Origin of the sequence: Pseudomonas sp. GLN_2 (assembly GCF_043106005.1) — a bacterium.
Lineage (GTDB): Bacteria > Pseudomonadota > Gammaproteobacteria > Pseudomonadales > Pseudomonadaceae > Aquipseudomonas > Aquipseudomonas alloputida.
Genome location: NZ_JBICMC010000090.1, coordinates 1 through 56,097 on the forward strand (window position 1 = coordinate 1; position 56,097 = coordinate 56,097).

Consider the following 56,097-nt stretch of genomic DNA (forward strand, 5'->3'; position numbering starts at 1 on the left):
TACGCTTTCCTCAGAGCCTGTCAAGCGTTTATTTTGAAGTTTTTTACCACCGCTTTCTTTCGAAAGCTAACAACTTCAACAACTTACCGCTTGCCCCGAAGCGTTCATCGCTGCGAGGAGGCGAATAATACGCGCTTTGAAATCAGAGTCAACACCTTGTTCTGAAAAACTTTTCCATCAACGTTTTGCCGCTAACCGGCAACTAATGAAAGCGCCGTGGATCTGTAAAGAAACACACCACGGAGCGTAGCGGCCATGAGCGATGGGCAAAGCGAGAAAACCCCCGGCCTCTCTGCAGATGAAGAGCAGGAGGTCAGCCACAGCCAACCGCCGCGGGCGGCTGTGCTGCACGAAATCATTCGCTACCAGGGCGACCAGGAACTGGAACGTACACTTGCCGCGTTGTGGTGGTCGGCACTTGCCGCCGGCCTGTCCATGGGGCTGTCGTTGATGGCCATGGGGCTATTCTACGCCCGCCTGCCGGAAGGCGATGGTGCCCAGGTGGTCGCCAGCATCGGCTACAGTGCGGGCTTTCTTGCCGTGATCCTGGCACGCCAGCAACTGTTCACCGAAAATACGCTCACCGCCGTGCTGCCCGTCATGACCGCCCCTACGCTGGCCAACTTCGGACGACTGCTACGCCTCTGGGGCGTGGTGTTGCTTGGCAACCTGGCAGGCACCCTGCTGGTAGCCTGGGTGATGCTGGAACTGCCGATCTTCGACAGCAAGACCGATGTGGCATTCCTGGAGGTCGGTCGCAAGGTAATGAAGAACGACATCAGCCAGATGTTCGCCAAGGGCATAGTCTCAGGCTGGATGATTGCCACCATGGTCTGGATGATCCCTTCAATGGAGCACGCCAAGATCTGGATCATTCTGATGATCACCTACCTGATGGCCCTTGGCGATTTCACTCATATAGTGGTGGGGTCAGTCGAAGTGTCCTACCTGGTGTGGGCTGGCGACGAAACCTGGAGCCGCTTCTGGCTGGAATTTGCATTGCCGACGCTGGCGGGCAACATCATCGGTGGCAGTTTCATCTTCGCCTTGATCAGCCATGCACAAGTGCGCAGTGACAGTGGCAAACCACCCTCGCGGCTTCTGAACGACGACCAGCCCCAGTCCGCGCGCAGCAGACATGAGCCAAAATGATACTCAGCGTGCCGCTACGGTGGGCTCATGCCCTGGCCCTGCTTACTCATGGGCCAGGGCTACACACCCGTTCTGCCCGCCATACGGTGACTTCAGGTTGCCCTGCCCCGTCCGCGGTGTGCTCAGTCGCACCTGAGCCTGCCCACCACAGTGATCGAATCAACCGTGAATTGGCTTGTAAGGTCATTTCTCGCCGATGAAACACTGTTCAACAATATTCATCCGAGTTATGCGATGAACGGTACACCGGCGGAAGAAGATCAGCATTATGGACAATCGCATCGGCAAAGGACTTTCATTCGTCAAGCGCATCTACCTGCCGCGGGTCATTGGCCTGGGAATCGGCCTGTTCACTGTCATGGCGGCGATTGCGCCGCTGTCGCCCCCCTCCTGGACATGGCTGCTAGTACTGTTCAATGGCTTGCTGTGGCCGCACGTGGCCTACCTGTGGGCTACTCGCTCGACAACGCCTTTCCAAGCGGAACAACGCAACCTCCTGCTGGACTCGCTGATGGGCGGGTTCTGGACTGCCGCCATGCACTTCAACCCGCTACCCAGCGTGACCGTGCTGTCGATGATGACGATGAACAACGTCGCCGCCGGCGGCAAGCGCATGGTCTTTCGCGGAGCGCTGGCGCAACTGGCTGGCATGCTCGCCGCCATCCTGCTGCTTGGCCCTGGCTTGCAATTGATCGCCACGCCCCTGCAGGTCTATGCGTGCCTGCCAATGCTGGCGCTGTACCCACTGGCCTTGGGCTGGGTGTGCTACCAGCTTGCGATCAAACTGGGCGACCACAAGCGCCGGCTGAGCGCCCTGAGCCTCACCGACAGCCTGACCGGGCTGTTCAACCACGGCGCCTGGAAAGACCTGCTGCAGCTCAATTTCCAGACGTGCAAGCAGCGACAGGGGCACGCGGTGATTGCCCTGATCGATATCGATCACTTCAAGACCATCAACGACACCTTTGGCCATGTGGTTGGCGACTGTGTACTGCGCCAGCTCAGCGCTGAGCTGCGGCGCAGTTTGCGCGAGGGCGACCAGGCCGGGCGTTACGGCGGCGACGAATTCTGCGTGATCCTGCCCGAAATCAGCGAAGCCCAGGCCTGCCAAGTCATGGAGCGTCTGCGCGAGCGGGTTTCCAGCTACCGCAACCCACAGTTGCCGCACCTGCGCATCAGCCTGAGTATCGGCCTGTCACCCTTCGAGGCCAACCTCGAGTCCCCCGAGCACTGGCTCGTACAGGCGGACAAGGCGCTGTACATCGCCAAGCACGCTGGCCGCGATCAGGTCAATTTTGCCCGCGGTGAAGCTGCCGCGCTCAGGCTGGCCTATCCTGATTGAACCTCCTTCCTGTCTGCCTGGCGGGAGGTTGCCTGAAGGAGCCGCTCGCGCATGGCCAGGACCGCCAAGCTTCTACCCGCTAGCCCCACACCGCGCTTTCAGGTGCGCCACCTCATTGCCGGTTTCAGCGCAGTGTTCGGCCTGGCTTGCCTGGTCATTCTCGGCGCTCTGTTCAATATCGCCAGCACACTCGACCAACAGGAGCGCCAGCGTAGCGCCTTCCATGCGAACCAGGCGCTGGAACAACGGCTGCTCGCCTCGCGCCAGTTTCTGTCCAGCTATGCCGTATGGGATGCAGCCTTCGAGCACTTGTCGGGCCAAGCCGACTGGCAATGGGCCTACGAGGAGAAAAACATAGGCGAGTCGCTGTACAGCGCCAGCGGCTACGAAGGGGTGTTCGTAGTGGAAAACAACCGCACCACCTATGCCTTGTTCAAAGGCCAGCCCAGCCAGGCAGGTGCCAACACCTATATAGACACACCGCTGCAGCCGATCATCGAACAAGCCCGCGCGGCGGCAGTTTCACGCGAGCAGATCACCCGTTTCGTGCTGTTCAATGGCTGGCCGGCCGCACTCAGTGCAGCAGCCGTGCGCCCGGACCGGGAGGTTACCGACAGCGAGGTGAGCCAGGCGCCGGTGATGCTGTTCATTGACCAGCTCACGGAGAGCAAACTGGCGCAGTTAGGCAACGGCGCCGGCCTGACGGGCATGCACGTGGAAAAGGAGGATATGCAGGATCACAGCCACCTGCGCATCGACCTGGGCGACACCGGCTACCATCTGACCTGGAACAGCCCACTGCCGGGGCGTCAGATGCTGCGGGCAGTGTTGCCAGCACTGCTGTGCGCCCTACTGATACTTGGCCTGGTGATGCTGTACCTGTTCCGCCATGCCTTGCGCAGCTCCCGGGCAATCGGCCTCACGCTCGTGCATCTGCAACGAAGCAACCAGGCCCTGGAGGCCAGCGAGCAGCGTTTCCGCGCGGTGGCCGAGTCGGCATCCGACTGGATCTGGGAAACCGACCGGCACCAACGCCTGACCTACCTGTCGCAACGCTTCGCCAACGTCACCGGCTACCCGGTAGACGGCTGGCTGGGCCACCCGCTCAACCAGTTGCTGGCCTGCGACACCACGCCGTTGTCACCTTGGCTCGACGCCCTGGCTACCGCCGACCCGCAGCAATTGGCCAACCTGCGCTGCACTTACCGCGACCAGAATGGCCAGAACCGCTACTGCCGGATATCCGCCCGCGCTATCTGGCGCGACGGCAAGGCCATCGGTTTTCGGGGTACCGCCAGCGATATCACCGACGAAGTCGACGCCCACGCGCGCATCCAGCATCTTTCGCTGCACGACCCACTGACCGGGCTGGCCAACCGCAATAAGCTCGCCCGGCACTTGGAGCAAGCCTTGTTGCGCGGCAGTGACTCGCCGCCGCTGACCTTGTTGCTGCTGGACCTGGACAACTTCAAGCCGATCAACGACTCGCTCGGTCATGCCGCCGGAGATGCCGTGCTGCAAGAAGTGGCAACGCGCCTGCGCGACACCACCCGCGATGGCGACCTGGTCGCGCGTCTGGGCGGTGACGAGTTCATCCTGGTACTCAGCGGCATGGACAACAGCAGCGAGATCGACCGCTTCTGCGCGCGCCTGATCGGCCTGCTGCAGCAACCCATCGTCTTCGAAAGCCAGCCGCTGCACATCGGTGCCAGCATTGGCGTTGCCCAGACGCGTAACCAGGGCTTCGATGCAGGTGAGCTGATCCGCTGCGCCGACATCGCCCTGTACCAGGCCAAGGCCGATGGAAAGAACACATGGCGCTACTTCGTTGCCGAAATGAACCAGCAGATCCAGTACCGCCGCCAGCTGGAGAACGACCTGCGCCGGGCCCTGCGCAATGAGGAGTTCGAGTTGCATTACCAGCCGCGCTATCGCCTCGACGACCTGCGTATCGTCGCGGTCGAGGCCTTGGTGCGCTGGCGGCATCCACAGGAAGGGTTACTGGGGCCGGACACCTTCATTCCGTTGGCCGAGCAGAGCGACATCATTGTTGCGCTCGGCCGCTGGGTGCTTCGCGAAGCTTGCCGCACTGCCCATGACTGGCCAGCCGACGTGCTGGTTTCGGTCAACCTGTCGCCTGCGCAATTCTTGCGCAGCGATGTGGTAGCCGACGTGCGCGAAATTTTGCTCGACACCGCCTTCCCCGCCCAGCGGTTGGAACTGGAGATTACCGAGAACGTGATGCTCAACGACATCGAGGGTGCGCTAGGCACCATGCTGTCGCTCAAGGAGCTAGGGGTGCGCCTGAACATGGATGATTTCGGCACCGGCTATTCGTCGTTGGGCTACCTGCGTACTTACCCGTTCGACAGCATCAAGATCGACAAACGCTTCATCAGCGGCCTGAACAACAACGGCGGCAGCGACCGCGCTGTGGTCCAGGCCATCATCAACCTGGGTGAGGCGATGGGGCTGACAGTGACAGCCGAAGGCGTGGAAAGCGAACATCAACTCAAGGCGCTGGAAAACGATCGCTGCCATGAAGTGCAAGGCTATTACCTGAGCATGCCCCTGGACAGCGCCGGATTGGCGGCGTTGTTGCACCAAACCTCCCAAGGCACTGCACAGCCCTTGTAGATGCGGCCTTACTGGGTGTGCTGCTGCAGGCTGCGCTGCGCCACGATTTCGGGCAGATCACAGCGGCGCAGGTAGGCGCGCAGCGGTTCACCAATGTTCAAGCGGTCATCCACATGCTGATCCAGCAACAGCGACAGCCGTTCGCGGCACAACACCATGCGCTGCCCTTGCTCGGGCCGCCAGACAAACTCGCTGCAGGGGGTGATACTGGCGTCGGCCACGTCCATGCCGAACGCATCCTCGGAGAAACGCACGATATGAACACCGCGCTTGCCGTGAAAACCGACAAAGCCCTTTAGCTGATCGGCGGCGTTGCAAATATCCTGGGAAGTGATGGCCATGACGTAACCTCGCAATGAAATCGGAAGATACGCACGCCTGGCGGAAGAAGGGTTGCCTCTGTCGGGCAACTCACAGCGGCAGCCTAACGCAACTGGCGGGCCGTTCGCCAAGTTTTTTCGTGCCTGCCCGACGCCGTCGACGACCTCAAGCTGTACTGCCTTCACCACACGACCCGGCTGTACCGCTTCGACCGTTACATCGCTGTCTATTGAGGCAGCACCATCACTGCGGGTCGCGGTCCTCGTGCACTTGCACACTCGCCGTCATACCCGCACTCAAGGTCAGCCCTTCCGGCACCTGATCCAGGTGAATCCTCACAGGTATGCGCTGGGCCAGTCGTACCCAGTTGAAGGTCGGCTCTACCTCCGGCAGCAACTGGCTGTCCGGGTTGCTGTTGCGGTCGGTGATGCCGCGGCTGATGCTCTCCACGTGCCCCTGCATCGGTTCACCCGTGCCCATCAGCCACACCTTCACGGTGTCCCCAACGCGAATGCGCGGCAGCTTGGTTTCCTCGAAATAGGCCTGGATGTAGAACGTCGAATCATCCACCAGCGCCATCACCGATTCCCCGGTGTTCACATAATTGCCTTCGGCCAGACGCAGATTGGTGATATGCCCGCTGCGCGGTGCCCGCACCTCACTGCGCGCCAGGTTGATCCTGGCCACCTGCAACTGCGCCTCGGCCTCATGCAACTCGCCACGCGCGATGGCGGCATTGATCTGGGCATTTTCACGCAACTCGGCACTGATCGCCTCTGGCCCCAAGGCAGTACGCCGGGCTGCTTCACGCTCGCGCAAGCGCAGTTGCTGGGCGCGGGTCTCGGTCACCGCGCTGGCCTGATCGAACGCGGCCTGGAAGCGCTCGCGGTCAATGCTCATCAACAGGTCGCCAGCCTTGACCTGCTGGTTGTCATGAACCTTGAGTTCGCGAACCCAGCCAGACACGTCAGGTGCAATAACCACCACATCGGCGCGCACACGGGCATCGCGCGTCCATGGGGTGAGCATGTAGTACTGCCACAGCTGGTAGCCGGCCAACACCGCCAGGGCCACCACACACAGGGTCACCAGAATACGTACGGCCGCACGCATCGAAACACTCCTTTATAAAGTTCCCAGCAGGCGTACCACCAGGAACAACACACAGACGAACAGCGCTGCGTCGAACAGCGCTTCATGCCAGATCCAGCGCCCCAACGGTGTGGCATGCACCACCAGGCGCAGCAGGCCGGTGAGCAGCAGCGCCAACAACACATAAAGCAGAAACGGGCTGAGCAGCACGCCGCCCACTTCCCACTCACGCAAACCCATGGGTGTCCTCCTGCCAGCGGCACCATTTGCCCCAGCTTTTCTGCAATTGCAGTACCGCCCCTTCGGCCAGGCGAAGCGGGTCGCTGGCTGGCAGCCGACGCAAGGCTGCAATGAACTGCTCACTGGCAGCATCCAGCCGCTGCCCACGCCCGGCAGCCGGCCCTTTGGCCAGCACTGCTTCCACGTGTTGCAGGTACTCGCGCTCGGCCCGCCCCAAAGGGGCCTGGGCGACCGCCAGGCACATGCGCAGGTGCACCAGTTCGTCGCCGATATCCAGCCCGTGCAGGCCGTCATCCCAGCGTTTGCGTTCGCCTTCCGGTAATTCACTGGCATGCCGCGCCAGTTGCATCAGCCGGTCGGCCATGCGCCCGCCAAACCAGCTGTCAGCCCCGCGCAGGTCGCGCCGGGTCAGGCGCACCAAGTCGTTCTGCGTTGCAGCACGCAAGCGCCGGCCCAGCCAGGCCGGGTGGCGGAACACCAGTAAGCGGAAGGCCATGACCGCTGCCGACACCCCCACCAGCATGGCCAAGGCACTGTTCAACATGGTCGCCACGCCGAACTGCATGGCGTTGAGCGGCGACACCAGCACAATGAAGTGCAGGCAATAGGAAGTGGCTGTAGCCCCGGTACGCGGATGGGCCATGCCCAGTGCACCAAGAAACAGTGGCACGCCCATGCCCAGGCAGAGCATGGCGAAACTGCTCCATTGCGGCAGCATGATCTGCCCGACCACAAACGCCGCCGGTATCGCCAGGAATATCCCGCGCAGGAAACTCAGGCCGATCTGTGCGCCGTTCTCGCGACTGGCGAACAGGCTGCAGACCACGCAGGTCAGCACCAGGCCACCCGGAGCCGAAGGCCAGGCCGTGGCCAGCCAGAAACCACTCATTACCAGGAAGGCCAGCGCACTGCGCGAGCCGAACAGCAAGGCCAGCGACCAGTCTCGGTGCGCGGCCAGCCCCTGGGACACGTCCTTGGGCGCCCTGCCCGCCTCCACATCCTCAAGTGCCTGGCTGGCGGCCATGGCATAGTCCAATAGCAGGGCCATGCGCGCCAGGCAGAAGTGCTCCGCCGAACTGATCTGCTCGTCGTGTGCGGCATCCCAGATACGCTGACGCAACAACAGCAGGCTGGGCTGATCGGGTTGGCCCAGCAGCGTGCGCACTTCCTGCAACCAGGACGTCAGGTGCTCGACTTCACCCTCATCCAGTTGCCGCCACTGACGGCGCACCGAACGGGAAATACGCAACAGCACCATCAGTTTCTGGCTAAGGCCACGAATGGCACGGGCACGTTGGCGCCCGCGATTGCCCTCGAACCAGGCATGTTCACGTTGGCTGTCGATGGCAACGATGCGCCCCAGGCTTTCCAGCAGGCCTTTGCGCGCCTCGCCCTCTCCGCCCAGCATGGCGCTGGCGGCCTGAAGGCCGTTCTGCCAGGCCTGCCGCGCCTGCCCGCCCAGTTGCTGCTCGACCCGCATGGGCCAGAGCAAGGCACTGCTGGCTGTTGCACAGAAAATGCCCAGGCAGATCTCGGTACAGCGCGCCACGGCCTGGTCGAATACTTGCAGGGGGTGGTCAATCGCCGGCAAGGCAATGATCGCTGCGGTGTAGCCGGCCAACACGAAGGCATAGGCCCAGGCGCTGCGCAACTGGGTGGACGCGGCGGTACACAGCGCCAGCCAAAGCGCCAAGGTAAGCAGAAACAGGCCGGGGGTCTGGGCGAACAGGCCGATGAACAGCACCGACATGACTGTGCCGACCAACGTGCCGGCCAACCGCGCCAAGCCTTTCTGCACCACCATGCCCGATAGCGGCTGGGCGACGATGAAAGCAGTCATCAATGCCCAGGAGGGTTGCTCCAGCCCCCAGCGCATCGCCAGCCACAATGCCAGGCCGCCACCGAGCAAGGTCTTGATGGCAAACTTGAGGGCGAGGCTGCTGGGCGCGAACAGGGCCTGAAAGGTGATGGGCACGAGGCGGACCTTGCGGGGAAAAGTCTTGCTGAAAAGATAGACAATGATGAGCAGGATAAAGCGGAAACGATTAATTAGCTAGCTAATCATGTATATGCGATGGGCCTGCACTGAAAGGGACAGCTCAGGCAATAAAAAATGCAGGCAAAAAAAATGGGCGACCGAAGTCGCCCTAAATGCCTTGCGTGCTCGTGTACCCGGAAGGTCAGCGCGGCTTGCGCTTGTTCGAGTCCTTCCAGATGAAAATGCCCAGACCGGCAAAGAAGGCGACCATCAGCCCGACCGTTACCACACCGGCGATAACCACGTTGTCGAAGAACATGCTGGCCTCCCCATTCGTTTGCCGTTGTCCGATGGGTACACGTTAACCAATGTGGCGGCGGGGAAAATTGATCAGTGTCAATGGTGCCCGATGCCGGGCACGCGAGGGGGGCGCAGGGTTGACCTGCGTCAAGTTTCAACGCTTCTTAGGTTTGCCCCTGGGCTTCTTTTTCTTGCTGGTACTCAAAGGCAGGGCCTGCTCGAAAGCATTGCGCATTTCGTTCAGCCGCTTTTCCTTGAGGTCGTGGACGCGCTTGGCACGTTCGGCATCGAAATCGATGAGGTTGTCTTGGCTCATGGGTGGGCTCGACGATCAACAGAGAAATGCATGATGAAGCCAGGCGCAGGCGCTGACCAGCCCCGTATCAGACTTCGATGTCCACCAGCAGTCCTTGGCGCACATGCTCGCCCATCAATGGCGCTACCGGCACGGTGTTGTCGGCATTGACCTCGTCACCCGGGACAGCCTCGTAGCGTTCCTGCTCGCCCTTGTTCCGGCGTTGCTGCTGGCGGCGCTGTTCATCGCGCAGCAACAATACCTGCTCCTGCGGGTCGCGCTGGCGCTTGAGGTCAATGGCACTTTCGCCGGACGCAGGCTGCGTCGGCACCACCGGCTTGATATCGGGGGTTGGCTTGACCGGGTCCTGTTGCGAGGTGACCGGGGCGGCACTGAGCGGAATGATCGGCGGCAGCATGGACGTTCTCCTATGCCCCCTGTATCGGCAGGCGCAGCTTTACCTTGATGTCATGGACAACATTTACTCGGCTTCGTCACCCGGCTCGTCGTCGACTGGCGGGCTGGCCTCGCTCCAGGGCCGCTTGTACACCTGCTGCCAGACCGCATCCATATGATCGCGCAATACCTGCGGCGCGGCTTTCAGCGAAGCGCTGTCCTCGCGCTCACCACCGATCGGTTCCTCGCCCGCCGGGGTGATCAGCGACTGGCCGGTAATGGTGTAACTGGCCTGCCCTTCACGCATCTCGATGGCGATGTCATGCGGGTCGATACCGCCGCCGCAGAATGCATGGCTGGCCACCGTTATCTCGGCCACCCCATTCTTGTTCAGGTCGCTCACATCACTGACGTCATTATAGAAATCCACGTCCAGGTCCAGCCCCGGGCAGGTCGTTTCCTGCTCGACCTGCCAACGCGCCTTGAAGGTGTCGTTCTCGGCCGTGCGCCCGTACAAGGTGGCCTTGAGCACCACCTTGTCCACTTCCTGTTCGCTTTCCAGGTCGCTGGCCTGGCCATCGCTGCGGCTCAGGACCAACAGCCCTTCGCCGTCACTGTCACGAAAGTGCACGCTCTTTATCGGCGTCTGCACGCCCAGTACCTCAAGCTGCTCCATCGGAATGGGGGGCAATGTCTCAAAGTTTTTCTGCTCGCAGGCGCTCAGCAGCACCAGGCTGCCCACGGCCATCGAAGCGCTGATCCAGCGGTGCTTGGCAGACATGTTGATCCGGGGCCCTCGTCGGCGGCGCTGTGCAGGGCGATGAAACGACTAGACTGTGCCTTTCGATACCTTTCGGTGCTATCGGCACTTTGGTCTGACCGGCCGATCCGTTAACATAATCGGCTTTTTCATCGCGGGAGTTCAGGCAGTATGGCGCAGCAGTATCAACCGGGGCAACGCTGGATCAGCGACAGCGAAGCAGAGCTCGGCCTGGGTACCATCCTGGCGCAGGATGGCCGCCTGTTGACCGTGCTCTACCCGGCCACTGGCGACACCCGCCAGTATTCCCTGCGCAATGCGCCGCTGACCCGCGTGCGCTTCTCGCCAGGTGACCAGATCACCCACTTCGAAGGCTGGAAGCTGACCGTACGCGAAGTCGAGGACATCGACGGCCTGATGGTCTACCACGGCCTGGACGGGCAGAACCAGCCTCGCACCCTGCCCGAAACCCAGTTGTCGAACTTCATTCAGTTCCGCCTGGCCAGCGACCGCCTGTTCGCCGGGCAGATAGACCCACTGTCGTGGTTCAGCCTGCGCTACAACACCCTGCAGCACACCAGCAAGCAGATGCAATCGGCACTGTGGGGGTTGGGCGGCTGCCGCGCACAGCCCATCGCCCACCAACTGCACATTGCCCGCGAAGTCGCCGACCGCAGCGCCCCGCGCGTTCTGCTGGCCGACGAAGTGGGCCTGGGCAAAACCATCGAAGCCGGCCTGGTCATTCACCGCCAGCTGCTGTCGGGGCGCGCCAGCCGCGTACTGATCCTGGTGCCGGAAAACCTCCAGCACCAGTGGCTGGTGGAAATGCGCCGGCGCTTCAATCTGCAAGTGGCGCTGTTCGACGCCGAGCGCTTCATCGAAAGCGACGCCAGCAACCCGTTCGAGGATGCCCAGCTGGCGTTGGTTGCCCTGGAGTGGCTGGTCGATGACGAAAAGGCCCAGGACGCGCTGTTTGCCGCTGGCTGGGACCTGATGGTCGTCGACGAAGCCCACCACCTGGTCTGGCACGAAGACCAGGTCAGCGCCGAATACGGCCTGGTCGAGCAACTGGCCCAAGTGATTCCGGGCGTCCTGTTGCTCACCGCCACCCCCGAGCAGCTTGGCCAGGACAGCCACTTCGCCCGCCTGCGCCTGCTCGACCCCAACCGTTTTCACGACCTGGCCGCTTTCCGCGCCGAGAGCGAGCACTACCGCCCGGTAGCCGAAGCGGTGCAGGAACTGCTCGACGAGGGCCGCCTGTCGCCCAAGGCCCACGCCACCATCCTGGGCTTCCTGGGTGCCGAAGGCGAAGCCCTGCTGGCTGCGGTCAGCGACGGCGACACCCAGGCCAGCGCCCGGCTGATTCGCGAACTGCTGGATCGCCACGGCACCGGACGCGTGCTGTTCCGTAACACCCGTGCGGCGATCCAGGGCTTTCCCGAGCGCCAGTTGCACCCCTACCCGCTGGCCACGCCCGAGCAATACCGCAACCTGCCAGCCGGCGAGCATGCCGAGCTGTACCCGGAAGTTGCCTTCCAGGCCCAGGGTGAAGTGGCCGATGACGAGCGCTGGTGGCGTTTCGACCCACGCGTCGACTGGCTGATCGACACCCTGAAGATGCTCAAGCGCACCAAAGTACTGGTGATCTGCGCCCACGCCGAAACCGCCATGGACCTGGAGGACGCCCTGCGCGTGCGCTCCGGCATCCCGGCCTCGGTGTTCCATGAAGGCATGAGCATCCTCGAGCGCGACCGCGCCGCTGCCTACTTTGCCGATGAAGAGTTTGGCGCCCAGGTGCTGATCTGCTCGGAAATCGGCAGCGAAGGCCGCAACTTCCAGTTCGCTCATCACCTGGTGATGTTCGACCTGCCAGCGCACCCCGACCTGCTCGAACAGCGCATCGGCCGCCTTGACCGGATTGGTCAGAAGCACACTATCCAGTTGCACATCCCGTACCTGCAAGACAGCCCGCAAGAGCGCCTGTTCCAGTGGTACCACGAAGGGCTCAACGCCTTCCTCAACACCTGCCCCACCGGCAATGCCCTGCAGCACCAGTTCGGCCCACGCCTGCTGCCGCTGCTCGAAGGGGGCGAAAACAAGGCCTGGGATACCCTGGTGGCCGACGCCCGCAGCGAGCGCGAGCGCCTGGAAGCCGAACTGCACACGGGCCGTGACCGCCTGCTGGAGCTCAATTCCGGCGGCGCCGGCGAAGGTCAGGCGCTGGTCGAGGCCATTCTCGAACAGGACGACCAGTTCGCCCTGCCGATCTACATGGAAACCCTGTTCGACGCCTTTGGCATCGACAGCGAAGACCATTCCGAGAATGCTCTGATCCTCAAGCCGAGCGAGAAGATGCTCGATGCCAGCTTCCCGCTGGGCGACGATGAAGGCGTGACCATCACCTATGACCGTGGCCAGGCGCTGTCACGCGAGGACATGCAGTTCCTCACCTGGGAGCACCCGATGGTACAGGGTGGCATGGATCTGGTGCTGTCAGGCTCGATGGGCAACACCGCCGTGGCGTTGATCAAGAACAAAGCGCTCAAACCAGGCACCGTATTGCTTGAACTGCTGTTCGTCAGCGAGGTGGTGGCACCCCGCAGCCTGCAACTGGGCCGCTACCTGCCACCGGCGGCACTGCGCTGCCTGCTCGATGCCAATGGCAACGACCTGGCGTCACGCGTGGCCTTCGAAACCCTCAACGACCAGCTCGAGAGTGTACCGCGCGCCAGCGCCAACAAGTTCGTCCAGGCTCAGCGCGATGTGCTGGCCAAGCGTATCAGTGGCGGCGAGGAGAAGATCCTGCCGGCCCACAACGAGCGCGTGGCCGAAGCCCAGCGCCGCCTGGCAGCCGAGGCCGACGAAGAGCTGGCGCGCCTGGTGGCATTGCAAGCGGTCAACCCAAGTGTGCGTGACAGCGAAATCGACGCCCTGCGCAAGCGGCGCGAAGATGGCCTGGCAATGCTGGAGAAGGCCGCCCTGCGCCTGGAAGCCATTCGCGTGCTGGTGGCTGGCTAACGCAGGCCCCGCGCCCTTGTGGGAGCGGGCACGCCCGCGAACACCGGCGAAGCCGGTGGCATCCATCGCAGTGGATGCTTCGCGGGCTCGCCCGCTCCCACAGGAAGGCATCAGGGCCCCAAATTTATTCCTCACTGCGATTGAAGTTATAACCAAATCGTAGAAATCATTGTGCCATTAGTCAGGAAGGCTTAAGTACTCCTTCCTATACTGCCTCTGGACAGTCTGCACAGGGTTGTAGCGCAGACGAGTGAAAACTCGATCAAGAGGCATTCCATGGAATGGCTGGGGCTGCAACTGTTCGCCGATCTTCCCGCAACCGGGCGCATCGTCATCGACTGCCGTCATGAACCGCTCTTGGTTCTGCTCGCCTATTTCGTTGCTTGCGCGGCCTGTTTCGCCACCCTCGACATGGCCGAGCGCCAGTCCCACAGCGACGACCCCACCGCCCACAGGCAATGGAACATGCTCGGAGCCTGCTGCCTGGCAGGCGGCATATGGGCCATGCACTTCATCAGCATGCTGGCCTTTCGGGCCCCGGTAGAAGTGCACTACGACGTATCCCTGACCATTCTTTCGCTGCTCATCGCACTGGGCGTGGCCTGGCTGGCCATGCACAGCCTCGAACGCAGCAAGATGCGCGCGCACCACTGTGTGCCGAGCGCAGGACTGATCGGCCTGGGCATCATCCTCATGCATTTTGTCGGCATGGCCGCGATGGAAACGGGTGCCCGCCAGTACTACCAAACCGGCTTGCTACTTGCCTCTGCCGCCATTGCCCTGCTCACCGCCCTGACCTCGCTGTACCTGGCCCGCTACTTGCGCAATGGCAGCGGCACCCTGTACCAGGCCATGAAGTACGGCGCCAGCCTGCTGATGGCGGGCGGCATCGTCGCCACTCATTTCACCGCGATGTCGGCCATGACCTTGGTCATCCCTGCCGATACCGCACTGCGCCTGCCGTCTGGCGACAACAGCCTGCAGCTGGGACTGGGCATCGGCTTCATCACCCTGCTGATCAGTGGCGCCAGCATCAGCGCCGCACTGGCCGACAAGAAGCTGCAAAGCAAGGAGCACGACCTGCGCCGGGTCAGCGTACTGCTCAGCCAACTGGACCAGGCCCGCGCTTCGCTGCAGCAGGCGGCGCACTATGATGCCCTGACCAACCTGCTCAACCGCCGCGGATTCAACCAGGTATTCGCCGAGCGCCTGGTCGAAACTCAGGCCAGCGAAAACCGCCTGGCCGTGATGTTCCTCGACATCGACCATTTCAAGCGCATCAACGACAGCCTCGGCCACGACGCCGGTGACGAGCTGCTCAAGGTAATCGCCCACCACATCAAGGCCGCTACCCGCAGCCACGACCTGGTTGCGCGTTTTGGTGGCGACGAGTTCTGCGTGGTCACCAGCCTGAACAGCCGCGACGAAGCCCGCCACCTGGCCCAGCGCATCATGCAACGGATGAAAGACCCCATCGACCTGGGCGGACGGCGCATGGTCATGACCACCAGCATTGGTATAAGTATCTTCCCAGACGATGGCGGCACAGCCGAAGAGTTGCTCAAGCATGCCGACCTGGCCCTCTACCAATCCAAGGACAACGGACGCAACAGCCTGAATTTCTTCAATGACAGCCTGAAGGCTCGCGCGTCGATCGCCTTGCAACTGGAAGAAGAGCTGCGCCTGGCGCTGCTTGAAGAGCGCGGGCTGTGTGTGCACTACCAGCCGATTTTCGACCAGCGCAGCGGGCAAGTGGCCAAACTGGAAGCGCTGGTACGCTGGCAGCATCCTCAACATGGCCTGCTCGGGCCCGACCGTTTTGTCGGCATTGCCGAAGCCAACGGCCTGATCATCGACCTGGACCTGTGGGTGCTGCGCCACGCCTGTGCCGACCTGGCCCACTTACAGCGCCACGGCTACGACGAGGTCCAGGTCACGGTCAATTGCTCGGCAGTCACCCTTAGCCACGACGAACTGCCCAACGAAGTTGAAAAGGCACTGTTCCACGCCGGCCTTGCGCCGCGCCACCTGGAGCTGGAAGTGACCGAAAACGCCCTGGTGGGCGATATCCAGCGCACGGTCAGCCTGCTCAAACGCGTCCGGGCCTTGGGGGTGACACTTTCGATCGATGATTTTGGTACCGGCTACTCCTCACTGGCCTACCTCAAGCGCCTGCCATTGGATGTGCTGAAGATTGACCGCACCTTTCTGCAGGATGTACCAGGCAGCCAGAAAGACCGCGAAATTGTCCAGGCGATCATCGCCATGGCGCATACCCTGCACCTGCGGGTAGTCAGCGAGGGCGTGGAAACCGCCGAACAGCGGGCGTTCCTCGAAAGCCATGGCTGCGACTACCTGCAGGGGTACCTGTTGGGGCACCCCGTACCGCTGGCCGAGTTGCGCCCACTGCTGGAGCGGTTGCAGCGCCAGAGCGGCCGGATCACACCTTGTTGCGGTACAGCTCAACCAGGGTCGCCGGATCTTTTTGCAGGTAACCCTGGCTACCGTGCAAGCGCATCAGTTGCGCGGCAAGGCCACTGAGTGGCGTCGCCGAGCCTTGCTCGCGGGAAAACTTGACCGCGCCATCGAGGTCCTTGAGCAGCGTGCGGACGTGCCACTTGATTGGCTCGAAGCGGCTCTCGGCCATTTGCGGCGCAAGAATCTGCAATGGCTTGGAATCGGCAAAGCCACCCGCCAGCGCTTCAGCGATCAGCGTCGCGTCCACGCCCGACTGTTCGGCCAATGCCACCACTTCTGCAATTACCAGGGCATTGCACGCTACAATCATCTGGTTGCAAGCCTTGGTCACCTGCCCCGTGCCCACCGCGCCCATATGCGTCACGCGCTGACCAAGCACCTGCAGCACCGGGCGTGCACGCTGCAGATCGGCCGCTTCACCGCCCACCATGATCGCCAGCGTGCCCGCTTCGGCACCGGGCGTACCGCCAGAGACAGGTGCATCCAGCCAGGCCATGCCGCACAGTGCTGCCAGTTCGGCAGCCATTTCACGAGTGGCGGTGGGTTCCAGGCTGGAGAAATCGATCAGCAACTGGCCGCTGCGCCCGCCCTGGGCAATGCCTTGCTCGCCAAACACCACCTCACGCACCACCGCCGTGTCGGCCAGGCACAGTAGTACCATGTCGCTGTCACGGCACAATTCGGCCGGGCTGCTGGCCAGGCGCGCGCCAGCAGCGACCAGTGCGGCGCACTTGTCCGGGCTGCGGTTCCATACCGTCAGCGGATAACCCGCTGCCAGCAGGCGGCGGCACATGGGCAGGCCCATCAGGCCGATGCCGGCGAATCCAAGCGAAGGTAGTGCAGTGCTCATCGATAAACTCCTGACTGATTCGAACATTTCCCAGGCGGGCTACGATTCCGTTGGCGCCTGGCAGAACGGCGGCCACATTACGCATCCCGTAAACTGTTACCGCCACGCCGAATTGTTACTTCCCTCTACCCGCCTTGATCGCTTTCAAGCACCAAAACGGAGCTGGTGCGTATTTTTGCGCACCAAAAAAGATCACGCTTCTTCCTGGCCCTTCACCTGTATCACGATGAACGGCGAAACCACCACCGCCCAGATCTCTGGGTCGCGGCTTTGCAGGTCCAATGCCTGCTCGGCCGACACCGGCCCAACAGTGCCATCACTACGCCACTTGGCGAAGATCTCGCTGCGATTCTCGGCCATCGCCTCAGCAACGGCGATCAGGTCAAGGCTAGGGTCGACCCAAATCAGGTCACCCTTGGCCCAAAAACGCTCCAGCGCTTTCCACTCGATGATTGCCGTCTCGCCAAGCAATTTGGCATAGAGGGTGCTTGTTTGATCAGTCATGGGTGGTATCCGCAAAAAATCGGTCAATAAAAAAGGCCGGCATTTTTGCAGAAAAACCCGGTTTCAAATATGTAATTTGGTCGATTGGCCCCGAAGTTGTGGGACGGGGTCGCAGATGCAGGCAGTTTGATGGCGCCTTTCTGTATCTTTCTGTCGATCAAGCGACAACGCAGGAAAGACGCACTTTTCGACCGCTTTTCAAGCGCTCGAACAGCGCTCTACACTGTACCGGTACAGTTCCGGGACATGTTCCGGGGGAAGGTGGGCTAGCGCGTTGGCATGGCCACGCCGCAAATCCCGCCCGGTCTGTAGCCCTGGCCGCCAGGACTATAAGAATTACAACAGAATGAGTGGAGCACTATGATCAAGATTTCCAAGCTGTTCGCCGCAATGGTACTGGCCGGGGTAGCCAGCCATTCGTTTGCCGCCGATACCATCAAGATCGGCATCGCCGGTCCCAAGACGGGTCCTGTGACCCAGTACGGCGACATGCAGTTCATCGGCGCCAAGCAAGCCATCAAGGATATCAACGCCGCGGGCGGCGTGGATGGCAAGATGCTCGAAGCCAAGGAATACGACGACGCCTGCGACCCTAAACAGGCCGTGGCAGTCGCCAACAAAGTGGTCAACGACGGCGTCAAGTTCGTGGTCGGCCACCTGTGCTCCAGCTCCACCCAGCCTGCGTCCGACATCTACGAAGACGAAGGCGTGATCATGATCACCCCGGCCGCCACTTCGCCGGAAATCACCGCCCGTGGCTACAAGCTGATCTTCCGCACCATCGGCCTGGACAGCGCCCAGGGCCCGGCCGCCGGCAACTACATCGCCGACCACGTCAAGCCGAAGGTCGTTGCCGTCCTGCACGACAAGCAGCAGTACGGTGAAGGCATCGCCACCGCCGTCAAGCAGACCCTGGAAAGCAAGGGCACCAAGGTTGCCGTGTTCGAAGGCCTGAACGCGGGTGACAAGGACTTCTCCTCGATCATCCAGAAGCTCAAGCAGAACAATGTCGACTTCGTCTACTACGGCGGCTACCACCCAGAACTGGGCCTGATCCTGCGCCAGGCTCAGGAAAAAGGCCTGAAAGCCAAGTTCATGGGTCCGGAAGGCGTGGGTAACGACTCCATTTCGCAGATCGCCCAGAACGCTTCCGAAGGCCTGCTGGTCACCCTGCCGAAATCGTTCGACGCAGACCCGGCGAACAAGAAGATCGTCGACGCCATCAAGGCTGACGGCAAGGACCCAAGTGGCCCGTTCGTATTCCCTGCCTACTCGGCTGTCGAGCTGATCGCTCAAGGCATCAAGAAAGCCGGTTCCGATGATACCGACAAGGTGGCCGAGGCCATCCACAAAGGCACCTTCAAGACCCCGACCGGCGACCTGTCGTTCGACGACAAAGGCGACCTGAAAGACTTCAAGTTCGTGGTCTACGAATGGCACTTCGGCAAGCCGAAGACCGAAGTCTCCCCTCAGTAACTGCGTGACTAATAGCTGACCTACGAGCCCACTGTGCGAGCAGTGGGCTTCGTTTTATGAGGTTCATGGGCCCGATCCCCGCGATCCGGGGGCAGGTTCACCTGAAAATCTTAAAACCGTCACCCGCGGTTTCCTGGCCGTACCCCTGCCAGTGAAATGCAAATCAGGTTTTTAGGAGCGCTGTAATGCCTGAGATCTACCATTTCTTCCAACAACTGGTTAATGGATTGACCATCGGCAGCACCTATGCCTTGATCGCCATCGGCTACACGATGGTGTACGGCATCATTGGCATGATCAACTTCGCCCACGGCGAGGTGTACATGATCGGTTCCTACGTGGCCTTCATTGCCCTGGCGGGCCTGGCCATGATGGGTATCCATTCGCTGCCGATCCTGATGACCGTCGCCTTCGTCGCGACGATCTTCGTCACCAGTGCCTATGGCTACAGCATCGAACGGGTTGCCTACCGCCCCCTGCGCAACAGCAACCGTCTGATCCCGCTGATTTCCGCCATCGGCATGTCGATTTTCCTGCAGAACACGGTCTTGCTTTCGCAGGACTCCAAGGACAAGTCCATCCCCAACCTGATCCCCGGGAGTTTCTCCTTCGGGCCAGGCGGTGCTGAAGAAGTACTGATCAGCTACATGCAAGTCCTGGTGTTCGTCGTCACCCTGGTGGCCATGACCCTGCTCACCCTGTTCATCTCTCGTTCCCGCCTGGGCCGCGCCTGCCGCGCCTGTGCCGAGGACATCAAGATGGCCAACCTGCTGGGCATCAACACCAACAACATCATCGCCCTCACCTTCGTCATCGGTGCCGCCCTGGCTGCCGTGGCGGCCGTGCTGCTGAGCATGCAGTACGGGGTGATCAACCCCAACGCCGGTTTCCTGGTGGGCCTGAAGGCTTTCACCGCGGCGGTACTGGGTGGCATCGGCAGCATCCCGGGCGCCATGCTCGGCGGGCTGGTGCTGGGCGTGGCCGAAGCGTTCGGTGCCGATATCTTCGGCGACCAGTACAAGGACGTGGTGGCATTCGGCTTGTTGGTTCTTGTCCTGCTATTCCGGCCGACCGGCATCCTGGGCCGCCCGGAGGTTGAAAAAGTATGAACAGAAATCTCAAACAGGCGTTCTTCAGCGCCTTGCTGGTCTGGGCCGTGGCCTTCCCGGTACTGGGCCTGAAACTGAGCATCGACGGCATCAGCCTGGTCGTGCACAGTCAGGGCTCGTTCACCATCAGCATCATCGCCGTCTGTTCGGTGCTGATGTTCCTGCGCGTGCTGTTCGACAAGCAGTGGAGTTCGGTGATGGGCCGCCGATCGGATCGCAAGCTGATCCCCCCGGCAGTCAGCAACTACCTCACCCTGCCCAAGACCCAGCGCTACGTCATCATCGGGTTGATCGTAATGGCACTGGTATGGCCGTTTTTCGGTTCTCGCGGTGCGGTCGACATCGCCACGCTGATCCTGATCTACGTGTTGCTGGGCCTGGGCCTGAACATCGTGGTCGGCCTGGCGGGCCTGCTCGACCTCGGCTACGTAGGCTTCTATGCCGTCGGTGCCTACAGCTACGCCATGCTCTCGCATTACCTGGGCTGGAGCTTCTGGGTGTGCCTGCCGATTGCCGGCCTGATGGCTGCCACGTTCGGCTTCCTGCTCGGCTTTCCGGTGCTGCGCCTGCGTGGTGACTACCTGGCGATCGTGACCCTCGGTTTCGGTGAGATCATCCGCCTGTTCCTGCGTAACCTCACCGATTGGACCGGTGGTCCCAACGGCATCAGCAACATCCCCAAGCCGGAGTTCTTCGGCCTGACCTTCGAACGCCGTGCGGCCGAGGGCATGCAGACCTTCCACGAGTTCTTCGGGCTGCAATACAACTCGATCAACAAGGTCATCTTCCTGTACCTGGTGGCCCTGCTGCTGGCCCTGCTGGCGTTGTTCGTGATCAACCGCCTGCTGCGCATGCCGATCGGCCGCGCCTGGGAAGCCCTGCGTGAAGACGAGATCGCCTGCCGTGCACTGGGCCTGAACCCGACCGTGATCAAGCTCTCGGCATTCACCCTGGGTGCCTGCTTTGCCGGTTTCGCCGGCAGCTTCTTCGCCGCGCGCCAAGGCCTGGTGACGCCGGAGTCGTTCACCTTCATCGAGTCGGCGATCATCCTCGCCATCGTCGTGCTGGGTGGCATGGGTTCACAACTGGGCGTGATTCTCGCGGCCATCGTGATGATCCTGCTGCCTGAGCTGATGCGTGAGTTCAGCGAATACCGCATGCTGATGTTCGGTGCGCTGATGGTGTTGATGATGATCTGGCGTCCGCAAGGCCTGCTGCCTATGCAACGTCCACACATGGAGCTGCGTCGATGAGCCGCGAAATTCTGCAAGTCAGCGGCCTGAGCATGCGCTTCGGCGGCTTGTTGGCGGTCAACGGCGTGGCCCTGACCGTCAAGGAAAAACAGGTGGTGGCGTTGATCGGCCCGAACGGCGCCGGCAAGACCACCGTGTTCAACTGCCTGACCGGCTTCTACAAGCCCAGCGGCGGTACCATCCTGCTCGATGGCCAGCCGATTCAGGGCCTGGCCGGCCACCAGATCGCCCGCAAGGGCGTGGTGCGGACCTTCCAGAACGTGCGGCTGTTCAAGGAAATGACCGCACTGGAAAACCTGCTGATCGCCCAGCACCGCCACCTCAACACCAACTTCTTCGCCGGCCTGTTCAAGACCCCGAGCTTCCGCCGCAGCGAGAAGGAGGCCATGGAACGCGCGCAGTACTGGCTGGAGAAGGTCAACCTGACCGAGTTCGCCAACCGTACGGCCGGCACCCTCGCCTACGGGCAGCAACGCCGCCTCGAAATTGCCCGCTGCATGATGACCCAGCCACGCATCATCATGCTCGATGAACCGGCAGCCGGCCTGAACCCGAAGGAAACCGAAGACCTCAAGGCTCTGATCGCCTACCTGCGTGAGTCGCACAACGTCACCGTGCTGCTGATCGAGCACGACATGAAGCTGGTGATGAGCATTTCCGACCATATCGTGGTGATCAACCAGGGTACCCCCCTGGCCCATGGCACGCCGGAGGAGATCCGCGACAACCCTGACGTGATCAAAGCCTACCTGGGGGAAGCGTAAATGCTGAAGTTCGAAAACGTTTCCACTTTCTACGGCAAGATCCAGGCGCTGCACAGCGTCAACGTGGAGATCAACCAGGGCGAGATCGTCACCCTGATCGGCGCCAACGGTGCCGGCAAGTCGACCTTGCTGATGACCCTGTGCGGTTCGCCGCAGGCGCACAGCGGCAGCATCAAGTACCTGGGTGAAGAGCTGGTCGGCCAGCCGTCCTCGCACATCATGCGCAAGAGCATCGCGGTAGTGCCGGAAGGCCGCCGCGTGTTCGCTCGCCTGACGGTCGAGGAAAACCTGGCCATGGGCGGTTTCTTCACCGACAAGGGCGACTATCAGGAGCAACTGGACAAGGTCCTGCAACTGTTCCCGCGCCTGAAAGAGCGTTACATCCAGCGCGGCGGCACCATGTCCGGTGGCGAGCAGCAGATGCTGGCCATCGGCCGGGCGCTGATGAGCAAGCCCAAGCTGCTGCTGCTCGACGAGCCTTCGCTGGGCCTGGCGCCGATCATTATCCAGCAGATCTTCGACATCATCGAACAGCTACGCCGCGATGGCGTGACGGTGTTCCTGGTGGAGCAGAACGCCAACCAGGCGCTGAAGATCGCTGACCGGGCGTATGTGCTGGAGAACGGTCGGGTGGTGATGCAGGGCACCGGTGAGGCACTGCTGACCGACCCGAAGGTGCGCGATGCCTACCTGGGGGGTTGAATGAAAAAGGGCCTTCGGGCCCTTTTTTCTGCCCGCAGGACGTGTATCGTGGCCAGCTCTTTGGCAAAGATTCCCCGGAGCCCGCCCCATGCGCCTCACCCCTACCCTGCTGCTCAGTGCCCTGCTGCCGCTCTTCGCTGGCTGCCAGCTACTGGCCGAGCAGCCCCGTGACCCGAACATCGGCACCACACGCATGCAGGGCGAACTGAGCGCCAATGGCGGCCGCCTGTTGTTCAAGCCCTGCAGCGAAGCACGCCGCTTCGTGATCAACGACGTCGCCGGCACCGGCATCCTGCAGGAGTCCGCCAACCTGGCCAAGGACGCCAATGCCAAGTTGTTCGCCGACGTGCGCGGTCGCCTCACGGGCGCCAAGCAGGCCGACAACGACGGCCAGCTGGAAGTCAGCCGCCTGTACCGCCTGGAACCCTCCACCCGCGCTTGCGACGACCCCAACTTCAAGCAGCTGACCCTGCGCGCCAATGGCCATGAACCGGACTGGGACATCAAGGCCAGCGGCAAGGGCATGGTGCTCAACCGCATCGGCAAAGACCCGCTGCCTCTGCCATTTCTCGAAGAAGAAGTGCCCGGCGGCGGCCTGACCCTGACCAGCGAAGCCAACGGCCAGCACGTGGAACTGTGGGTCGCCCCGCAACGCTGCGTCGACAGTGCCACCGGCGCCATCCACCACCTGCGCGCCGAACTGCGCATCGACGGCCAGACCCTGCGCGGCTGCGGTTACTATGGTGGTGCGCGCGACAACTGATCACCGGGCGCTTTTATCCTGCCAGTCGGGGCGTCTAACAGCTTATACTTGGCGGTTTGTGTAAAGCCGCCGGCCGCCCATGGCCGGGATACTGGACCCTGCCATGCTACGAATCACCGAACTGAAGCTGCCCCTGGACCATCCCGACGAAGCGTTGCGCGAAGCCATCGTCCAGCGCCTGGGCATCCGCGACGAGCAACTGCTCAGCTTCAACCTGTTCAAGCGCAGCTACGATGCGCGCAAGAAGAACAGCGAACTGCTGTTCATCTACACCATCGACCTGGAAGCCAGCAACGAAGCCGAGCTGCTCAGCAAGTTCGCCGATGATCGCAACATCGGCCCAGCCCCCGACGTCACCTACAAGTTTGTTGGCCAGGCCCCGGCAGGCCTGCAGGAGCGCCCGATCGTGGTCGGTTTCGGCCCGTGCGGCATCTTTGCCGGCCTGTTGCTGGCACAAATGGGCTTCAAGCCGATCATCCTCGAACGCGGCAAGGAAGTGCGCCAGCGCACCAAGGACACCTGGGGCCTGTGGCGTAAAAGCGTGCTCAACCCTGAGTCCAACGTGCAGTTCGGTGAAGGCGGCGCCGGTACCTTCTCGGACGGCAAGCTGTACAGCCAGATCAAGGACCCGCAACACCACGGCCGCAAAGTGCTGGAAGAATTCGTCAAGGCCGGTGCGCCAGACGAAATCCTGTACATCAACAAGCCGCACATCGGCACCTTCCGCCTCACCGGCATGGTCGAACAGATGCGCCAGGACATGATCGCCCTGGGGGCCGACGTGCGCTTCCAGGAGAAGGTCACCGACCTGTTGATCGAAGATGGCCAACTGACCGGTGTAGTGCTTGAAAGCGGCGAGCAGTTGCACTCTCGCCATGTGGTATTGGCCCTGGGCCACAGCGCCCGCGACACCTTCCGCATGCTGCACGCCAAAGGTGTCTACATGGAAGCCAAGCCGTTCTCGGTGGGCTTCCGTATCGAGCACCCGCAAACGCTGATCGACAAGGCACGTCTGGGCAAGTACGCCGGCCACCCGAAACTGGGTGCCGCCGACTACAAGCTGGTTTACCACGCCAAGAATGGCCGCTCGGTATACAGCTTCTGCATGTGTCCGGGTGGCACCGTGGTCGCGGCCACCAGCGAGCCTGGGCGAGTCGTCACCAACGGCATGAGCCAGTATTCGCGTAACGAGCGCAACGCCAACTCCGGCATCGTCGTCGGCATCGACCCCGAGCGCGACTACCCGGGTGGCCCGTTGGCCGGTATCGAACTGCAGGAGCGCCTGGAAGCGCACGCCTATGTAATGGGCGGCAGCAACTACCAGGCACCGGCGCAACTGGTGGGTGACTTTGTCGCCGGCCGGCCCTCCACCGCACTGGGCAGTGTCGAGCCGTCCTACAAGCCGGGCGTGACCTTGGGTGACCTGGCGCCGAGCCTGCCGGACTTCGCCATCGAGGCGATTCGGGAGGCACTGCCGGCGTTCGACCGGCAGATCAAGGGCTATAACCTGCATGATGCGGTGTTAACCGGGATCGAGACGCGTACCTCGTCGCCACTGCGGATTACCCGCGGTGAGGATTACCAGAGCCTGAACCTCAAAGGGCTGTTCCCGGCGGGTGAAGGGGCCGGGTACGCGGGCGGGATCCTGTCAGCCGGTGTGGATGGCATTCGCATCGCAGAGGCGGTGGCGCGGGATATGCTCGGCCTCTGACTCTTTATCGACTGACAGGGCCTCTTCGCGGGTAAACCCGCTCCTACACGGAACAATGGCAATGGCCCCCTGTAGGAGCGGGTTTACCCGCGAAAGGGCCCGGTCCGGCATCAGACGATTCCAGCACCTACTCCAGACTTCCCCTCCCCCATCCTTCCCCAAATCCATCTAGGCTTGCCCCAGGCCTGCCAGCAACAACATATAACAAAAACGAATATGTTTTTTGTTTTAAGGAACATCGTCACAGGCTAGGGTGTACGCCCGCACCCTTCATAAACTGCTCATGGAGGGCCTACAGCCCGTGCGTAGCCTGTTTACCCGTTTCTTCCAGCTCGAAGCTGCCAGCGGCCTGCTGCTGATCGCCGCCGCCGTTCTGGCCCTGATCATCAACAACTCGCCACTGTCCGACCTGTACGGCGGCTTGCTCGACGTACCCGTCGCCGTCCAGGTCGGCGCGCTGAACATCGCCAAGCCATTGCTACTGTGGATCAACGACGGCCTGATGGCCCTGTTCTTCCTGCTCATCGGCCTGGAGGTCAAACGCGAGGTGGTCGACGGTCACCTGTCCAAGCCCTCACAAGTGATTCTGCCTGCCACCGCAGCCGTGGGCGGCATGGTGGTGCCAGCGTTGATCTACTGGTTCATCAACCGTGACAATCCTGCGGCCGTGGCAGGCTGGGCGATCCCTACCGCCACCGACATCGCCTTCGCCCTCGGCGTCCTGGCCCTGCTCGGCAAGCGCGTACCGGTGTCACTGAAGTTGTTCCTGATGACCCTGGCGATCATCGACGACCTGGGTGCGATCATTGTCATCGCCCTGTTCTACTCCGGCACCCTGTCGAGTGTGTCGCTGCTGCTGGCTGCGGCCTGTCTGCTGGTACTGGTGGCGATGAACCGGCTTGGCGTGATCAAGCTTGGACCCTACATGATCGTTGGCCTGATCCTGTGGGTCTGCGTGCTCAAGAGTGGCGTGCATGCCACCTTGGCCGGTGTCGCCCTGGCCTTTTGCATCCCGCTGCGTACACGCAATGCTGAGTCGTCGCCTCTTTTGGCGCTGGAACACGCCCTGCACCCTTGGGTGGCCTATGCCATCCTGCCCATTTTCGCCTTCGCCAATGCCGGCGTTTCGCTGGCAGGCATGACCCTAGACAGCTTCACCCACCCCGTGCCGATGGGCATCACGGTCGGCCTGTTGCTGGGCAAGACCGTGGGGGTGTTCGGCCTGACCTGGGTCGCGGTCAAGCTGCGCCTGGCCGCGCTGCCTGCGGGTGCGGGTTGGGGGCAAATTCTGGGGGTGGCGATACTCTGCGGCATTGGCTTCACCATGAGCCTGTTCGTAGGCTCGCTCGCCTTCGCCCCGGGTAGCAGTGAGTATGCTGGCATGGACCGCATGGGTATTCTTACTGGTTCGTTCTTTGCCGCGGTGATCGGCTACGCCGTCACCGCAATGGCCAGCCGCAAAACCAGCGCTGCCTGACTTGGCTGAAGCATGAAAAAACCCCGACTGGCAGCAGCCATGTCGGGGTTTTGTTTTACTGCGCTACGGTCAGTGCGAAACGCGGCTGGTACCGTCAACTGTCATGATGCGCACGCGCTCGCCAACGCGGAAGACTTCGTTCTCCTGCACGGCCTGCACATAGGCGCGCATGCTGCCATCATCTTCACGAACGGTAATTTCGACACCTTGAGTACGGGTCAGGCCTTCTTCTGCTGCGGAACCCGCCAAGCCACCGGCCACGGCACCGATCACGGCAGCCACGATGCTGCCACGGCCACCGCCCACGGCGCTGCCAGCTACGCCACCCACGATGGCACCGGCACCGCCGCCAATCGGGGTCTTGGTACCCTCGATCTTGACCGGACGCAGGGATTCGATGGTACCCATACGCACGGTTTGCACGCGGCGGGCTTCGTCACGAGAGTAGCTGTCACCGGTCAGGCTCGAGGCACAGCCCCCCAGCAGCAGCGACATGGTGGTAAAGGTCGCCACCAGCAAAGCGGATTTACGCATGGGTAAAGTCTCCATAAGTCAGGTGCTCATTAGACGCTGCACATTGACGGCTGTCACGGTACAAACGTAATAAAATTGTTTTCATTCAGCCGGGGTACAGCCTGCCGGGCTGTGTCGAAGGCCTTTCAAGTGAGACCAAGAATAGCCATGGATTACTTCATCGTCGTGGTCACCACCGTTACGGGACTGTATTTCCACTGGTGGTTGTATGTGCGCATGCGCCGCTGGATGGACCGCGACCTGGCGTTGTCGCTGGCAGGGGCCGATCCTGAAAAACGCGCGTTCATGCTGGAAAGGCTGGCGCAGGCGCGCCAGGAGAAGGTGGGGCGTAAGCAGCTGGCGGGGTGGTTGGAGCGCGAGGCGGCAGGTTATCCGGGGTAGCTTGATCAATGGCTGGGGCCGCTTGGCGGCCCCAGTTGCTCAGGGCGCCAGCCGCTCTCGCAGCCACTGCCCGTCCACCAGCCGATAGTTCAAACGATCATGCAGGCGGCTTGCCCGCCCCTGCCAGAACTCGATGCGCTCGGGCAACAAACGGTATCCCCCCCAATGCTCAGGGCAGTGCGGCTGGGTGTCGGAGAAACGCGCTTCGGTGGCCTTAACCAGGCCCTCCAGCTCTTCACGCCCGGCAATCACACGGCTCTGTGGCGAAGCCCAAGCCCCTAGGCGACTGCCCAGCGGGCGTACCTGGTAGTAGGCATCCGACTCCTGCGCCGTGACCTTCTGCACCCGGCCCTCGATGCGCACCTGACGCTCCAGGGCCGGCCAGAAGAAGGTCATTGCCGCAAAGGGGTTGGCTTGCAGTTGCTGGCCCTTGGCGCTGTCATAGTTGGTGAAGAAGGTGAAACCCTGCTCGTCGAGCCCCTTCAACAGCAAAACACGGCAATGCGGGCGACCTTCGCCGTCCACCGTGGCCAAGGTCATGGCGTTGGCTTCTACCGGTACCTGCTCGGTTTTCACCGCATCGGCGAACCACTGGTGGAACAGGGCGAACGGCTCCCCTGGTGCCTGGGCTTCGGCCAGGCCATCACGGGTGTAGTCGCGGCGCATATCGGCCAGGGATTGGGTCATTACTGCGGTTCCTTGACGATCAGTTGGTCTTCGCAGGGCTGTTGGCAGCTACTTTCTTGTCAACGGCAGCTTTCTTGGCGGCAGGCTTGGCCGGCGCAGCTTTTTTCTTGGCTGCAGTCTTCGCAGGCGTTTTGGCCTTGGCTACAGGTTTCTTCGCCGCAGCCTTGACGGCCGGTTTGCTGCCAGCGGCCTTGGCGGCGGGTGCCTTGGCATCCTGCACCGCCACCATCGAGGCCGGGGCGGGTGCCGGGGCGGCCTGCTGGTATTTGGCCAGCAGCGCGACCATGGTGTTTTGCGGGGTCAGCAACATTTCCACGCGGCGGTTCAGGGCGCGCCCCTCGGCGCTGTCGTTGGCAGCGCGCGGCATCACCGAACCCATACCCTTGAGGGTCAGGCGGTCACGCTGCAGGCCGCTGAGGCGGAAGATGGCCGATACCGAAGCGGCGCGCTCCAGGCTGAGCTTCTGGTTGGCAACGGCGGCACCGCTGCTGTCGGCATGGCCCAGTACCAGCACGGCAGTCTTGGGGTCGCCTTCGACCGTCTTGGCGACACGGGTGATCGGGCCCAGGGACATGGGCAGCAACATGTTCGGGCGATCGGGATTGTACGAGCTGTCCACCGGCAGGGTTACCGCCAGCACATTGTCACGACGCTCCAGCTCCAGCTTGCTGTCCTTGATCGCTTCGCGCAGCTTGGGCTCGTATTCGTCCAGCCAGGCCTGAGTGGCCTTCTGATCGATCTTCGGCACCACCGGCCCCTTGGCTTGCTTGTCGTCACCGCCGAACGGCCACCACCAGCGGCTGGAGCTTTCGGATTTGGCATCGGCTTTGGCCACGTTTTCAGTGACGGCTGACTTCACTTCCTGCTCGGCAACCTTGTCCGAACCGAAAGGCCACCAGCTGGAGCCACCTTCCTTGGAGCCGTCCGGGGAGTGACTGGCGCAGCCGGTTACGGCGGTCAGGCACAGGGCGAGTGCTAAGGTTTTATGTGAAGACATCAGCGATACACCATGAAATAGAAAGATATTTTGCCTACGAACTTCAGGCGTTGGCATTGAGGATAGTCAAAGGGGTGTGGCAATACCCGCATTACCCGATCAAAGGCAACCGGCAAGGACGCGTACCAGGTTCTGGGCGCGTGGGTCCATCAGCACGTAAGGGCCGAGGGTATTGACCACAAAACCGAAGGCCACATCGTACTCCGGGTCGGCAAAACCGACCGAACCACCGGCACCGGGGTGGCCAAAGGCGCGGGCGCCGAGACCAAAGGTGGCATTGGCCACATCGGGCTGGTCGAGCATGCAGCCCAGGCCGAAACGGGTCTGGGTGAGCAAGGTCCGGTCCTGGCCAAGGCTATGCTCGCGGGTCAGCTCATCGAGCAGTTCGGATTCAAGCAGGCTGCCGTCCAGCAGCCCGGCATAGAACCCCGCCAGGCTGCGTGCGTTGCCATGGCCATTGGCCGCTGGCTGCTGCATGCGCCGCCATTCCGGTTTGTTGGTGCTGGTCAGTATCGCGGGCGGGTTGGTAAAGGCACGGGTCGACAGTGCCTCAGGCTCGCGCATGGTCACCTGCAGCAAGCGTTGCGCTGCACTGTCTCCAGCATTGCCCTTGCCCCTGGCGATATGCGCCACGCGGTGGAACTCTTCGTCGGCCAGGCCAACATGGAAATCCAGCCCCAATGGGCGGGCGGTGCGGGCCACGATCGAGTCGCCAGGGCCACGGCCGTCGGCACGGCGAATCAGCTCGCCGATCAGCCAGCCATAGGTGATGGCGGCATAGCCGTGTTCCGTGCCTGGCGTCCACCACGGTGTCTCGGCTGCCAGGGCATCGACCATGAAATGCCAGTCATACAAGGCTTCAGCCGGCAACAGCTTGCGTATGGCCGGCAAGCCGGCACGGTGGCTGAGTAGCTGACGCAAGGTGATCGACTGCTTACCCGCCTGGGCAAACTCGGGCCAGTAGTTGGCCACTGGGGCATCGAGGGCCAGCTTGCCCTCGCCGACCAGCTGCAGGGCGGTAACAGCCGCGAAGGTCTTGGTGCAGGAGAACAGGTTGGCGATGGTATCGCTGTGCCAGGCCTGCTGGCCGTCCTTGTCGGCACTGCCAGCCCACAGGTCAACGACGGTTTCACCACCCACCTGGATGCACAGCGCGGCGCCACGCTCCTGGGGATCATCGAACAGCGCGGCAAAAGCTTCGCGCACAGCTTCGAACTTCAGCTCATAGTGACCCTGGATCTGCACCCGCTGCTCTCCGTACGACCATATTCAAAAAGGTGTGCATTGTTTCAGTAGTTGGGTGTTTTGCAAACTGGCTTGGGCCAAGTGGTCGCGGCACAAGGCCGCTCTCACCTGGGTTGACTGCATCCACCTGATCTCAGGGGGCCGGTTTTTCCAGCTCGGCACGCAGTTGGTTCATGGTTTGCAGATTGCTTTTGCGCACGGCATCGACAAACCCTGGATAGGGCATATCGGTAATCGCCACCAGCCCAAGGTGGCCGTTCTCACCATCGAGCAGGCGACCGCTGGCCGGTTGGTCGAGGTACTGGAACCAGTGCGCGCCAACGATCATCGGCTGCGCCATGGCTGCCTTGAGGAAGTTTGCATAGGCCGGGCCGCGATCCTCTTCCCGCGCCAGCTCCAATGGCCCCGGCCAGAACGGCCCGCGATCACGCGAGCCGAACTGGAACTCGGACACCAGCACCGGCTTGTCCAGCTCCGCCAGGCGGGCAAAGTCGTAGCCGTCCTGTGGCTTGAGGGTATAGAAGTTGAAGCTCAGAATATCGCAGAACTCGGCGCAGGCCTTGACCGCCTCCGGTGTGCTGACCGCATAGCGGCCACCCAGGAGCATGTGATTGGGCGCATGCCACTTCAACGAATCGGAAATGGTCTTGAAGTAGGTCTCGGCAAATACCCGCTGGAAGTGCTGGTAGTCCCGTTCGATTTCCGGGTGCTCCGGGTCAGGCAACGGCGCCTCGAAGCCAGGATCTTCCATGAGTTCCCAGGCGGTCAGTTCGATGCCCCAGGCCTTGGACAACCCTTCCTGGTTGCGATACTTGTCGCGCAACTGCTTGAGGAATGCGCGTTTGGCTGGCACGTCGGTGGTCAGGCGCAAGGTGCCGTAGGCCAGGCCATAGCGGCTCTTGGGGTCGCTTCCAGGGGCTGCCCAGGCCAGTTCGTTATCGGCGAAGTAACCGATGAGCCAAGGGTCGTCACGGTGATCACGCGCGGCGATGGCCACGGCACGCTCGGTGGCCATGGCAAAACGCGGGTCGAACGGGTCGGGCATGCGGCCCCACCAGTCCATGCCAGTGCTGATGCTGGCGTAGTCGCCTACGATCGACAGCGGCAAGGTATAGGGCATGCGTCTGGCTTGACCAAGCGCCGGCTCGCTCCAGTTGCCAACGGTGTTGAACCCCCAGGCCTGAAGGCGATCAAGCGCATGCGCCTGCCAGCGGTCGGCATCCAGCAACGGCGGCGCGCAATCGGCTGGCTGGCCCTCCACTGCGGGCGGGCAGGGTTTGCCATAGGTACGCTGCAGGTTGGCGGCGTAGAAGTCGAACCAGCGCCCCTGCTTGAAATTGCGCCCTTGCGACGAGGCATTGCCATCGTCGTTGTTGCTTTCGCCATAGAACGCCGCCAATGCATCGCCCTCAGCGGGCAAGGCCTTGAACATGCCTTCGCGCCCGGCGACATACGTACGCCCGCCGTCTGCCGCCACGGCGTTCACCCCCAGGGAATAGAACGGGTGCCCATCCGGCGTTACCAGGTACCAGCGGCCATCACGCTTTTCAGTGCGAAAGAAGCCCTTTGCTGCAAAGGCCGGCCCGCCCACCAGGCCACCGTAAGCGTCCAATCGCTGCTTGCCACGCTCTGCCAACCAGCCCTTGAGCTGTTGCTGTTCACGGGTATCGGCCGCCTTGAGCTGCTCGTCACTGGATACCTTCTCGGGCCAGTTGCCGCGAGTCGACTGGCCATAAGCATCAATCAGCTCGTGGTAGGCCGCCCTGTACGCCTGGTTGTCATCCTGGATACCGACACGCTCGATCAGCAGGCTCTGCGCCACCTTGGGGCTGGGAATGCTCAAGCTGACCGAGGTCACCTGCTTGAGGTCGATTGCACCGGCACTGCTGGTCAAAAGAAGGCGCTGACCACCATGATTCCAGGGCATCGGCGGGCCGGCGCGCATGCCCTGGTCCAACGGCGAACTGGCCGTCAGGGGCACCAGCACGGTTTGCGCGGGGCCCGCGGGCAGGTCGATACGGCTGGTCAAGGTGCGGCCATCGCTGCCTTGCACGGTGACATCCACGGTCAATGCCCAATCCATGGCACTTTGCAGGCGCAAGGTCAGGAACTGCCCGGCGGACCAGTCCCACACCCCGCTCTGCGGGCTCAGGCGCAGGGTCGGCTGCTGGGCCGGGTTGAACACCACACGCCGCAACACCTCGCCCTCGGCCGTTTGTTCCGCGTTGTACTGCGGCATGCCGGCATCCACGGTCGCCACATTGACCACCGAAGCCGGGCGCACGAAGCTGAACAGCGTCTGCTGCCCGGCCAGCAAGGGCGAACTGCACAACAAGGCGAAAACGGCGGGCAGGGTGCGGCGGATCATAAGGCTGGAGCTCTCCTTCAGGGCCCTGATGGGCCCAAGACGAGTGATGGACAATGCGCCGGCGCAAGTGCTCCGGCGGTCAGGAAATTTCCCGCCGGAACGGCGGCAGCGCATTGAGAATAGCCTTGCCGTAGCGCTGCGTGACCAAGCGCCGGTCAAGCAAGGTGATAACGCCGCGATCCTGCTCGGTACGCAGAAGGCGGCCGCAGGCCTGGATCAGCTTCAACGAGGCGTCAGGCACGGCAATTTCCATGAACGGGTTGCCGCCACGTGCCTCGATCCACTCGGCCAGCGCAGCTTCGACCGGGTCGTCGGGCACAGCAAAGGGAATCTTGGCGATGACCACGTGCTCGCAATACGCGCCCGGCAGGTCGACACCTTCGGCGAAGCTGGCCAGGCCAAACAGCACGCTGTGCTGGCCATCGTCGACCCGCGCCTTGTGCTTGTTCAGGGTTTCCTGCTTTGAAAGGTTACCCTGGATGAGCACCAGCTTGCGCCAGTCACGGTCCAGACCGTCAAACACATCCTGCATCTGTTTGCGTGACGAGAACAACACCAGCGCGCCACGTGCATCCTCGACGATGTTCGGCAGCTCGCGGATGATCGCCGCGGTGTGCGCTGCTGCATCGCGTGGGTCGGCCTGCAGGTCGGGGACCCGCAACAGGCCGGCATCGCCATGCACGAACGGGCTGGGCACCACGCAGGTGACTGCGTCGCGCGGCAACCCCGAGCGCATGCGGAAACGGTCGAACTTGCCCAGCGCGGTCAATGTCGCCGAGGTCACCAGCGCGCCGTGGGCCACGCTCCACAGGCTGCGCCGCAGCATGTCGGCGGCGAGGATGGGGCTGGCATTGACTTCGATGTCGAACAGCGCGCCACTTTCGGCCAAGGTCAGCCAGCGCGCCATGGGCGGGCTGTCTTCAGGGTCTTCGGCGGTAAAGGCCGTCCACAGTTCCCAGTTACCCTGGGCACGGGTGACCAGGCTGCCGAACAGCGGATACCACTCTTCGGCCTGATGGCTGGCGATGCCGATATTGACCTCGCCGTCCATGCCTTCCTTGAGCAGGTCAGCCAGGCGGGTGAACAGATCGTTGAGGCGGGCAAAGCCCTTTTTCAGTTCGATGCCCACTTCACGAATCTGCTCCGGCACCACCCCACCCTCGAAACGGTAACGCGGGCGCTCACGGCCTTCGGTGTCCTCGCTGGGACGGAAGTCAGCCACCTGTTCACAAAGGGTGAACATGAACTGCTGCTGGGTGCGTACTTCTCGCGCCAGCTCCGGCACCTGCTCGATGTACTTGCCCAGGTCGCCAGGCAGCGGATGCTGGGCCAGCAATTTGGTCAGGTTCTTGGCGGTCTGCTCCAGCCAGTCGGCGGTGGAACGCAGCCGCGAATAATGGGCGAAATGGCCGATGGCCTTGTCTGGCAGATGATGGCCTTCGTCGAACACGTACATGGTATCGCGCGGGTCAGGTAACACCGCACCGCCACCCAGGGCCAGGTCGGCCAGGACCATGTCGTGGTTGGTGACGATCACATCGACCTTGCCCATGCCTTCGCGGGCCTTGTAGAACACGCACTGCTGGAAGTTGGGGCAGTGGCGGCCGGTGCACTGGCTGTGATCGGTGGTCAGGCGTGCCCAGTCCTGGTCTTCCAGGGCCTCTGGCCAGCTGTCACGGTCACCGTCCCAGCGGTTGCCGGCAAGCTTCTCGATCATGCTGTTGAACAGCTTCTGGCTGCGCTCGTCGACTTCGATGCGGAAGCCTTCTTCCTCGAACAACTGAGCCGTGGCTGACTGGGCGTGGCCTTCCTGCAACAGGATGTCGAGCTTGGACAGACACAGATAGCGGCCACGGCCCTTGGCCAGGGCGAAGCTGAAGTTGAGGCCGCTGCTGCGCATCAGGTCGGGCAGGTCCTTGAAGACGATCTGTTCCTGCAGGGCCACGGTGGCCGTGGCGATCACCAGGCGTTTGCCGGCGGCCTTGGCAGCCGGGATGGCCGCCAGGCTGTAGGCTACCGTCTTGCCGGTACCGGTGCCCGCTTCCACGGCCACCACGGCAGGCTCGCCAGCGCGGCGGCCTTCATCGTCGCAGGCAATGTCGCCAAGCACTTTGGCCACTTCGGCGATCATCAGGCGCTGCCCATAGCGCGGCTTGAGGCTCTTGGCTTCGAGAAAACGCGAATAGGCGCCCTGGATAGTGGCTTTGAGTTCGTTGCTGATCATGGTCTGCAGGCGCCCGGAGGGCTGGATATATTTTCAGTGTTTCGCATGGGGCGGCTATCATACCCCGCTATTGCCCTTTCTGCCGCATGGAGATCCGAATGCTCGCCTTTGCCCTGCCCTACACCCTGCATGTTCTGGCCGCACTCGTATGGGTCGGCGGCATGTTCTTCGCCTGGCTGGTGCTGCGCCCGGCAACGGTTGCAGCCCTTGAAGGGCCTGCCCGCCTGCGCTTGTGGGTGGAAGTTTTCCGACGCTTCTTCGGCTGGGTCTGGCTGGCGGTGGCGATTTTGGCGATAAGTGGTATCGGCATGTTGCACATGCGCTTCAGCGGTTTCGAGACGGCGCCCCGGTACGTGCACGTGATGATCGGTGGCGGGATCGCCATGTTTGCCTTGTTCATGCGCATTCAGGCGTTGCTGCTGCCGGAATTGAAGGCAGCGGTGCAGGCCGAGGACTGGCCGACGGGTGCGGCGGTACTGGGGCGCATTCGGCGGATGGTGGGGGTCAATCTGCTGCTGGGGCTGGCAGTGGTTGCGGTGGCCAGTTCGCGACTGGTCATCTGACAGGCGCTGCGTGCAACCTGCAGCGAAGCCGGTGCCACGGTGCATGGCGCCGGCGTTGCCGGTGTTCGTGGGCAAGCCCGCTCCTGCAAGGGATCGCAGTGAGCATCAGAGGCGCTGCAAGATCAGTTCACCCGCGGCGCCTCCCGCGGGCGGGGAATGGACATGACATGGAAGATACCCGTCAACAGGATTTGCAAACGGTCAAACCAGCGGTGACTGCGCCCGCGCAGGCTGCGATTGAAAAACAGCACTTCAAGCAGGTGCAGGCCAAACAAGACGATGCCTGCGGCATTGATCAGCAGATTGAAGGGCAAGGGTTGTGGCATCAGCTGATTGAACAGCACCACCCCCCAGAAAGCGACCGTCAGGACCTTGCCCAGGCCCAGGATGAACTTCATACCACGCCCCTATAGAGAGTTGTCATGTCGAGGTGGCCTGATCGAGCAAACCGTGCGAACAACATTAACGGCAAGGCCAAGACAGGCGCCAGCACCACTCAGTTGAGGTACAGCTCCACCCGTCGGTTGCGCGCGCGGCCCTCCTCGGTTTCGTTGTCGGTAACCGGTTCGCTTTCCCCACGGCCCTGGCTGGTGACCTTGCCCATCTCCAGGCCCTGGCCGATCAGGTACTCGGCAACGCTGCTGGCGCGGCGTTCGGAAAGTGCCTGGTTGTAGCTGTCGGAGCCCACACCGTCGGTGTGCCCGATCACACGGACCTTGGCCACTGTCGGTGAATTGAGCTTCGCCACCAGGCCTTGCAGGCGTTGCTGGGCCGCCGGCGTCAGCTCGGCGGAGTCGAAGGCGAACATCACCGCGCCGTTGTCATCGAGGGTGATCACCTCTGGCGAGGGTTCGGGTGCACTGGCAGGTGGCGCGGCCGGGTACTGTTTCAGTGGGCAACCCATGTGGTCGACCGCCGTGTTGGCAGGGGTCTCGGGGCAGTGGTCGCGCCGGTCGAAAATGCCGTCACCATCTTCGTCACCGTCCTGGGCGTAACAAATCAGCCCGCCGGCGATGGCACCCAAGGCGCCGCCACCGGCAGCCCAGGAAGAACTCTCGATGGCCCCAAGGCCACCACCGACCAAGCCGCCCAGCAGGCTACAGATGGGCCAGGTCCTTTGATTGAGGGGCGCGCTGCCATCGCTGTGCGTAGCGCAGCCCGCGAGCAGGCTGGCAGCCACCAACAGCGGCAGTGCCGCCTTCGACGTCACACTCATGCTGAATGCTCCTGTGTCATTGGCCACAAACGGCTGGCCGGCATGAAGACGCGCCCGTGCCACTGCTCGAGGCACGGGCGCCCGCCGTCTTACCGCTGGATCTTGATCTCGGTACGACGGTTCATGGCACGCCCTTCGGCCGTGGCGTTGTCTGCCACCGGCTGGGTTTCACCCGCGCCGACCACCGAAACGAAGCTGCTGCGCGGTACACCGCTCTCGACCAGGTAATCGGTCACCGAATGGGCACGTCGCTCGGACAGTTTCTGGTTGTAGCTGTCGGAACCGACGCTGTCGGTATGGCCGCTGACGCTAAGGCGGGCAGAGGGCGCCTCCTGTTTCAGGCGCGTGGCAATGGTATTGAGGCGCTCTTTGTCACTGGCCGTCAGGCGCGCAGAATCGAACTCGAAGTGCACATCGCGGATGACAATGACTTCTTCCTTCTGCACCACCACTTCTTCGACCACCGCAACCGGCTCAGGCGGGCATCCGTTGGCATCGACCTGCACACCACGCGGGGTGCCAGGGCACTTGTCACGGCTGTCAGGCACGCCGTCGCCATCCTCGTCGCCATCGCCATGGGCCCAGCAATAGCCCGCCGCCAGGCCACCGCCCAGCAACGCGCCCCAGCCAGCCCAGCTGGAGCTTTCGATGGCGCCCAGGGCGGCGCCGCCTACACCCCCGACGGCGGCACATTTCGGCCAGTCGGTTTTTTGCAAACCTGCACAACCAGTCAACACACTGGTGAGCAGTACCAGGGGTAACGCTGTGCGTACTATGCTCATTTCATTGCTTCTCCTAGGGGGAATCGGCATAAGGCCGATCTCTGGGAGTAAAGACCGCGCATTCCAACCCTGCCAGCAATAAGCTACGACACGGTCACATGCCCCTTTGCCCGCACGCCGCGGCCCGCTAGTCTTGGATGACTTGAACGAGGAATGGCAATGACCGAAGGTTTCTCCACACGCACCCCGCAACAAGCCCTGGCAGCCCTGCTCGAACGCTTCACTCCACAACGGCTGCTGCTGGTGGGTACCCGCTTTCCGGCGCTGGACGCCTTCGCCCAGGCGCACCCCCAGGTGACCATCGACACCGCCGCCCCTGGCCCGCTGCCGGCCGACCTGGCCGCCAAGCGCTTTGACCTGGCGGTACTGGTGGACTGCCTGGAACACTTGCCCAAGCGCACCGGCCTGGAGCTGCTCGGCGGTATTCGCAACCTCAATGCCAGCCGGGTTGCAGTGCTGGCCGACCTGGCTGCCTGCGGCTGGCAGGACACCGACTTTTTCGCCCTGGCCATGTCGGCCAGCGAGAAATTCTGCCGTGACCAACAGGTTTTGAGCCTGTTCACCTATGATCTACATGACTATAAGCAGGTCCCGGACTGGCTCAATGCCAGGTTCTGGGCCAACCCTGAAAACTTCGGCAAGTACTGGTGGTGATGATGAGTGTCTCGGTCTGCCCTTGTGGCAGTGGCAACCTGCTTGACGCCTGCTGCGGGCATTACCATGCCGGTACCCCGGCACCGGATGCCCAGGCCCTGATGCGCTCACGCTACAGTGCCTACGTGCTGGGCCTTATTGACTACCTGGTAGCCACCACCCTACCGGCCCAGCAAGCCGGCCTGGACCGTGCTGCCATGGCCGACTGGAGTGCACAGAGCACCTGGCTGGGCCTGGAGGTGGAAAGCGCAGAAGTGCTGGGCGGCCAACCCGAGCACAGCTTCGTCACCTTCACCGCACGCTGGCACGACCAAGACGGCGATCATCAGCACCGCGAACGCTCGGCGTTCGTCCAGCATGCCGGCCGCTGGTACTTCATCGACCCCACGGTCGGGTTGAAGGCCGGGCGCAACGACCCCTGCCCTTGCGCCAGCGGGCACAAATTCAAGAAATGCTGCGCCAGCTACGTCGGGAACTGAACATGATCGAGCGCACCCGTCTGCTACTGCTCGGTGCGCTGCTGGCATGGCTGACGGGCTGTGCGAGTTGGGGCGAGGACTGGCGCGAGCCCGAAGTGCATCTGGTCGAGGTCGAAACGGTCAAGGCCAGGTTGCTGGAACAGGAGTTCGTGCTGCACCTGCGGGTCGACAACCCCAATGACAGCCGCCTGTTCATTCGCAACGTGTCTTATGCAATACGCCTCAATGACCTGCTACTGGTGCAGGATGAAGCCAGCGTATGGCGCAGCGTGGGCGGGCATGCAGGGCGCACTTTCAAGATCACCGCACGAACCAACCTGTGGCAGCACCTGAAGCCACTGGCCAAGCTGCTCAGAAGCAAGCAGCCCCTGCATTACACCCTGCAGGGCGAACTGGCGACCGGGCTGCTCATCCATCGGGACCTGCACATCTCGCGCAGTGGTGAGATAATCCCCGGCGATCACATACCGGAGTAACCCTGCAATGTCCCAACAACCCCACGTTCATGGCCCTGACTGCAACCATGACCATGATCACCACCACGACCACGGCCATGTACACGGCCCGCACTGCAACCACGGTCCCCAAGAACCGGTGCGCAACGCCCTGAAGGACGTTGGCCGCAACGACCCGTGCCCGTGCGGTAGCGAGAAGAAGTACAAGAAGTGCCACGGCGCCTGATCGACTGACGCGATTCAACATCTGAGCGATTGCGCGATCACTGTGGGAGCGGGCGCGCCCGCGAACACGGGCGAAGCCCGTGCCATACACCGCGTCGCATGCTTCGCGTGCTTGCCCTCTCCCACAGGTACCGTGCCAGCCTCTGGATCATGAGCCTGACACAGGAGGCTACGCGGCCTTTCGCCGGTTAGCCCCCAGCAGATCCTGGTACCAGAGGCCGGCATCATAGGCGATGGTCACCAGGGTGGTCTCGACATACCGCGGGTGCTGGGCCATGCGCTGGGCAACCGCCAGGCAGGCAGCGGCTGTATTACCGACAAAAATGCCACTCTGCATGTAGAACCAGCGCTGTGCGGCGAGCATTTCTGCATGTTGCACCTGAGCCCGCTCGTCCACCAGCGACCAGTCCATGAACGGCGGGCAAACGCCCACGGCCATGCCTTCAAAACGATGATCGGCGAACACGCCAGCCCTCGAATCACAGCCATTGGGGTCGACCAGCACCGTCGACACGTCGAAGCCATGGTCTTTCAGCCCCAGGGTGATACCCGTGAAACTGGCGCCAGTACCCGCACAGCCCACGAACAGGATCTGCCGCCCTGCCCCGGCGTTGGTCAGTTGCAGGGCCAGTTCACTGGCGGTCTGATAACGATGGGCCTCGATGCCCACCGGGTTGTTGAACTGGTCGGTGTAGAAGTATGACTTACCCAACGCGGCCTGGTTATCCAGGTGATGCATCACCACGTCCTTGGGTGTGGCACCGGCCATCAGCATTTCCTTGCCGATCAGCCGAGCACCGAAACACTCCAGCAGATCCCGCTTGGTCTGGCTGAAGCTCAGCCCGACCGCCAGCTCTACGGCGACCTGGTACTTGTGGCAGGCCGCCAGCAAGCCAAAGCCGAAGCTCCCACCGGTTTTTTCGATGACGGTCGTCACCCCGGGAATGATGTCCCCCTTGCGCACGGCATGTTCGATGATCCGCCGCGCCGCCCGGTATTTGTGGCTACCGCCTGGGTTGTTCATTTCCAGCTTGGTGTAGATACGATCGCTGACACTGATGAGCTCGCTCATTTGCGGCTACCTTCCATTGACGTTTGCAGGCAGGCCTTGTTCTGCAGCAGGCCGGCAGTGGCAACCAGCAGCCCCAGGCAGAGGACCATGCAGATGGCGTTGGTACCGTCCCAGCCAACCGAGCTGAGCAACAGCGAAGGGCTGAATGCGCCGAGGGTGGCAAATATGGCAATGGCCAGGTCGTTCTTGCCCTGCATCTGCATCGCTGCCGGGCTGTTCTGCAGTGACTGGGCCAGCAAGGCACCTCCGCCTACGTAAGTGAGGTTCCAGCCCAGCCCGAGGGCAATCAGTGCCAGGGTCATCATGGCGTAGCTGTGCGACCAGATATTCATCGCCGAGCAACCGATCAACAGGGCCAGGCCCGCGCAAATGGTGGTCTTGATACCCAGCCGCTGGATGATGGCGCCGGTGAAGAACGACGGGGCAAACATGGCAATCACATGCCACTGGATCGCCAGGCGGACGTCGGTGAAGTCCTCGTGCATGTGTTTCATGTGCATCGAGGCCTGGATCATCAGCAGGTTCATGATCCCGTAGCCCAGCGCAGCGACAGCCATTGCCACAACCACGCTCGGGCCTGCCGGCTCGGCACGGACACTGGCCGGCTTTGCTGCGCTGTTGACCGCGCTGGCCTTACCGGCATCGTTGGGCAGGCACAGCGCAATCAACAATGAAAGCAACGCCAGGCCGACAAACGCGGCATAACACAGCGAAAACAGGGGGTAACCACCCACGTCACGCAGCCACTCGGTAAGCGTCGGCCCGACGACAGCAGCAATGACCCCGCCCGCCACGACCAGCGAAAGTGCCTTGGGCTTCAAGGCCTGGGAAAGATTGTCGGTTGCCGCGAACCGGTTGAAGTTGGCGAACGCGATGTACACACCCAATGCAGAGTGGCTGAGGACCAGCGTTGGAAAATGCTGGTGCTCCACCGCCAGAAAGCCGCTGACGCCAGACAGCGCCAGGGGAATCGCGCCCAGCATGAACGCCTTTTTACGGCCGATGCGGCTCATCAGCCTGGAGACCGGATAAGTTGCCAACATCAGGCACAGAAACTGGAACCCGTACGGCACCGTGGACCATGCGGCATCAGGCGCCAGCGCAGCCCCGACAATGGCGGCCATCGTCACCGACATCACGGCAGTCGTCAGGTTGATCGACTGTGCCGTGAAGTACAGGTACGTGCGCCGCGGTAACGTGCTGTTCATAGTGCGTGCTCGTGATAAGTGGACAAGTCGATTTCGGCCTCGGGGAACACGCAGATCAGCCGTTCCTTGCCTTTACCCAGGCGTTTGCGCTTGACGCTAAGGCGCCCGATGCGCCGAGGCGAATCGAGGTGCGTACCACCGCACGGGATTTCGATGCCGTCGTAGGTCCACAAACGCGCGTCTTCCAGGCCTTGAACCGCGTAGTGCTCGATCGGCGCATCGCAGCCAATCAGTTCATTCGCCCGTCGTTCAATTTCAAGCACGTCTTCAGCCGTGAACGCGTCCTCGACCAGGAAGTCGAAACGTGCCGTGTCCTCCTTGATATGGCAGCCGATAGTCCATTGCTTCAATTCTTCACGCAGCCCGATGGCGGCGGCATACAGGAAGTGACTGGCACTGTGAGACAACGTCAGCCGTTCGCGCCGTTCAATATCGATAGTGACGCGGGCCGGCATGCCTACGGTGACTTCATCCAACAGGTGTAAATCATCCGGGTGCAGGCTGTGAATAATAATGCCGCCCAGTTTTCCGCCTTTGAAACCGTCCAGGCGAATAGGGCTACCGTAGAGTTTTTTAACCCAGACGAATCGCACGGTACCCACCGGTAATTCAATGGTGCCGAAGTCCGCTTCCTGGCCGCCCCCTTCTGGATAGGCCACCGTACTCAGCAACTCGATGCCGTCACTGTGCACCCGCGCTACTTGCGTATTCGCGCCCGCCAGGTACTGGTCTTTGTAATACAGTTTTTCGGTATTTCTTAAAACTTCATAGTTCAGAGCGTTCATGATTCCAATACCACCTGCAATGATGTTTTAACCTGTACCCGGGCAGCGGCTGGGACGTCTTTGGTCACAATGCAGCCCGGCCCGATAAACGCACCGTCACCGACATGAATAGCGCCCAGCACACTGGCGAAAGCGCCGATCTGTACCCGGTTACCCAACGTCGGGTGCCTGGGGCTCGAGGGGTTGTCACTGATACCGCGGGCGCCCAGGGTTACGCCGCCAAGCACGTAGCAGTCGTCACCAATGGTCGACGTTTCGCCAATGACGGTGCCCATGCCGTGATCGATGATGAAGCGCGCACCAATGCGGCTGCGGAAATGGATCTCCGCCCCCGAAAGCATTTTTCCGCGCCTGGAGATCATGGCGGCCAGGCATTGACCGCCGGCGCCGTAGGTCGCGGCGCTATTGTTATAGATCCAATGGGCAAGCCGATAATGCAAAACCGCAGAATAAGAGGTGTAGGTTTTTGCAATGAAGACCAGGTCGCGGCCGGCAGCCGGATCTTTCATGGCAAATGCCTGTAAATCGGCATGTGCCTGTTCAGTCACACGTTCAATGACCGGTGTTTCTTTCAGTGCTTCGAACTCGACGATTGAACAACACTCCAATAACGCCGAGGTCACAAGATTCTTTACAACTTTGAATGACTCCAGTTCGTCAGGGACAGGAAGCCTGGCAATGACGGCTGATTGCATGTCCATAGGGTGCATGGGCTTGATATCCAGTTGTCTGGTCTGCACAGACGCTAAAAGTGCCGCCTTTGTTGGCAGCCGAAAGTTCCGACACGGGGATATTGGCATGTGCTGGCCATTTGCAAACGAACAGTCGACAAGCATTTCCGTTAACTGTTAGGCTTTTTTTTCTAACGGTTTCGGATCTGCCATGATTCCCTGCAGCCTTCATCACCTTTTGAAACAACGCCTGGAAGCAGGCGAGTGGTTGCCCGGGCAACGCATGCCCTCCATCCGCAAGCTGACCGCTGCAGTGGACTTCAGTTACCACGACGTCGTGTCGGCCTATGCCCAGCTGGTCAGCGAAGGGGTATTGACGGCATCACCTGGGCGAGGCTACTTCGTGGCAAACCGCGCCAGGCAGACCAGCGTGATCCACGAACCCGAGTGCATGGCCGGCGACCCCCTGTTCCGGCTGCTGCAGGGCGGCCAGCACTTCACCAAGCTGGGCAGCGGCTGGCTGCCCCCCGCGTGGCGCGACACCGAACTGCTGGCCAAGGCAATTCGTCGCACAGCGCGGCTGGAGCAGAGCTCGCTGGCAGAGTACGGCGACATCCAGGGGTACCTGCCCATGCGCAAACAGCTGTGCGTGCACATGAAACGGCTGACCCGTGTCGAAGCCCGGCCCAACCAGTTGCTGACCACACTGGGTGCCACGCAAGGCCTGGACCTGGTTGCACGGTTACTGATCAAACCGGGCGACCACGTTTTCGTCGACGAGCCGGGCAACGGCAACCTGATCAAGCTGATCCAACTGGCTGGCGGGCACGTCGTCGGCATTCGGCGGACCCAGGACGGGCCAGACGTGGAAGAAATGAGAAGCCACCTGGCCAGGCACAAGGTCAAGGCGTTTTTCTGCAACAGCACCTTCCACAACCCGACCGGCAGCAACATCAGCCCGCACAACGCCTTCAGCGTCCTGCGCCTGGCGGTGGAGCACGAGTTCTTCGTGGTCGAGGACGATGTCTATGGGGACTTCAGCCCTGCTGTGCGCCAGACCTTTGCCGAGCTGGACAACCTTGACCGGGTTATCTACATCGGCAGCTTCTCCAAATGCCTGTCGGCATCGCTGCGCGTGGGGTTCATTGCCTGCTCGCAAGACCTGATCGAACCGCTCACACGCCTTAAACTGCTGACCTGCGTCGCCGTCCCCGCGTTTTGCGAACGCTTCGTCAACACCATATTGTCGGATGGCACGTATGCCCGGCACATGAAAGACGTGCAGCAGCGCCTGATCCGCCAGCAAGTGCAAACCCAACGCTTGCTGCTCGAGCGCGGCTGGCAGTTCGATATTGCGCCGCAAGGGGGTATGTTCCTTTGGGTCTACCACCCGGACCTGCCCGACCTGCAACCTTTCATGCGTAAACTGGAGCAGCACAAGATTCTGCTTATGCCGGGCTCTGCATTCGCGGTGAGCCGTGACTACCAACGCTACACGCGCATCAATTGCACGCATTTTTCCGACGCCTTGGCCGAGCACTTCGAGGTTTGACCCGACGCGATCAAATAAACCGACCTGGGACCTTGCATGGCGCCTGCGCGCTTACTACCTTAGCGCCTTTCCAAACCAGCCTCGCCTTGCAGGAGCCCTTGCCATGGCCGCCCCCGCCTTTCCTCCCTTCCGTCTGCGGTTTGCAACCGCTGCCACCCTGCTCGGCATGCTCGGGCTGGCCGGCTGCCAGACGGGCGGCTACCAGGATAGCGTGCCACCGACCAGCGGCGTGCAGCCGCTCAAAGGCCTGGCACAGAATGTTTCGGTACGGCGCAATGCCATGGGCGCGCCGCTGATCGAAAGCAGCAGCTTCCATGATGCGCTGTTCAGCCTGGGCTATGTGCACGCCGGCGACCGCATCGAACAGATGGTCGCCATGCGCCTGCTCGCCCAAGGCCGTCTGGCCGAACTGGCCGGCAGCGAGGCGCTGGATATCGACCGCCTCATGCGCGCCGCCAACCTCAAGCAAAGTGCCGCCCAGCAATACGCCGACGCATCGCCACGGCTCAAGCGCTTCTTCGACGTGTACGCGCGCGGGGTCAACGCCTACCTGTTCCGCTACCGCGACAAGCTGCCAGCAGGCCTGGCCAGTAGTGGCTATCGCCCCGAGTACTGGAAGCCTGAAGACTCGGCGCTGATCTTCTGCCTGTACGCGTTCAGCCAGTCGGTCAACCTGCAAGAGGAACTCAGCGCCCTGACCCTGGCGCAGAAAGCCGGTAGCGACAAGCTGGCCTGGTTGCTGCCCGGGGCCCCGGACGAGCCGTTGGCCGAAATGGAAGTGGACAAGCTCAAGGGCCTGAACCTGGCCAGCCAGTTGCCAGGGCTGCCCGCCCTGGCAGCTGCCAGCCAGAAGCTCGCCGACCTCGACCTGCTCGGTAGCCCGGGGTCGGCCAACCTGGCCCTGGGCCCGCAGCGCAGCCGCAGCGGCAAGAGCCTGCTGGCCAGCGACAGCCGCGCCGCCTGGGCCTTGAGCCCGGTACAAATCAATACCAGCAAGTACCAGGTTGCCGGCCTGTCATTGCCGGGCCTGCCAATTGTGCTGGCCGGCTACAATGGCAAGCTGGCCTGGAGCAGCAGCGCGGTCATGGCCGACAATCAGGACCTGTTCCTCGAGCAGCTGCGCCGCCAAGGCAATCAGCTGAGCTACCTGGCCGATGGCAAATGGCTGCCGGCCCGCGCCCGCAGCGAAACCTACTTCGTACGTGGCCAGCGACCCGTGCGCGAAGTGGTGTACGACACCCGCCACGGCACCCTGCTGGCCCAGCCAGAAAACGCCAGCCTGGGCCTGGCGCTGAACCTGCCCCAGTTCAAAGGTGATCGTAGCCTGGATGCTCTGTTCGACCTGACACGGGCCAAGAACGTGGAGCGGGCCTTCGACAGCACACGTGAAGTGACGGCTGCTGCCGTCAACTTCGTTTTCGCCGAGCCTGAGCACATCGGCTGGCAAGTCAGTGGCCGCTACCCCAATCGCCGCGAAGGCCAGGGCCTGCTGCCCTCGCCGGGCTGGGACGGGCGTTACGACTGGGACGGCTATGCCGACCCGATGCTGCACCCGTACGACCAGGACCCGCCCGCAGGCTGGATCGGCCACGCCAACCAGCGCAGCCTGCCGCGCGGCTATGGCATGCAGCTGTCCAGCACCTGGTACTACCCCGAACGTGCCGAACGCCTGGCACAGCTGGCCGGCAACGGTCGCCACGACAGTCGCAGCCTGATGGCCCTGCAGAACGACCAAGTGACCCTGCTGGCCAACAAGCTCAAGCAGATGTTCGACGCACCCGGCATGGCCCAGCCACTGAAGCAGGCGATCGACGCCCTCCCCGCCGGGCAGCGCGACAAGGCCCGCGACACGCTGGCCCGGCTCAAGGCCTTCGATGGCCGCCTGAGCCCGGTGTCGGCCGATGCCGCGCTGTACGAGTTGTTCTTGCAGGAGGTCGCTCGCCAGACCTTCCTCGATGACCTGGGCCCGGAGGCCGGCCCCGCGTGGCAGGCATTCGTCAGCAATGCACGTTTGTCGTTCTCGGCGCAGGCCGATCATCTGCTGGGCCGCGATGACAGCCCCTTCTGGGATGACCGCAACACGCCGCAAAAAGAAGACAAGCCCGCCATCCTCGCCCGCAGCCTGGCGGGCGCAATGGAGGCCGGGATCGCGCAGCTGGGTGCCGACCGACGCACCTGGCAGTGGGGCCAGCTGCACCAGTACCGCTGGCCGGCACCGGCCTACCATGGCCTGGGTGATGCGATCAGCCGTGCGCCGCTTGCCGCAGGCGGCGACTTCACTACCCTGGCCCTCACACCATTCGCCTGGGGCAGCGACTTCGACACGCATCTGCCAGCCTCGGCACGGATGATCGTCGACTTCGGCCAGGCCGAACCGTTGCAGATACTGACCAGCAGCGGCCAGTCCGGCAACCCGGCCAGCGCGCATTACCGCGACGGGCTGGATGCCTGGTTCAAAGGGCGCTTCATGAGCCTGCCACTGCAACAGCAGAATTTCGGCAGGGCGTATGGCAACCAGCGGCTTACATTGGTACCGGGGCGGTAACGGCATTCTTCAGGGGGCATGAGGGGGCTTGATGAAGTTTTTCAGCAGCGCCCTCCCAAATCCATCCGAACTAACGTCTGGCACCATGCCTCTTAACGGATAACCCCAGAACCAGTGCCCGTGCCATGGACCTTGTCATCGCCCGCCCCGAAGGCCTGTACTGCCCGCCCGGAGATTTCTACATCGACCCCTGGCGGCCCGTGGACCGGGCTGTCATTACCCACGGCCACGGCGACCACGCACGCACCGGCAATGGCCATTATCTGACCGCCAGCCCCGGTGCCGGCATTCTGCGCAGCCGCCTGGGCCAGGACATCCATTTGCAGACCCTGCCCTACGGTGAGCGCCTGCTGCACCAAGGCGTGACGTTGAGCCTGCACCCAGCCGGGCACGTGCTGGGTTCGGCACAGGTGCGCCTGGAGTATCGAGGTGAAGTCTGGGTTGCATCCGGTGACTACAAGGTAGAACCCGATGGCACCTGTACGCCCTTCGAACCGGTGGCGTGCCACACCTTCATCACCGAGTCGACCTTCGGCCTGCCGATCTACCGCTGGCCAAGTCAAAGCGAGATCTTCGCCAGCATCAATGCCTGGTGGCGGGCCAACCGTGAACAGGGCAAGGCCAGCGTGCTGTTCTGCTATGCCTTCGGAAAGGCCCAGCGGATTCTGCATGGGCTGGATGCCAGCATCGGCCCGATCCTCGTGCATGGCGCCATGGAGCCGCTCAACCGGGTGTATCGGGATGCCGGTATCCGCCTGCCGGAAACCCGCTACGCAGGTGATATACCGCGCAACGATCCTCTTCTGCGCCAGGCACTGGTCCTGGCGCCCCCATCAGCCGGCGGGAGTAGCTGGATGCGCCGTTTTGGCGATTACAGTGATGCCTTCGCCAGCGGCTGGATGCTGCTACGCGGCGCCCGCAGACGGCGCGGCGTGGACCGAGGCTTTGTGTTGTCCGACCACGCCGACTGGCCCGGCCTGCTCTGGGCCATTGGCCAGACCGGTGCCCAACGGGTGATGGTCACTCACGGCTCGGTCGAGGTACTGGTGCGCTACCTCACCGAACAAGGCCTGGATGCCCGCGCCTTTGTCACCGAGTATGGCGACGAAGACGATGTGCCCAACACCGCCCCCTCGCCATGAAAGCCTTCGCTACGCTGTTCCTGCGCCTGGACGCGACCACCTCCAGCAATGCCAAGCTCGAGGCACTGCGCGACTACTTTGACATGGCGCCCGCCGACGATGCTGCCTGGGCGGTGTATTTCCTGGCCGGCGGGCGCCCACGCCAACTGGTGCCCACCCGCCTTCTACGTGAACTGGCAACGGCACTGGCTGGCCTGCCGGACTGGCTTTTCGAAGAAAGCTATCAGGCCGTGGGCGACCTGGCCGAGACCATTTCGCTGCTGCTGCCGCTGCACGCCGATGGCAACGAGGAAGGCCTGGCCACCTGGGTGGAACAGCACTTGCTGCCCCTGCGCGGGCTGCCGCCTGAGCAAGTCCGCCAGCGCCTGCCGCCGCTCTGGGCCCGGTTGGACCGCGCCAGCCTGATGCTATGCCTGAAGCTGATCACTGGCAGCTTTCGCGTGGGCGTGTCAAAGCTGCTGGTCACCCGCGCCCTGGCGCAACTGGCCGGGCTGGACGCCAAACGCGTGGCCCAGCGCCTGGTCGGCTACACCGACATAGGCCATCGCCCGACTGCAGCCAGTTACCAGAGGCTGATCGCCCCAGAGTCCGCCGATGAACACAACCAGCGTGGCGGCCAGCCCTACCCCTTTTTCCTGGCCCATCCGCTGCAAGTGTCCAGCGATCAATTCGATACCCTGCTCGGGCCACCAAGCGATTGGCAAATCGAATGGAAATGGGACGGCATTCGGGCGCAAGTGGTGAAGCGCGATGGCCAGCTGTGGGTGTGGTCACGCGGCGAAGAACTGGTTACCGAGCGTTTCCCCGAACTGCATGGGCTGGCACAGACGTTGCCCGATGGCGTGGTGCTCGATGGCGAGATCCTGGTCTGGAAACCCGGTGAAACCGAGACGGAACTGGCCGTGCAGCCTTTCGCCTTGCTGCAACAGCGCATCGGTCGCAAAACGCTGGGCAAAAAGCTGCTGAACGATGCGCCGGTGGTGTTGCAGGCCTACGACCTGTTGGAGTGGCAGGGCGATGACTGGCGCAGCCGACCGCAGCACGAACGCCGAAGCCAGCTGGAACGCCTGGTGGATGAACACCCACTTGCCCCCGTGCTGTTGTCGCCTTTGCTGCAAGGCCCGGACTGGGCCGACCTTGCCCGCCAGCGCGAACAGTCACGCAGCCTGGGCGTGGAAGGGCTGATGCTGAAGCAGCGCGAGGCCCTGTACGGCGTGGGGCGCACCAAGGACATGGGCATTTGGTGGAAGTGGAAGATCGACCCGTTCAGCGTCGATGCGGTGCTGATCTATGCCCAACGGGGCCACGGCCGCAGGGCCAGTCTGTACAGCGACTACACCTTTGCCGTATGGGATGCACCGGCAGGCACCCCAGGTCGGGCGTTGGTGCCCTTTGCCAAGGCCTATTCAGGGCTCAGTGACGAAGAAATGCGCAAGGTCGACGCCATCATCCGCAAGACTACGGTGGAAACGTTCGGGCCGGTGCGCAGTGTGACCCCAACGTTGGTGTTTGAGCTGGGCTTCGAAGGCATCGCCCTGTCCCGGCGCCACAAAAGCGGTATCGCCGTGCGCTTTCCGCGCATGCTGCGCTGGCGGCTGGACAAGCCGGTGGAGGAGGCAGATGACCTGGCCACCCTGCAAGCGCTACTGGCCTGAAAAAGTTTGCGATGCCCGACTGCTGCAGGATGAGGCGCATTCGCTGAAACTATGCTTCTATTTTTGAGCCGACCCGTGTCGCAGACCGTTTTCGCCACGCAGCCAGGACCAACATGCACCATTCAACCCATGACCTGCTCTCCCCCGTACCGGGCATCACCCGCCAACTGCACAGTTTCCACTTCGGCCCCCGCAGTGGTGGCAAAGTCTATATACAGGCCTCACTGCACGCCGACGAGCTACCGGGCATGCTGGTAGCCTGGCACCTTAAGCGCCGTCTGGTCGAGCTGGAACAGCAAGGCCGACTGCAGCGCGAGATCATTCTGGTGCCGGTGGCCAACCCGGTGGGCCTGGAGCAAGTGCTGCTGGATGCGCCATTGGGGCGTTTTGAACTGCAAAGCGGCGAGAACTTCAATCGCAACTTCGTCGACCTGTCGGACAGCATCGGCGACCTGATCGAAGAACACCTCACCCAAGACCCGACGCACAACCTTGCACTGATCCGCGAATACCTGCGCCGCGGCCTGGACGCACACCCGGCCCGCACCCCCCTGCAGGCCCAGCGCCTGATACTGCAGCGCCTGGCCTGCGATGCCGATATGGTGCTGGATCTGCACTGCGACTTCGAAGCAGTCGAGCACCTGTACACCACCCCCGATGCCTGGCCCCAGATCGAACCCTTGGCCCGTTACCTGGGCGCCCAGGCCAGCCTGCTGGCAACCGACTCGGGCGGGCAGTCGTTCGATGAATGTTTCAGCCTGGTCTGGTGGCAATTGCAGCAGCGTTTCGGCAAACGCTTCCCGATTCCGCTGGGCTGCTGCTCGGTCACCGTCGAGCTGCGTGGCCAGGCGGATGTCAGCCATGATCTGGCCAGCAAGGACTGCCAGGCCATCCTCGACTTCCTGACCCACGCGGGTGTCATTGAAGGCACCAGCGCCGCCCTGCCCGCGCTGTTACGCCACGCCACGCCGTTGGCCGCGGTGGAACCCGTGGCAACGCCACTGGGTGGGTTGCTGGTTTACCACGCCAAACCGGGCCAGCACCTGGAGGCCGGCCAACTGATTGCCGAGGTCATCGACCCACTCAGTGACCGAGTCACCGCCCTGCGCAACAGCCAGCCAGGCCTGCTGTATGCGCGTAGCGTACGGCGCATGGCCACGGCTGGCATGGTCATCGCCCATGTAGCCGGCGAACAGGTATGCCGCAGCGGCTACCTGTTGGCCAATTGATCCGGTAAAACCATTGCAGCCGGCAAGTGGTCTGTAGAAGCACAGCCTTCGGAGGGCCATCTGCCTCATGCCTGCTGCTACCGACCTCGCCAATGCCTGGTTTGCCAAGCGCGGCTGGAAGCCCTTCGCTTTCCAACGGCGCGTATGGGCTGCCGTCGAACGGGGGGAGTCCGGTTTGCTGCATGCCAGTACCGGTGCCGGCAAGACCTATGCGGTCTGGCTCGCTGCACTACGTGCGTTCAAGCCCAGGCCCCAGGGCCGCCACTTGGCCCCCATACAGGTGGTGTGGGTGACGCCCATGCGGGCCCTGGCCGCCGACACCGCACGTGCGTTGCAAGCGCCGCTTGATGAGCTCCAGCTGCCTTGGAGCGTAGGGGTGCGCAGCGGCGACACCCACAGTGCCGAGCGCGCCCGACAGGCCCGGCGGCTACCCAGTGTGCTGATCACCACCCCCGAAAGCCTGACGCTGCTGCTGACCCGGGCACAGGCACATGAGGATTTCGCCACGCTGCAACTGGTGGTAGTGGATGAATGGCACGAGCTGCTTGGCAACAAGCGCGGGGTACAACTGCAGCTGGCCTTGGCGCGCCTGCGGCATTGGCACCCAGGCCTACCGACCTGGGGCTTGTCGGCAACGCTCGGCAATCTGCAACACGCACGGGATGTCTTGCTGCCCCAGGGCGGCCTGCTGGTGCAAGGCCGGCAAGACAAGGCACTGCAAGTCGACACCCTGCTGCCAACAGCGATCGAGCGCTTCCCTTGGGCTGGACACATGGGCCTGAAGATGCTCGACCAGGTCTGTCACGAGATTGATGCCAGTGCCAGTAGCCTGGTGTTCACCAACACCCGCGCCCAGGCAGAAATCTGGTATCAGGCCCTGCTTGAGGCCCGCCCGGACTGGGCCGGGCTGATCGCCCTGCACCACGCCTCGCTGGCCCGCGATACCCGCGACTGGGTCGAGCGCAGCCTCAAGCAAGGCAGCCTCAAGGCGGTGATCTGCACCTCCAGCCTGGACCTGGGCGTGGACTTTCTGCCCGTGGAACGGGTGCTGCAAATCGGCTCGGCCAAGGGCATCGCCCGCCTGATGCAGCGGGCGGGTCGCTCAGGACACGCGCCTGGGCGGCGCTCCAGGGTCACCCTGGTGCCCACCCATAGCCTGGAGCTGGTGGAAGCGGCGGCGGCCCGGCAGGCGCTGATAGCCGGCCACATCGAAGCCCGCTTTTCACCGCGCCTGTGCATGGACGTGCTGGTACAGCACCTGGTCAGCATGGCCTTGGGCAGCGGTTTTCGCCCGGAGCAACTGCTCGCCGAAGTGCGAAGCACCTGGGCCTTTCGCCAGTTGCGCGACAGCCAATGGCAATGGGCGCTGGACTTCGTCTGCCACGGCGGCAGCTCACTGACCGCCTATCCGGACTACCAGCGCGTCGAGCGCCAGGCCGACGGTGTTTATCGGGTTACCAGCGAACGCTTGGCACGGCGCCACCGCATGGGCATCGGCACTATCGTCAGCGATGCCAACCTGCAACTGAAATACTGGAGCAAGGGCGGCGGCGGGAAAACGCTGGGCAGTGTTGAAGAAGCGTTCATCGCCCGCCTGCGCCCCGGCGATACGCTGGTATTTGCCGGGCGGGTACTGGAGCTGGTGCGCGTGGAAAACATGACGGCCTATGTGCGTCGCAGCACGGCGCGAAAGGCTGCGGTAGCGCGCTGGAACGGCGGGCGCATGCCGCTCTCGAGCGAACTGGCCGAGGCGCTGGTCGAGCAGCTCGATGCTGCCGCCCATGAACGCTTTGAGGGGCCGGAAATGCGCGCAGTACGCCCGCTGCTTGCGCTTCAGGCGCAGTGGTCAGCCTTACCCACCACAGGCACACTGCTGGCCGAGACCTTCAAATCCCGCCAGGGCTGGCACCTGTTCCTGTATCCCTTTGCCGGGCGCATGGCCAACCTGGGCTTGGCCAATCTGATTGCCTGGCGAGTTAGCCGCGCACAACCACTGTCGGTATCGATTGCCGTCAATGACTACGGATTCGAACTCCTCAGCCCTGCCCAGGTGGACTGGGCAAGGCACTTGCCACAAGCGCTCGGCACCACGGACCTGCTGGAAGATGTGCTGGCCAGCCTGAATGCCGGGGAAATGGCACTGCGGCGCTTTCGTGAAATTGCCCAGATTGCCGGCCTGGTGTTTGGTGGCTATCCCGCCGCGCAGAAGAGCACGCGGCAAATCCAGGCCTCCAGCGGACTGTTCTATGAGGTGTTTCGCAAGCACGACGCGGGGAATTTGCTGCTTGGCCAGGCGCGGGATGAAGTATTGAGCGAAGAGCTGGAAATCGAACGGCTGCATCGGCAACTGCTGAAAATGAGTGAGTTGCAACTGGACCTGCGGGCGTTGAAGCGGCCAGGGCCACTGGCGTTTGCCTTGTTGGTGGAAGGCATGCGCGAGACATTGAGCACCGAGAAGCTGGCAGACCGCATTGCGCGGATGGTGGCGGAACTGGAACAAGCGGCGAACGCGGGATGAATTACCAACCCATCGAACACCGGGGGCAGGCGCTCTGGCTGCTTGCCGACAAAGCCATCTATTGGCCCGCCCGCCGCGCCTTGCTGGTGGCCGACGTGCACATCGGAAAGGCCGCCAGCTACCGCGCCCTGCATCAACCCGTGCCACGTGGAACGACTGAGGCGACACTCGCCAGGCTCGATCGCCTGCTGGCCGCCCATGACTGTGAGCAACTGATCATCCTGGGCGACTTTTTGCATGCCCGCACGGCCCGTGCACCGGCAACGCTGGCAAAAGTGGATGATTGGCGCAAGCGGCACAAAGAACTGAAAATAGTGCTGATACGCGGCAATCATGACCGCAACGCCGGCGATCCACCCGCCTCGCTCGATATTCAGGTCATGGACGAGCCTTGGGTTCTGGAGCCCTTTGCCCTGCAGCACGAGCCACAGCCCCACCACACACACCCGGTACTGGCGGGCCACGTACACCCCGTCTTCGTCCTGCGCGGCAAGGCCCGTCAGCGCTTGCGCCTGCCTTGCTTCGTGATCGATGAGCAAGTCAGCCTGCTACCTGCATTCGGTGAGTTCACCGGAGGGTGGGAAATCACCCCCGCCAGCGCCAGCCGGCTGTACCTGGCTGGCGCTGAACGCGTCTGGCCGCTTTAGCGACGCTCAGGCGACAGGGGCGGGAGGCGGCTCGTCCGGCAAGGTCGGCTCACCCGGCTCCATGGGAGGCGTCTCACCGGGTTCCGGCGGTTGCGGGGTATCGGGGTCAGGTTGATGGGGCACGCCCCCCGCTTGCATGGGCAGCGGGTGCGCCAGCAGTGACCAGGGCAACAACCCTACGTGATTGGGCTGCAGGCCTGCCAGCTTGGCACTGATTGCGGGATGGAGTTTCATTGGCTGCTCCTGACGAAAGCCGATGTACATCATGCACACCGGCGTTACTTCGTTGGAGTGCCAAAGGCGCGGGTAATTCCCCGCGCTTGTCGGCTCAGGTACGCGGCAGCGTGACGCCGCGCTGGCCCTGGTATTTGCCGCCACGGTCCTTGTACGACACTTCGCACTCTTCGTCGGACTGCAAGAACAGCATCTGCGCCACGCCTTCGTTGGCGTAGATCTTCGCCGGCAGCGTGGTGGTGTTGGAGAACTCCAACGTCACGTGGCCTTCCCACTCGGGCTCGAGCGGCGTGACGTTGACGATGATGCCGCAACGGGCGTAGGTGCTCTTGCCCAGGCAAATGGTCAGCACGTCACGGGGAATGCGGAAATACTCGACAGTACGCGCCAGGGCGAAAGAGTTTGGCGGGATGATGCACACGTCGCTCTTGATATCGACGAAGCTGCCAGCATCGAAATTTTTCGGGTCGACGGTGGCCGAGTTGATGTTGGTGAACACCTTGAATTCGTCGGCGCAGCGTACGTCGTATCCATAGCTGGAGACGCCGAAGGAGATCACGCGGTTGTCCTGCTCGCCGCGCACCTGGCGCTCGACGAACGGCTCGATCATGCCGTGTTCCTGCGCCATGCGGCGAATCCACTTGTCCGATTTGATGCTCATGGCGGGGGTGTCCTGAAGAGTTGCGAGGTGAAAATCGTGACGCGCATATTACCGGTCCCGGCGCCCAGGTTAAAGTTCCATCCCACATCCCGCGCCGGGTGGGGGCTGCAGCCGCCGCCGATCCGAATTTGCCTAAAGCGTCTTCTGACCATTGGCAGGTTGCGGAAAGTGGGGTAAGGTGTTGCCACTGTGCTGCACGTGACACCGAGAATCTCTAGTTTGATGCACGATCCTGATCGGCCCATCGCTGAATTTTCTGCTCTCTTTGCGCTCAGTCCCGGGCAGGGTTTTTCCTGACCGTTATCAAATTGTCCAAGGAGACAGAAAAATGTCCAACCGTCAATCCGGTGTTGTTAAGTGGTTCAACGATGAGAAAGGCTACGGCTTCATCACCCCTCAGTCGGGCGACGACCTGTTCGTGCACTTCAAAGCCATCCAAGCTGACGGCTTCAAAACCCTGAAAGAAGGCCAGGCTGTTACTTTCGTCGCTACCCGCGGCCAGAAAGGCATGCAGGCTGAAGAAGTTCAGATCGCCTAAGTCGATCTAGCTTCCTAGCTTTCAAAAAAACCCGCCTTCTGGCGGGTTTTTTTATGCCTGTCTGAAGGCCATGCATTGCAAGTGTGTGGAGCCGTGTGTCGCGAAACGGCCGCAAAGCGGCCCCAGCAATCTATGCATGATGCGGAGATCCTGGGGCCGCTGTGCGGCCCTTTCGCGACGCCAGGCCGCTCCCACAGGGATCGCGCCAGCTT

At 62.5% G+C, this 56,097-nt stretch carries 52 protein-coding genes and 2 pseudogenes; 28 read left to right on the forward strand and 26 right to left on the reverse strand.

What is annotated here, in order from left to right:
* Positions 1–255 precede the first annotated feature (255 nt).
* The 3 genes and pseudogenes from ACF8Q6_RS22225 to ACF8Q6_RS22235 form a co-directional block, all read left to right on the forward strand.
* Positions 256–1,152 (forward strand): formate/nitrite transporter family protein, encoded by an 897-nt coding sequence (locus tag ACF8Q6_RS22225; protein ID WP_088512935.1) that lies wholly within the window; start codon positions 256–258, stop codon positions 1,150–1,152.
* A 268-nt stretch (positions 1,153–1,420) separates the two neighbouring features.
* Positions 1,421–2,494 (forward strand): diguanylate cyclase, encoded by a 1,074-nt coding sequence (locus ACF8Q6_RS22230; RefSeq protein ID WP_392490552.1) that lies wholly within the window; start codon positions 1,421–1,423, stop codon positions 2,492–2,494.
* A gap of 51 nt (positions 2,495–2,545) precedes the next feature.
* Positions 2,546–3,811, forward strand: a pseudogene (locus ACF8Q6_RS22235) (CHASE4 domain-containing protein); the annotation flags it as partial.
* Here the strand turns inward: ACF8Q6_RS22235 and ACF8Q6_RS22240 are convergent.
* On the reverse strand, positions 3,724–3,918 hold the full coding sequence (locus ACF8Q6_RS22240; RefSeq protein ID WP_353619278.1) for a hypothetical protein: 195 nt from the start codon (positions 3,916–3,918) through the stop codon (positions 3,724–3,726). The pseudogene ACF8Q6_RS22235 and the gene ACF8Q6_RS22240 sit on opposite strands and share 88 nt — an antisense overlap.
* Between ACF8Q6_RS22240 and ACF8Q6_RS22245 the strand changes: the two are divergent.
* Positions 3,839–5,131 (forward strand): annotated as a pseudogene (locus ACF8Q6_RS22245) (putative bifunctional diguanylate cyclase/phosphodiesterase); the annotation flags it as partial. The gene ACF8Q6_RS22240 and the pseudogene ACF8Q6_RS22245 sit on opposite strands and share 80 nt — an antisense overlap.
* Positions 5,132–5,139: 8 nt before the next feature.
* On the opposite strand, the gene ACF8Q6_RS22250 reads toward ACF8Q6_RS22245, so the two are convergent.
* From ACF8Q6_RS22250 to ACF8Q6_RS22285, 8 genes are all read right to left on the reverse strand, one after another.
* Positions 5,140–5,472, reverse strand: a complete 333-nt coding sequence (locus ACF8Q6_RS22250; RefSeq protein WP_392490553.1) for a DUF2025 family protein — start codon at positions 5,470–5,472, stop codon at positions 5,140–5,142.
* A gap of 223 nt (positions 5,473–5,695) precedes the next feature.
* On the reverse strand, positions 5,696–6,565 hold the full coding sequence (locus ACF8Q6_RS22255; RefSeq protein WP_392490554.1) for an efflux RND transporter periplasmic adaptor subunit: 870 nt from the start codon (positions 6,563–6,565) through the stop codon (positions 5,696–5,698).
* 12 nt (positions 6,566–6,577) lie between these two features.
* On the reverse strand, positions 6,578–6,784 hold the full coding sequence (locus tag ACF8Q6_RS22260) for a DUF1656 domain-containing protein (RefSeq protein WP_012051433.1): 207 nt from the start codon (positions 6,782–6,784) through the stop codon (positions 6,578–6,580).
* Positions 6,771–8,759: an FUSC family protein gene (locus ACF8Q6_RS22265; protein WP_392490555.1), complete on the reverse strand. Its 1,989-nt coding sequence runs from the start codon at positions 8,757–8,759 to the stop codon at positions 6,771–6,773. Before ACF8Q6_RS22265 ends, ACF8Q6_RS22260 begins: the two co-directional genes overlap by 14 nt.
* A 205-nt stretch (positions 8,760–8,964) precedes the next feature.
* On the reverse strand, positions 8,965–9,081 hold the full coding sequence (ccoM, locus tag ACF8Q6_RS22270; RefSeq protein ID WP_003254862.1) for a cytochrome c oxidase subunit CcoM: 117 nt from the start codon (positions 9,079–9,081) through the stop codon (positions 8,965–8,967).
* Positions 9,082–9,216: 135 nt separating this feature from the next.
* Positions 9,217–9,378, reverse strand: a complete 162-nt coding sequence (locus ACF8Q6_RS22275) for a hypothetical protein (RefSeq protein ID WP_392490556.1) — start codon at positions 9,376–9,378, stop codon at positions 9,217–9,219.
* Between the two features lie 67 nt (positions 9,379–9,445).
* Complete coding sequence (locus ACF8Q6_RS22280; RefSeq protein WP_392490557.1) at positions 9,446–9,775, reverse strand: aspartate-semialdehyde dehydrogenase; 330 nt, start codon at positions 9,773–9,775, stop codon at positions 9,446–9,448.
* A 63-nt stretch (positions 9,776–9,838) separates the two neighbouring features.
* Positions 9,839–10,534: a M949_RS01915 family surface polysaccharide biosynthesis protein gene (locus ACF8Q6_RS22285; protein ID WP_004576201.1), complete on the reverse strand. Its 696-nt coding sequence runs from the start codon at positions 10,532–10,534 to the stop codon at positions 9,839–9,841.
* A gap of 150 nt (positions 10,535–10,684) precedes the next feature.
* Here ACF8Q6_RS22285 and rapA point away from each other — a divergent pair, with 150 nt between their 5' ends.
* Positions 10,685–13,531 carry an RNA polymerase-associated protein RapA gene (gene rapA, locus ACF8Q6_RS22290; RefSeq protein WP_392490558.1) on the forward strand — a complete coding sequence of 949 codons (2,847 nt, stop codon included), beginning with the start codon at positions 10,685–10,687 and terminating at the stop codon, positions 13,529–13,531.
* Positions 13,532–13,807: 276 nt separating this feature from the next.
* The gene (locus ACF8Q6_RS22295) at positions 13,808–16,072 is read left to right on the forward strand and encodes a bifunctional diguanylate cyclase/phosphodiesterase (protein WP_088512938.1); all 2,265 of its coding nucleotides are present in this window, start codon (positions 13,808–13,810) and stop codon (positions 16,070–16,072) included.
* Here ACF8Q6_RS22295 and ACF8Q6_RS22300 read toward each other — a convergent pair.
* Both ACF8Q6_RS22300 and ACF8Q6_RS22305 read right to left on the reverse strand, forming a co-directional pair.
* The gene (locus ACF8Q6_RS22300; protein WP_012051428.1) at positions 15,972–16,859 is read right to left on the reverse strand and encodes an NAD(P)-dependent oxidoreductase; all 888 of its coding nucleotides are present in this window, start codon (positions 16,857–16,859) and stop codon (positions 15,972–15,974) included. The two genes, ACF8Q6_RS22295 and ACF8Q6_RS22300, sit on opposite strands and share 101 nt — an antisense overlap.
* 192 nt (positions 16,860–17,051) lie before the next feature.
* Entirely contained in the window at positions 17,052–17,363 is a 312-nt protein-coding gene (locus tag ACF8Q6_RS22305; protein WP_012051427.1) for a DUF2288 domain-containing protein, read from the reverse strand.
* A 360-nt stretch (positions 17,364–17,723) separates the two neighbouring features.
* Between ACF8Q6_RS22305 and ACF8Q6_RS22310 the strand changes: the two genes are divergently transcribed.
* The 8 genes from ACF8Q6_RS22310 to nhaA all read left to right on the forward strand — a co-directional run bounded on the left by ACF8Q6_RS22310 (position 17,724) and on the right by nhaA (position 26,618).
* Positions 17,724–18,839: a branched-chain amino acid ABC transporter substrate-binding protein gene (locus ACF8Q6_RS22310; protein ID WP_010952299.1), complete on the forward strand. Its 1,116-nt coding sequence runs from the start codon at positions 17,724–17,726 to the stop codon at positions 18,837–18,839.
* A 185-nt stretch (positions 18,840–19,024) separates the two neighbouring features.
* On the forward strand, positions 19,025–19,948 hold the full coding sequence (gene livH, locus ACF8Q6_RS22315; RefSeq protein ID WP_003254876.1) for a high-affinity branched-chain amino acid ABC transporter permease LivH: 924 nt from the start codon (positions 19,025–19,027) through the stop codon (positions 19,946–19,948).
* Positions 19,945–21,201, forward strand: coding sequence for a high-affinity branched-chain amino acid ABC transporter permease LivM (locus ACF8Q6_RS22320; RefSeq protein WP_003254877.1), 1,257 nt, complete (start codon positions 19,945–19,947; stop codon positions 21,199–21,201). Before livH ends, ACF8Q6_RS22320 begins: the two co-directional genes overlap by 4 nt.
* Positions 21,198–21,965: a high-affinity branched-chain amino acid ABC transporter ATP-binding protein LivG gene (gene livG, locus ACF8Q6_RS22325; RefSeq protein WP_003254878.1), complete on the forward strand. Its 768-nt coding sequence runs from the start codon at positions 21,198–21,200 to the stop codon at positions 21,963–21,965. The genes ACF8Q6_RS22320 and livG overlap by 4 nt, the downstream gene beginning before the upstream one ends.
* Entirely contained in the window at positions 21,966–22,667 is a 702-nt protein-coding gene (locus ACF8Q6_RS22330; protein ID WP_003254879.1) for an ABC transporter ATP-binding protein, read from the forward strand.
* Between the two features lie 88 nt (positions 22,668–22,755).
* A complete protein-coding gene (locus ACF8Q6_RS22335) occupies positions 22,756–23,430 on the forward strand; it encodes a COG3650 family protein (protein ID WP_003254880.1) in 675 nt (224 codons plus the stop codon).
* A 103-nt stretch (positions 23,431–23,533) separates the two neighbouring features.
* Complete coding sequence (locus tag ACF8Q6_RS22340) at positions 23,534–25,141, forward strand: NAD(P)/FAD-dependent oxidoreductase (RefSeq protein ID WP_003254881.1); 1,608 nt, start codon at positions 23,534–23,536, stop codon at positions 25,139–25,141.
* Positions 25,142–25,424: 283 nt separating this feature from the next.
* On the forward strand, positions 25,425–26,618 hold the full coding sequence (nhaA, locus tag ACF8Q6_RS22345; RefSeq protein ID WP_392490484.1) for a Na+/H+ antiporter NhaA: 1,194 nt from the start codon (positions 25,425–25,427) through the stop codon (positions 26,616–26,618).
* A 69-nt stretch (positions 26,619–26,687) separates the two neighbouring features.
* On the opposite strand, the gene ACF8Q6_RS22350 is transcribed toward nhaA, so the two are convergent.
* Positions 26,688–27,152: a glycine zipper 2TM domain-containing protein gene (locus ACF8Q6_RS22350; RefSeq protein ID WP_003254883.1), complete on the reverse strand. Its 465-nt coding sequence runs from the start codon at positions 27,150–27,152 to the stop codon at positions 26,688–26,690.
* A gap of 147 nt (positions 27,153–27,299) precedes the next feature.
* On the opposite strand from ACF8Q6_RS22350, the gene ACF8Q6_RS22355 reads away from it, so the two are divergent.
* On the forward strand, positions 27,300–27,533 hold the full coding sequence (locus ACF8Q6_RS22355; protein ID WP_003254884.1) for a hypothetical protein: 234 nt from the start codon (positions 27,300–27,302) through the stop codon (positions 27,531–27,533).
* A gap of 39 nt (positions 27,534–27,572) precedes the next feature.
* Here the strand turns inward: ACF8Q6_RS22355 and pdxH are convergent, their stop codons facing one another.
* The 5 genes from pdxH to dinG form a co-directional block, all read right to left on the reverse strand.
* The gene (gene pdxH, locus ACF8Q6_RS22360) at positions 27,573–28,220 is read right to left on the reverse strand and encodes a pyridoxamine 5'-phosphate oxidase (RefSeq protein ID WP_003254885.1); all 648 of its coding nucleotides are present in this window, start codon (positions 28,218–28,220) and stop codon (positions 27,573–27,575) included.
* A gap of 19 nt (positions 28,221–28,239) precedes the next feature.
* A complete protein-coding gene (locus ACF8Q6_RS22365; RefSeq protein ID WP_064492951.1) occupies positions 28,240–29,217 on the reverse strand; it encodes an OmpA family protein in 978 nt (325 codons plus the stop codon).
* Positions 29,218–29,316: 99 nt separating this feature from the next.
* Positions 29,317–30,462 carry a serine hydrolase domain-containing protein gene (locus ACF8Q6_RS22370; protein WP_392490483.1) on the reverse strand — a complete coding sequence of 382 codons (1,146 nt, stop codon included), beginning with the start codon at positions 30,460–30,462 and terminating at the stop codon, positions 29,317–29,319.
* A 133-nt stretch (positions 30,463–30,595) separates the two neighbouring features.
* Positions 30,596–32,830: a beta-galactosidase gene (locus tag ACF8Q6_RS22375; protein ID WP_392490482.1), complete on the reverse strand. Its 2,235-nt coding sequence runs from the start codon at positions 32,828–32,830 to the stop codon at positions 30,596–30,598.
* A gap of 79 nt (positions 32,831–32,909) precedes the next feature.
* A complete protein-coding gene (gene dinG, locus ACF8Q6_RS22380; protein ID WP_003254889.1) occupies positions 32,910–35,054 on the reverse strand; it encodes an ATP-dependent DNA helicase DinG in 2,145 nt (714 codons plus the stop codon).
* 98 nt (positions 35,055–35,152) lie between these two features.
* Here dinG and ACF8Q6_RS22385 point away from each other — a divergent pair, with 98 nt between their 5' ends.
* Positions 35,153–35,617 carry a CopD family protein gene (locus ACF8Q6_RS22385; RefSeq protein WP_010952286.1) on the forward strand — a complete coding sequence of 155 codons (465 nt, stop codon included), beginning with the start codon at positions 35,153–35,155 and terminating at the stop codon, positions 35,615–35,617.
* Positions 35,618–35,739: 122 nt separating this feature from the next.
* Here ACF8Q6_RS22385 and ACF8Q6_RS22390 read toward each other — a convergent pair whose 3' ends face one another.
* The 3 genes from ACF8Q6_RS22390 to ACF8Q6_RS22400 form a co-directional block, all read right to left on the reverse strand.
* Positions 35,740–36,015: a DUF1145 domain-containing protein gene (locus ACF8Q6_RS22390; RefSeq protein ID WP_003254892.1), complete on the reverse strand. Its 276-nt coding sequence runs from the start codon at positions 36,013–36,015 to the stop codon at positions 35,740–35,742.
* 98 nt (positions 36,016–36,113) lie between these two features.
* Positions 36,114–36,833 (reverse strand): OmpA family protein, encoded by a 720-nt coding sequence (locus ACF8Q6_RS22395; protein WP_392490481.1) that lies wholly within the window; start codon positions 36,831–36,833, stop codon positions 36,114–36,116.
* An 89-nt stretch (positions 36,834–36,922) separates the two neighbouring features.
* Positions 36,923–37,615 (reverse strand): OmpA family protein, encoded by a 693-nt coding sequence (locus ACF8Q6_RS22400; RefSeq protein WP_010952284.1) that lies wholly within the window; start codon positions 37,613–37,615, stop codon positions 36,923–36,925.
* Between the two features lie 159 nt (positions 37,616–37,774).
* On the opposite strand from ACF8Q6_RS22400, the gene ACF8Q6_RS22405 reads away from it, so the two are divergent.
* From ACF8Q6_RS22405 to ACF8Q6_RS22420, 4 genes are read left to right on the forward strand one after another with little or no spacing between them, the layout of a single operon-like run.
* Positions 37,775–38,269: a DUF6231 family protein gene (locus ACF8Q6_RS22405; protein WP_392490480.1), complete on the forward strand. Its 495-nt coding sequence runs from the start codon at positions 37,775–37,777 to the stop codon at positions 38,267–38,269.
* 2 nt (positions 38,270–38,271) lie between these two features.
* Positions 38,272–38,748, forward strand: a complete 477-nt coding sequence (locus ACF8Q6_RS22410) for a YchJ family protein (RefSeq protein ID WP_392490479.1) — start codon at positions 38,272–38,274, stop codon at positions 38,746–38,748.
* Between the two features lie 2 nt (positions 38,749–38,750).
* On the forward strand, positions 38,751–39,224 hold the full coding sequence (locus ACF8Q6_RS22415; protein WP_392490478.1) for an LEA type 2 family protein: 474 nt from the start codon (positions 38,751–38,753) through the stop codon (positions 39,222–39,224).
* A gap of 7 nt (positions 39,225–39,231) precedes the next feature.
* Positions 39,232–39,429, forward strand: coding sequence for an SEC-C metal-binding domain-containing protein (locus ACF8Q6_RS22420; protein ID WP_233691139.1), 198 nt, complete (start codon positions 39,232–39,234; stop codon positions 39,427–39,429).
* 168 nt (positions 39,430–39,597) lie between these two features.
* Here ACF8Q6_RS22420 and ACF8Q6_RS22425 read toward each other — a convergent pair whose 3' ends face one another.
* The 4 genes from ACF8Q6_RS22425 to ACF8Q6_RS22440 are packed head-to-tail and all read right to left on the reverse strand — an operon-like array spanning position 39,598 to position 43,203.
* Positions 39,598–40,500 carry a pyridoxal-phosphate dependent enzyme gene (locus tag ACF8Q6_RS22425; protein ID WP_004576214.1) on the reverse strand — a complete coding sequence of 301 codons (903 nt, stop codon included), beginning with the start codon at positions 40,498–40,500 and terminating at the stop codon, positions 39,598–39,600.
* Positions 40,497–41,708: an MFS transporter gene (locus ACF8Q6_RS22430; RefSeq protein ID WP_392490477.1), complete on the reverse strand. Its 1,212-nt coding sequence runs from the start codon at positions 41,706–41,708 to the stop codon at positions 40,497–40,499. Before ACF8Q6_RS22430 ends, ACF8Q6_RS22425 begins: the two co-directional genes overlap by 4 nt.
* Entirely contained in the window at positions 41,705–42,493 is a 789-nt protein-coding gene (locus tag ACF8Q6_RS22435; RefSeq protein ID WP_004576216.1) for an alanyl-tRNA editing protein, read from the reverse strand. Before ACF8Q6_RS22435 ends, ACF8Q6_RS22430 begins: the two co-directional genes overlap by 4 nt.
* Positions 42,490–43,203 (reverse strand): serine O-acetyltransferase, encoded by a 714-nt coding sequence (locus ACF8Q6_RS22440; protein ID WP_003254905.1) that lies wholly within the window; start codon positions 43,201–43,203, stop codon positions 42,490–42,492. Before ACF8Q6_RS22440 ends, ACF8Q6_RS22435 begins: the two co-directional genes overlap by 4 nt.
* A gap of 172 nt (positions 43,204–43,375) precedes the next feature.
* Here ACF8Q6_RS22440 and ACF8Q6_RS22445 point away from each other — a divergent pair, with 172 nt between their 5' ends.
* The 7 genes from ACF8Q6_RS22445 to pdeM all read left to right on the forward strand — a co-directional run bounded on the left by ACF8Q6_RS22445 (position 43,376) and on the right by pdeM (position 54,452).
* Positions 43,376–44,716 carry a PLP-dependent aminotransferase family protein gene (locus tag ACF8Q6_RS22445; RefSeq protein WP_392490476.1) on the forward strand — a complete coding sequence of 447 codons (1,341 nt, stop codon included), beginning with the start codon at positions 43,376–43,378 and terminating at the stop codon, positions 44,714–44,716.
* 103 nt (positions 44,717–44,819) lie between these two features.
* Positions 44,820–47,261, forward strand: coding sequence for a penicillin acylase family protein (locus ACF8Q6_RS22450; RefSeq protein WP_392490475.1), 2,442 nt, complete (start codon positions 44,820–44,822; stop codon positions 47,259–47,261).
* Positions 47,262–47,386: 125 nt separating this feature from the next.
* Complete coding sequence (locus ACF8Q6_RS22455) at positions 47,387–48,403, forward strand: ligase-associated DNA damage response exonuclease (protein WP_014755527.1); 1,017 nt, start codon at positions 47,387–47,389, stop codon at positions 48,401–48,403.
* Positions 48,400–50,058, forward strand: a complete 1,659-nt coding sequence (locus ACF8Q6_RS22460) for an ATP-dependent DNA ligase (protein ID WP_054889545.1) — start codon at positions 48,400–48,402, stop codon at positions 50,056–50,058. Before ACF8Q6_RS22455 ends, ACF8Q6_RS22460 begins: the two co-directional genes overlap by 4 nt.
* A 113-nt stretch (positions 50,059–50,171) precedes the next feature.
* The gene (locus tag ACF8Q6_RS22465) at positions 50,172–51,287 is read left to right on the forward strand and encodes a succinylglutamate desuccinylase/aspartoacylase family protein (RefSeq protein WP_003254913.1); all 1,116 of its coding nucleotides are present in this window, start codon (positions 50,172–50,174) and stop codon (positions 51,285–51,287) included.
* A 67-nt stretch (positions 51,288–51,354) separates the two neighbouring features.
* On the forward strand, positions 51,355–53,805 hold the full coding sequence (locus ACF8Q6_RS22470; RefSeq protein ID WP_392490474.1) for a ligase-associated DNA damage response DEXH box helicase: 2,451 nt from the start codon (positions 51,355–51,357) through the stop codon (positions 53,803–53,805).
* The gene (gene pdeM / locus ACF8Q6_RS22475; protein WP_392490473.1) at positions 53,802–54,452 is read left to right on the forward strand and encodes a ligase-associated DNA damage response endonuclease PdeM; all 651 of its coding nucleotides are present in this window, start codon (positions 53,802–53,804) and stop codon (positions 54,450–54,452) included. Before ACF8Q6_RS22470 ends, pdeM begins: the two co-directional genes overlap by 4 nt.
* Positions 54,453–54,458: 6 nt before the next feature.
* Here the strand turns inward: pdeM and ACF8Q6_RS22480 are convergent, their stop codons facing one another.
* Entirely contained in the window at positions 54,459–54,686 is a 228-nt protein-coding gene (locus ACF8Q6_RS22480) for a hypothetical protein (RefSeq protein ID WP_003254918.1), read from the reverse strand.
* A gap of 94 nt (positions 54,687–54,780) precedes the next feature.
* Positions 54,781–55,347: a dCTP deaminase gene (gene dcd, locus ACF8Q6_RS22485; protein ID WP_003254920.1), complete on the reverse strand. Its 567-nt coding sequence runs from the start codon at positions 55,345–55,347 to the stop codon at positions 54,781–54,783.
* A gap of 328 nt (positions 55,348–55,675) precedes the next feature.
* On the opposite strand from dcd, the gene ACF8Q6_RS22490 reads away from it, so the two are divergent.
* Positions 55,676–55,885: a cold-shock protein gene (locus ACF8Q6_RS22490; RefSeq protein ID WP_003254922.1), complete on the forward strand. Its 210-nt coding sequence runs from the start codon at positions 55,676–55,678 to the stop codon at positions 55,883–55,885.
* Positions 55,886–56,097: the final 212 nt, after the last annotated feature.

Bases quoted from the DNA above. Each gene is read 5' to 3' on its own strand.
- rapA (WP_392490558.1), top strand. From the start codon at position 10,685: ATGGCGCAGCAGTATCAACCGGGGCAACGCTGGATCAGCGACAGCGAA.
- ACF8Q6_RS22305 (WP_012051427.1), bottom strand. From the start codon at position 17,363: ATGACTGATCAAACAAGCACCCTCTATGCCAAATTGCTTGGCGAGACG.
- pdeM (WP_392490473.1), top strand. From the start codon at position 53,802: ATGAATTACCAACCCATCGAACACCGGGGGCAGGCGCTCTGGCTGCTT.
- ACF8Q6_RS22300 (WP_012051428.1), bottom strand. From the start codon at position 16,859: ATGAGCACTGCACTACCTTCGCTTGGATTCGCCGGCATCGGCCTGATG.
- pdxH (WP_003254885.1), bottom strand. From the start codon at position 28,220: ATGACCCAATCCCTGGCCGATATGCGCCGCGACTACACCCGTGATGGC.
- ACF8Q6_RS22260 (WP_012051433.1), bottom strand. From the start codon at position 6,784: ATGGGTTTGCGTGAGTGGGAAGTGGGCGGCGTGCTGCTCAGCCCGTTT.
- ACF8Q6_RS22255 (WP_392490554.1), bottom strand. From the start codon at position 6,565: ATGCGTGCGGCCGTACGTATTCTGGTGACCCTGTGTGTGGTGGCCCTG.
- ACF8Q6_RS22420 (WP_233691139.1), top strand. From the start codon at position 39,232: ATGTCCCAACAACCCCACGTTCATGGCCCTGACTGCAACCATGACCAT.
- ACF8Q6_RS22225 (WP_088512935.1), top strand. From the start codon at position 256: ATGAGCGATGGGCAAAGCGAGAAAACCCCCGGCCTCTCTGCAGATGAA.
- ACF8Q6_RS22250 (WP_392490553.1), bottom strand. From the start codon at position 5,472: ATGGCCATCACTTCCCAGGATATTTGCAACGCCGCCGATCAGCTAAAG.
- ACF8Q6_RS22350 (WP_003254883.1), bottom strand. From the start codon at position 27,152: ATGCGTAAATCCGCTTTGCTGGTGGCGACCTTTACCACCATGTCGCTG.
- ACF8Q6_RS22425 (WP_004576214.1), bottom strand. From the start codon at position 40,500: ATGAGCGAGCTCATCAGTGTCAGCGATCGTATCTACACCAAGCTGGAA.
- ACF8Q6_RS22340 (WP_003254881.1), top strand. From the start codon at position 23,534: ATGCTACGAATCACCGAACTGAAGCTGCCCCTGGACCATCCCGACGAA.
- ACF8Q6_RS22280 (WP_392490557.1), bottom strand. From the start codon at position 9,775: ATGCTGCCGCCGATCATTCCGCTCAGTGCCGCCCCGGTCACCTCGCAA.
- nhaA (WP_392490484.1), top strand. From the start codon at position 25,425: ATGGAGGGCCTACAGCCCGTGCGTAGCCTGTTTACCCGTTTCTTCCAG.
- dcd (WP_003254920.1), bottom strand. From the start codon at position 55,347: ATGAGCATCAAATCGGACAAGTGGATTCGCCGCATGGCGCAGGAACAC.
- dinG (WP_003254889.1), bottom strand. From the start codon at position 35,054: ATGATCAGCAACGAACTCAAAGCCACTATCCAGGGCGCCTATTCGCGT.
- ACF8Q6_RS22405 (WP_392490480.1), top strand. From the start codon at position 37,775: ATGACCGAAGGTTTCTCCACACGCACCCCGCAACAAGCCCTGGCAGCC.
- ACF8Q6_RS22435 (WP_004576216.1), bottom strand. From the start codon at position 42,493: ATGAACGCTCTGAACTATGAAGTTTTAAGAAATACCGAAAAACTGTAT.
- ACF8Q6_RS22455 (WP_014755527.1), top strand. From the start codon at position 47,387: ATGGACCTTGTCATCGCCCGCCCCGAAGGCCTGTACTGCCCGCCCGGA.
- ACF8Q6_RS22415 (WP_392490478.1), top strand. From the start codon at position 38,751: ATGATCGAGCGCACCCGTCTGCTACTGCTCGGTGCGCTGCTGGCATGG.
- ACF8Q6_RS22285 (WP_004576201.1), bottom strand. From the start codon at position 10,534: ATGTCTGCCAAGCACCGCTGGATCAGCGCTTCGATGGCCGTGGGCAGC.
- ACF8Q6_RS22490 (WP_003254922.1), top strand. From the start codon at position 55,676: ATGTCCAACCGTCAATCCGGTGTTGTTAAGTGGTTCAACGATGAGAAA.
- ACF8Q6_RS22320 (WP_003254877.1), top strand. From the start codon at position 19,945: ATGAACAGAAATCTCAAACAGGCGTTCTTCAGCGCCTTGCTGGTCTGG.
- ACF8Q6_RS22465 (WP_003254913.1), top strand. From the start codon at position 50,172: ATGCACCATTCAACCCATGACCTGCTCTCCCCCGTACCGGGCATCACC.
- ACF8Q6_RS22440 (WP_003254905.1), bottom strand. From the start codon at position 43,203: ATGCACCCTATGGACATGCAATCAGCCGTCATTGCCAGGCTTCCTGTC.
- ACF8Q6_RS22430 (WP_392490477.1), bottom strand. From the start codon at position 41,708: ATGAACAGCACGTTACCGCGGCGCACGTACCTGTACTTCACGGCACAG.
- ccoM (WP_003254862.1), bottom strand. From the start codon at position 9,081: ATGTTCTTCGACAACGTGGTTATCGCCGGTGTGGTAACGGTCGGGCTG.
- ACF8Q6_RS22390 (WP_003254892.1), bottom strand. From the start codon at position 36,015: ATGAAGTTCATCCTGGGCCTGGGCAAGGTCCTGACGGTCGCTTTCTGG.
- ACF8Q6_RS22395 (WP_392490481.1), bottom strand. From the start codon at position 36,833: ATGAGTGTGACGTCGAAGGCGGCACTGCCGCTGTTGGTGGCTGCCAGC.
- ACF8Q6_RS22230 (WP_392490552.1), top strand. From the start codon at position 1,421: ATGGACAATCGCATCGGCAAAGGACTTTCATTCGTCAAGCGCATCTAC.
- ACF8Q6_RS22330 (WP_003254879.1), top strand. From the start codon at position 21,966: ATGCTGAAGTTCGAAAACGTTTCCACTTTCTACGGCAAGATCCAGGCG.
- ACF8Q6_RS22385 (WP_010952286.1), top strand. From the start codon at position 35,153: ATGCTCGCCTTTGCCCTGCCCTACACCCTGCATGTTCTGGCCGCACTC.
- ACF8Q6_RS22400 (WP_010952284.1), bottom strand. From the start codon at position 37,615: ATGAGCATAGTACGCACAGCGTTACCCCTGGTACTGCTCACCAGTGTG.
- ACF8Q6_RS22445 (WP_392490476.1), top strand. From the start codon at position 43,376: ATGATTCCCTGCAGCCTTCATCACCTTTTGAAACAACGCCTGGAAGCA.
- ACF8Q6_RS22460 (WP_054889545.1), top strand. From the start codon at position 48,400: ATGAAAGCCTTCGCTACGCTGTTCCTGCGCCTGGACGCGACCACCTCC.
- ACF8Q6_RS22450 (WP_392490475.1), top strand. From the start codon at position 44,820: ATGGCCGCCCCCGCCTTTCCTCCCTTCCGTCTGCGGTTTGCAACCGCT.
- ACF8Q6_RS22375 (WP_392490482.1), bottom strand. From the start codon at position 32,830: ATGATCCGCCGCACCCTGCCCGCCGTTTTCGCCTTGTTGTGCAGTTCG.
- livH (WP_003254876.1), top strand. From the start codon at position 19,025: ATGCCTGAGATCTACCATTTCTTCCAACAACTGGTTAATGGATTGACC.
- ACF8Q6_RS22335 (WP_003254880.1), top strand. From the start codon at position 22,756: ATGCGCCTCACCCCTACCCTGCTGCTCAGTGCCCTGCTGCCGCTCTTC.
- ACF8Q6_RS22470 (WP_392490474.1), top strand. From the start codon at position 51,355: ATGCCTGCTGCTACCGACCTCGCCAATGCCTGGTTTGCCAAGCGCGGC.
- ACF8Q6_RS22355 (WP_003254884.1), top strand. From the start codon at position 27,300: ATGGATTACTTCATCGTCGTGGTCACCACCGTTACGGGACTGTATTTC.
- ACF8Q6_RS22295 (WP_088512938.1), top strand. From the start codon at position 13,808: ATGGAATGGCTGGGGCTGCAACTGTTCGCCGATCTTCCCGCAACCGGG.
- livG (WP_003254878.1), top strand. From the start codon at position 21,198: ATGAGCCGCGAAATTCTGCAAGTCAGCGGCCTGAGCATGCGCTTCGGC.
- ACF8Q6_RS22365 (WP_064492951.1), bottom strand. From the start codon at position 29,217: ATGTCTTCACATAAAACCTTAGCACTCGCCCTGTGCCTGACCGCCGTA.
- ACF8Q6_RS22275 (WP_392490556.1), bottom strand. From the start codon at position 9,378: ATGAGCCAAGACAACCTCATCGATTTCGATGCCGAACGTGCCAAGCGC.
- ACF8Q6_RS22480 (WP_003254918.1), bottom strand. From the start codon at position 54,686: ATGAAACTCCATCCCGCAATCAGTGCCAAGCTGGCAGGCCTGCAGCCC.
- ACF8Q6_RS22310 (WP_010952299.1), top strand. From the start codon at position 17,724: ATGATCAAGATTTCCAAGCTGTTCGCCGCAATGGTACTGGCCGGGGTA.
- ACF8Q6_RS22410 (WP_392490479.1), top strand. From the start codon at position 38,272: ATGAGTGTCTCGGTCTGCCCTTGTGGCAGTGGCAACCTGCTTGACGCC.